44 protein-coding genes (1 of these 44 running past the window's edge) are annotated in these 57,671 nt (G+C 65.6%); 19 read left to right on the top strand and 25 right to left on the bottom strand.

Annotated features, from left to right (window positions below; translation table 11 throughout):
- The 6 genes from FKZ61_RS14360 to metG all read right to left on the bottom strand — a co-directional run.
- Positions 1 to 363: the start of a helicase HerA domain-containing protein gene (locus tag FKZ61_RS14360; protein WP_141610819.1), read on the bottom strand. It extends 1,329 nt beyond the left edge of the window; the window shows 363 of its 1,692 coding nt (coding positions 1-363); it begins with the start codon at positions 361 to 363; its stop codon lies beyond the left edge, outside the window.
- A gap of 133 nt (positions 364 to 496) precedes the next feature.
- Entirely contained in the window at positions 497 to 1,102 is a 606-nt protein-coding gene (locus tag FKZ61_RS14355) for a hypothetical protein (protein ID WP_141610818.1), read from the bottom strand.
- A gap of 200 nt (positions 1,103 to 1,302) precedes the next feature.
- Positions 1,303 to 2,118, bottom strand: a complete 816-nt coding sequence (locus tag FKZ61_RS14350) for a hypothetical protein (RefSeq protein ID WP_141610817.1) — start codon at positions 2,116 to 2,118, stop codon at positions 1,303 to 1,305.
- Positions 2,119 to 2,254: 136 nt separating this feature from the next.
- A complete protein-coding gene (locus FKZ61_RS14345) occupies positions 2,255 to 4,048 on the bottom strand; it encodes a VanW family protein (protein WP_141610816.1) in 1,794 nt (597 codons plus the stop codon).
- Between the two features lie 100 nt (positions 4,049 to 4,148).
- The gene (locus tag FKZ61_RS14340; RefSeq protein ID WP_141610815.1) at positions 4,149 to 5,855 is read right to left on the bottom strand and encodes a glycosyltransferase family 39 protein; all 1,707 of its coding nucleotides are present in this window, start codon (positions 5,853 to 5,855) and stop codon (positions 4,149 to 4,151) included.
- A 103-nt stretch (positions 5,856 to 5,958) separates the two neighbouring features.
- Positions 5,959 to 7,725 carry a methionine--tRNA ligase gene (gene metG / locus FKZ61_RS14335; protein ID WP_141610814.1) on the bottom strand — a complete coding sequence of 589 codons (1,767 nt, stop codon included), beginning with the start codon at positions 7,723 to 7,725 and terminating at the stop codon, positions 5,959 to 5,961.
- 173 nt (positions 7,726 to 7,898) lie between these two features.
- On the opposite strand from metG, the gene FKZ61_RS14330 reads away from it, so the two are divergent.
- The 4 genes from FKZ61_RS14330 to FKZ61_RS14315 all read left to right on the top strand — a co-directional run bounded on the left by FKZ61_RS14330 (position 7,899) and on the right by FKZ61_RS14315 (position 11,346).
- The gene (locus FKZ61_RS14330; protein ID WP_141610813.1) at positions 7,899 to 8,528 is read left to right on the top strand and encodes a hypothetical protein; all 630 of its coding nucleotides are present in this window, start codon (positions 7,899 to 7,901) and stop codon (positions 8,526 to 8,528) included.
- A 71-nt stretch (positions 8,529 to 8,599) separates the two neighbouring features.
- Positions 8,600 to 9,169, top strand: a complete 570-nt coding sequence (locus FKZ61_RS14325; RefSeq protein ID WP_141610812.1) for a DNA-3-methyladenine glycosylase I — start codon at positions 8,600 to 8,602, stop codon at positions 9,167 to 9,169.
- 196 nt (positions 9,170 to 9,365) lie between these two features.
- Positions 9,366 to 10,148, top strand: coding sequence for an SDR family oxidoreductase (locus FKZ61_RS14320; protein WP_141610811.1), 783 nt, complete (start codon positions 9,366 to 9,368; stop codon positions 10,146 to 10,148).
- Positions 10,149 to 10,179: 31 nt separating this feature from the next.
- Positions 10,180 to 11,346 (top strand): mandelate racemase/muconate lactonizing enzyme family protein, encoded by a 1,167-nt coding sequence (locus FKZ61_RS14315; protein ID WP_141610810.1) that lies wholly within the window; start codon positions 10,180 to 10,182, stop codon positions 11,344 to 11,346.
- Between the two features lie 44 nt (positions 11,347 to 11,390).
- Here the strand turns inward: FKZ61_RS14315 and FKZ61_RS14310 are convergent, their stop codons facing one another.
- The 9 genes from FKZ61_RS14310 to FKZ61_RS14270 form a co-directional block, all read right to left on the bottom strand.
- Positions 11,391 to 12,896: a family 43 glycosylhydrolase gene (locus FKZ61_RS14310; RefSeq protein ID WP_170199748.1), complete on the bottom strand. Its 1,506-nt coding sequence runs from the start codon at positions 12,894 to 12,896 to the stop codon at positions 11,391 to 11,393.
- A gap of 124 nt (positions 12,897 to 13,020) precedes the next feature.
- Positions 13,021 to 14,658 (bottom strand): N-acyl-D-amino-acid deacylase family protein, encoded by a 1,638-nt coding sequence (locus FKZ61_RS14305; protein WP_141610808.1) that lies wholly within the window; start codon positions 14,656 to 14,658, stop codon positions 13,021 to 13,023.
- Positions 14,659 to 14,711: 53 nt separating this feature from the next.
- The gene (locus tag FKZ61_RS14300; protein ID WP_141610807.1) at positions 14,712 to 16,157 is read right to left on the bottom strand and encodes a M81 family metallopeptidase; all 1,446 of its coding nucleotides are present in this window, start codon (positions 16,155 to 16,157) and stop codon (positions 14,712 to 14,714) included.
- Positions 16,158 to 16,180: 23 nt separating this feature from the next.
- Positions 16,181 to 17,095 carry a serine hydrolase gene (locus tag FKZ61_RS14295; protein WP_170199746.1) on the bottom strand — a complete coding sequence of 305 codons (915 nt, stop codon included), beginning with the start codon at positions 17,093 to 17,095 and terminating at the stop codon, positions 16,181 to 16,183.
- 40 nt (positions 17,096 to 17,135) lie between these two features.
- Positions 17,136 to 18,032: an ABC transporter permease gene (locus tag FKZ61_RS14290; protein ID WP_211358565.1), complete on the bottom strand. Its 897-nt coding sequence runs from the start codon at positions 18,030 to 18,032 to the stop codon at positions 17,136 to 17,138.
- 19 nt (positions 18,033 to 18,051) lie between these two features.
- Entirely contained in the window at positions 18,052 to 18,984 is a 933-nt protein-coding gene (locus FKZ61_RS14285) for an ABC transporter permease (RefSeq protein WP_141610805.1), read from the bottom strand.
- A 154-nt stretch (positions 18,985 to 19,138) separates the two neighbouring features.
- Positions 19,139 to 20,818, bottom strand: a complete 1,680-nt coding sequence (locus FKZ61_RS14280) for an ABC transporter substrate-binding protein (protein WP_141610865.1) — start codon at positions 20,816 to 20,818, stop codon at positions 19,139 to 19,141.
- Between the two features lie 116 nt (positions 20,819 to 20,934).
- Positions 20,935 to 22,860, bottom strand: a complete 1,926-nt coding sequence (gene typA, locus FKZ61_RS14275; RefSeq protein ID WP_141610864.1) for a translational GTPase TypA — start codon at positions 22,858 to 22,860, stop codon at positions 20,935 to 20,937.
- Between the two features lie 230 nt (positions 22,861 to 23,090).
- Complete coding sequence (locus FKZ61_RS14270; protein WP_170199742.1) at positions 23,091 to 25,664, bottom strand: DNA internalization-related competence protein ComEC/Rec2; 2,574 nt, start codon at positions 25,662 to 25,664, stop codon at positions 23,091 to 23,093.
- Between the two features lie 305 nt (positions 25,665 to 25,969).
- Between FKZ61_RS14270 and FKZ61_RS14265 the strand changes: the two genes are divergently transcribed.
- The 3 genes from FKZ61_RS14265 (at position 25,970) to FKZ61_RS14255 (ending at position 27,781) form a co-directional block, all read left to right on the top strand.
- On the top strand, positions 25,970 to 26,845 hold the full coding sequence (locus FKZ61_RS14265) for an FAD binding domain-containing protein (RefSeq protein ID WP_141610803.1): 876 nt from the start codon (positions 25,970 to 25,972) through the stop codon (positions 26,843 to 26,845).
- Between the two features lie 90 nt (positions 26,846 to 26,935).
- Positions 26,936 to 27,427: a (2Fe-2S)-binding protein gene (locus FKZ61_RS14260; RefSeq protein WP_141610802.1), complete on the top strand. Its 492-nt coding sequence runs from the start codon at positions 26,936 to 26,938 to the stop codon at positions 27,425 to 27,427.
- Between the two features lie 87 nt (positions 27,428 to 27,514).
- Positions 27,515 to 27,781: a MoaD/ThiS family protein gene (locus FKZ61_RS14255; RefSeq protein ID WP_170199740.1), complete on the top strand. Its 267-nt coding sequence runs from the start codon at positions 27,515 to 27,517 to the stop codon at positions 27,779 to 27,781.
- 82 nt (positions 27,782 to 27,863) lie between these two features.
- Here FKZ61_RS14255 and FKZ61_RS14250 read toward each other — a convergent pair whose 3' ends face one another.
- Complete coding sequence (locus FKZ61_RS14250) at positions 27,864 to 28,727, bottom strand: DUF4397 domain-containing protein (RefSeq protein WP_170199738.1); 864 nt, start codon at positions 28,725 to 28,727, stop codon at positions 27,864 to 27,866.
- 269 nt (positions 28,728 to 28,996) lie between these two features.
- Between FKZ61_RS14250 and mutL the strand changes: the two genes are divergently transcribed.
- The 4 genes from mutL (at position 28,997) to clpX (ending at position 35,131) form a co-directional block, all read left to right on the top strand.
- Positions 28,997 to 30,934, top strand: coding sequence for a DNA mismatch repair endonuclease MutL (mutL, locus tag FKZ61_RS14245; protein ID WP_141610799.1), 1,938 nt, complete (start codon positions 28,997 to 28,999; stop codon positions 30,932 to 30,934).
- Positions 30,935 to 31,312: 378 nt separating this feature from the next.
- On the top strand, positions 31,313 to 32,839 hold the full coding sequence (gene tig, locus FKZ61_RS14240) for a trigger factor (RefSeq protein WP_141610798.1): 1,527 nt from the start codon (positions 31,313 to 31,315) through the stop codon (positions 32,837 to 32,839).
- 132 nt (positions 32,840 to 32,971) lie between these two features.
- A complete protein-coding gene (locus FKZ61_RS14235) occupies positions 32,972 to 33,652 on the top strand; it encodes a ClpP family protease (protein WP_141610797.1) in 681 nt (226 codons plus the stop codon).
- 27 nt (positions 33,653 to 33,679) lie between these two features.
- On the top strand, positions 33,680 to 35,131 hold the full coding sequence (gene clpX / locus FKZ61_RS14230; protein ID WP_326838571.1) for an ATP-dependent Clp protease ATP-binding subunit ClpX: 1,452 nt from the start codon (positions 33,680 to 33,682) through the stop codon (positions 35,129 to 35,131).
- Between the two features lie 779 nt (positions 35,132 to 35,910).
- Here clpX and mutY read toward each other — a convergent pair.
- From mutY to FKZ61_RS14210, 4 genes are all read right to left on the bottom strand, one after another.
- The gene (gene mutY / locus FKZ61_RS14225) at positions 35,911 to 37,047 is read right to left on the bottom strand and encodes an A/G-specific adenine glycosylase (RefSeq protein WP_141610795.1); all 1,137 of its coding nucleotides are present in this window, start codon (positions 37,045 to 37,047) and stop codon (positions 35,911 to 35,913) included.
- 557 nt (positions 37,048 to 37,604) lie between these two features.
- Positions 37,605 to 38,516, bottom strand: a complete 912-nt coding sequence (locus FKZ61_RS14220) for a carbohydrate ABC transporter permease (protein WP_141610793.1) — start codon at positions 38,514 to 38,516, stop codon at positions 37,605 to 37,607.
- A gap of 6 nt (positions 38,517 to 38,522) precedes the next feature.
- Complete coding sequence (locus tag FKZ61_RS14215) at positions 38,523 to 39,443, bottom strand: carbohydrate ABC transporter permease (protein WP_141610792.1); 921 nt, start codon at positions 39,441 to 39,443, stop codon at positions 38,523 to 38,525.
- A 303-nt stretch (positions 39,444 to 39,746) separates the two neighbouring features.
- Positions 39,747 to 41,123 carry an ABC transporter substrate-binding protein gene (locus tag FKZ61_RS14210; protein WP_141610791.1) on the bottom strand — a complete coding sequence of 459 codons (1,377 nt, stop codon included), beginning with the start codon at positions 41,121 to 41,123 and terminating at the stop codon, positions 39,747 to 39,749.
- A gap of 621 nt (positions 41,124 to 41,744) precedes the next feature.
- Between FKZ61_RS14210 and FKZ61_RS14205 the strand changes: the two genes are divergently transcribed.
- The 8 genes from FKZ61_RS14205 to FKZ61_RS14170 all read left to right on the top strand — a co-directional run bounded on the left by FKZ61_RS14205 (position 41,745) and on the right by FKZ61_RS14170 (position 48,095).
- Positions 41,745 to 42,359 (top strand): Mov34/MPN/PAD-1 family protein, encoded by a 615-nt coding sequence (locus FKZ61_RS14205; RefSeq protein ID WP_141610790.1) that lies wholly within the window; start codon positions 41,745 to 41,747, stop codon positions 42,357 to 42,359.
- 499 nt (positions 42,360 to 42,858) lie between these two features.
- The gene (locus FKZ61_RS14200) at positions 42,859 to 43,146 is read left to right on the top strand and encodes a MoaD family protein (RefSeq protein ID WP_141610789.1); all 288 of its coding nucleotides are present in this window, start codon (positions 42,859 to 42,861) and stop codon (positions 43,144 to 43,146) included.
- Positions 43,143 to 44,390, top strand: coding sequence for a molybdopterin-synthase adenylyltransferase MoeB (gene moeB, locus FKZ61_RS14195; RefSeq protein ID WP_141610788.1), 1,248 nt, complete (start codon positions 43,143 to 43,145; stop codon positions 44,388 to 44,390). The genes FKZ61_RS14200 and moeB overlap by 4 nt, the downstream gene beginning before the upstream one ends.
- A gap of 126 nt (positions 44,391 to 44,516) precedes the next feature.
- Complete coding sequence (locus tag FKZ61_RS14190) at positions 44,517 to 45,461, top strand: PLP-dependent cysteine synthase family protein (protein ID WP_229964263.1); 945 nt, start codon at positions 44,517 to 44,519, stop codon at positions 45,459 to 45,461.
- A gap of 150 nt (positions 45,462 to 45,611) precedes the next feature.
- Entirely contained in the window at positions 45,612 to 46,058 is a 447-nt protein-coding gene (locus FKZ61_RS14185; RefSeq protein WP_141610786.1) for a DUF4395 domain-containing protein, read from the top strand.
- Positions 46,059 to 46,092: 34 nt separating this feature from the next.
- Complete coding sequence (locus FKZ61_RS14180; protein WP_141610785.1) at positions 46,093 to 46,515, top strand: thioredoxin family protein; 423 nt, start codon at positions 46,093 to 46,095, stop codon at positions 46,513 to 46,515.
- Positions 46,516 to 46,577: 62 nt separating this feature from the next.
- A complete protein-coding gene (locus FKZ61_RS14175) occupies positions 46,578 to 47,138 on the top strand; it encodes a DinB family protein (protein ID WP_141610784.1) in 561 nt (186 codons plus the stop codon).
- Positions 47,139 to 47,144: 6 nt separating this feature from the next.
- Complete coding sequence (locus FKZ61_RS14170; RefSeq protein ID WP_141610783.1) at positions 47,145 to 48,095, top strand: ribonuclease Z; 951 nt, start codon at positions 47,145 to 47,147, stop codon at positions 48,093 to 48,095.
- A 224-nt stretch (positions 48,096 to 48,319) separates the two neighbouring features.
- Here FKZ61_RS14170 and FKZ61_RS14165 read toward each other — a convergent pair whose 3' ends face one another.
- The 5 genes from FKZ61_RS14165 to FKZ61_RS14145 all read right to left on the bottom strand — a co-directional run bounded on the left by FKZ61_RS14165 (position 48,320) and on the right by FKZ61_RS14145 (position 57,480).
- A complete protein-coding gene (locus FKZ61_RS14165) occupies positions 48,320 to 50,230 on the bottom strand; it encodes a CHAT domain-containing protein (protein WP_141610782.1) in 1,911 nt (636 codons plus the stop codon).
- Positions 50,231 to 50,258: 28 nt separating this feature from the next.
- A complete protein-coding gene (pheT, locus tag FKZ61_RS14160) occupies positions 50,259 to 52,841 on the bottom strand; it encodes a phenylalanine--tRNA ligase subunit beta (RefSeq protein ID WP_141610781.1) in 2,583 nt (860 codons plus the stop codon).
- 289 nt (positions 52,842 to 53,130) lie between these two features.
- On the bottom strand, positions 53,131 to 53,841 hold the full coding sequence (locus FKZ61_RS14155) for an NUDIX hydrolase (RefSeq protein ID WP_170199736.1): 711 nt from the start codon (positions 53,839 to 53,841) through the stop codon (positions 53,131 to 53,133).
- Positions 53,838 to 55,922, bottom strand: a complete 2,085-nt coding sequence (locus FKZ61_RS14150; protein ID WP_141610779.1) for a hypothetical protein — start codon at positions 55,920 to 55,922, stop codon at positions 53,838 to 53,840. The genes FKZ61_RS14155 and FKZ61_RS14150 overlap by 4 nt, the downstream gene beginning before the upstream one ends.
- Complete coding sequence (locus FKZ61_RS14145; RefSeq protein WP_141610778.1) at positions 55,909 to 57,480, bottom strand: glycosyltransferase family protein; 1,572 nt, start codon at positions 57,478 to 57,480, stop codon at positions 55,909 to 55,911. Before FKZ61_RS14145 ends, FKZ61_RS14150 begins: the two co-directional genes overlap by 14 nt.
- Between the last annotated feature and the right edge of the window lie 191 nt (positions 57,481 to 57,671).

Below are 57,671 nucleotides of genomic sequence, written 5' to 3'. Positions count from 1 at the left end.
CGGCGGCACCCGAGGGTTGATGAACTCGCCCATCTGGCTGTCGTGGTAGCCCAGCACGGCCACGGTGATCTCGAAGAGCTCGCTGGCGTCGCTGTCGTAGCCCAGGAGGGCTGCGATCTGGGCGGGCGGCACGGACGGGTCGGCCATGAAGCTGTCCGGAAAGAGACGCACCGACTCCCGGCCCGTCACCCGCCCCAGGATGCGCCGTTCCTGGCCGTCCACCTGGGTCAGGTAGTAGACGAATTCGCCGTGCTTCACCCGCCGGTCTGGATCTGGCGCGATGAAGGTGAATTCGTGGGGCGTTTCGCCGGGCCCTTTGACCGTTCCCACGCAGACGGGTTCAATTGCCACTGGTTGATTCATGGCTTGGCAGACCTTCCAGTCGTTGGCTCATCTACCACAAGTGTGTGCTACCCACCCCGGTTTCGCAGGGAACCGAACAAGTTCGCACCCATTTGGGCGATGAGCCCAGTCGTTTTCCTTCCAAAACAGACCGTTATCCTGCAGGCTGGACAATGTTCTTCCAGGCCAGGTTGTTGCGCATGACCGCCAGCCGGCTCCGCTCCTGGGGGAAGAGCCGGGCCAGCCGGTCCACGATCTGGAGGAGGAGCTGGGGCACCAGCGGGCTGTTCTGCCCCAGCAGCATGGGCACATAGCGCAGGTTGAGCCGTCCCTGATCCCCCTGGTGAAAGAGGCAGAGCTCGTCGTCCTCCAGGCGATGGACCGGGGTGTTGACGGTGGCGGCCACCGCGGGCACCCCCTGCCAGGGCCGTCCGCCGCTGTCGATCCAGCCCAGGGCGATGATACCCACCAGGGTGGCCGTCTCGGCCAGGTAGTCGGGCGTGAAGACTTCCAGCTCCTGCCGGGGGCTCAGCCGGGGGCCCAGGTTGCCGAAGTCCGGGTTCATGAGCAGGGTGTTGTAGATCACCCCCACCAGCCGCTCGCCGGGCGCGGCCTGTCCTTCCAGCCGGATGGACACGAAGGTGCCGAAGCTGTAGTCACCGGGCTGGGGCAGCACATCGCTCTCGCCCGGCCCGTAGATCTGGCAGACGTAGTCCACATGGGTGTTGGATTTGACGATCTTGCCGATGGTGATGGTCATGGTGTGCAGGATCCCCGCTTTGGCAGCTGTGCCTCCAGCTCTCTCTTTGAGGAACGGTGTGGTTCCTTAATCAAACCAGAACTTGTGTGCGAATGCAAATCTGAAAAATAGACGAAGCGGGACGGCACGCCGTCCCGCTTCGGATTTCTGGCGCTGTCCAACCTGACGGAGGGTCCGTGTCGGCTGGGCGGCCCATGGGCTCAGTTGGCGATCTCCACCGTCACGGCACAGGGCGGCGGGAAGTTCCCGGAGCGGTCCACCACCACCAGCTGGATGGTGTAGACTCCGTTGTCCAGCTCGGTGGTGTCCACCTCCGCCAGCACGCCGTCGGTGACCTGGGTCTCGGCGCCGGCCAGGTAGGCGAAGCCCTCGGTGGCGCCAGCGCCCGGCGCGTATTCCAGCTTGTAGTACTGGAAGTTCTCGTGGGTAGCCGTGCCCATAATGGTCACCGTCCCCGTCAGCACCTGGCCCACCGTGGGCGAGGTGATCACCGCTCGAGGATCGGGGCAGAGGGGCGGCCCGCTTTCCACCGTGGTGGTGGTCGTCTCACTCTCGGTGACAGGCGCCGGCGTGGGCGTCAAGGCGGCTGCCACCGGTGTGGGCGTGGCCGGGGGCGTGGGCGTCGGCGGCAGCGGGGTAGCCGGGACGGTGGTAGGCGTCAGCAGCGGGGTAGCCGTAGCCGGGACGGTAGTGGGCGTCAGGGTCACCGCGGTCGTCGGCTCTGGCACGGTGAGGCTGGTGGTGGTCACCACGCTGGCGGTCATCTCGCTGGACAGGCCGATGCGGATGTCCAGGTTCAGGAAGACCGGCAAGGTGAGGGTCTGGGTGCCGGTGGGGCCGGGCAGGTAGACGGTCAGGGTCAGGGGCACCGTCTGGGTGACCACGGCCGCGGTGGGCTCAATGCGGGGACCGGCGGGCTGGGCCTGGGGCGTCCCCGCCTGGGCCCACACGCCCCAAATCAAGAGCACTGAGAGCAGCGATGCAATGAGGAAACTGAACAGAACCTTTCGCAGCATAACATCCTCCTACCAAATGGAATAAAGGACTCCACTAGAGTCATGGAGAAAACAGGCCGCGGGATCGCGGCGGGGACGAAAGAAATGTCCCCGCCAGATCAACGCCAGACGCGGGAAATTGGTTCACCATCGCGGGTCATGGCGTGGATGGCGCGGCCGCTTCGGGCGCAGGGGTTGGCGTGGCGGGGATTTCGGTGCCGGGGCCCACCAGGTAGACGGCCCGCCAGGGCTGGTATTTGCTGGTCAAAGTTTCCGTGCGGCTGACACCATTCTCGATGATGGTGCGCTCCACCTTGACGGTCATGCCCTGTTGTTGCCACTCCACCTGCTTCTTCTGGCCGGGTGCCAGGGACTCATCCACCGTGTACACCGGGGGACCCGGGTCAATCACGTCGCTGATCACCGGTTTGCTGACGATGACCTGGCGGTCGGGCCGGGTGCCGTAGAGGTTGAAAGTGATGGTGCCGCCCTGGCTGTCCACCACCGGCTCGATCAGGAGGTAGGCGCCGGTGTCGTTGCGGAAGCGCAGGTCCACGGTGGGCGTGAAGATGGTGGCGTCCAGGCCCGGTTCGCCGTACCAGGAGACCACGTAGCCGTGGTTGTAGCGCTCAACGATGGGGAGCCCCGCGGCGTAGGCCGCCCGGAAGATGGTGGTGCTCACCTGGCAGACGCCGCCGCCCACGCCCACGGCCGTCCGGTCGCCCCAGATGATGAGGGAGTCCTCGAAGCCGTTGGCTGCGCTCACATCTTCCACCAGCTGGTTGAAGCTGAAGATCCCGCCCGGCGGAATGACCACGCCGTCGAACTTGGCGGCCGCCACCTCGATGTTGTGGACCCGGGCTGCGCTGCTGCCGGCGAAGTAGGTGGTGGCGCTGGCCACCAGCTCCCGGATGCCCATTTCGGCGATGCGGTTCATGTCCACCGCCGGGGCCACCGGCTGAACGGCCAGCACCGCCTCGCCCGCGCCGCTGGCCAGCGCCGTCCGGATGGAGGCCAGGGTCGCGTCCACGTCCAGGCGGCGGCCGGGCTGGCTGGGCTGCAGGACCGTCACCGTGCCGGTGGCCCGGTCAAAGCGCAGGCGCGCGTCCCGGGGCGCCAGGTTGATCTGCTGGGCCCAGCCCTCTAGAAGCATCCGCAGTGCGCCCTCGTCCAGCTGGAGCGGATCCCAGGACTGCACCACCGTCTCCAGGGTGACCGCGTCCAGGGCCATGTCGATGCCAAATTGCAGGTTGCGCAGCAGGAGTGGCCCCCGGGTGGGCGTGGCCGGCTCGGAGGGTACGGGGAGGGCGGGTGCCGGCGCCGATGGCGCGACGGCCTGAACCCGAAGGGGGACCTGTACAGGAGCGCCGGTGGCGTTGGTGTGGAGAGCCTGAACCAGGGTCGCCACGGTGGCATCAATGTCCACGGTGATCGCAGCTGCGCCTCCTTCCGCGGCCGACTGGCTGGCCTGTACCGCTGTGGCCACCTGGCCGACCAGATGGCGCAGCCGGTTTTCATCCACCTGTAGCGGAGGCGCCACCTCATGGCCCCACCAGGCCAGGAAGAACTGGTCCGCCAGGCGGTCGGCCAGATTGCCCTGTCGGCCCAGGAGATAGGCCTGGTTGATGGCTGCCAGCAGATCGACCCGGACGCCCACCTGTTCGGCCGTCACCGGCCACTGTCGATTCTGGTAGGCCAGGCTGATGGGCGGCACGGGGTAACGGCTCAGGCTGCGCTGGAGCTGGCCCAGGGCCTCGCTACGGGTGAGCCCGCCCACCGGCACGCCGGCCACGGTGACGCCGGTGAAGATGCGGTTGGTATGCCAGAACTGCCAAAAGAAGGCCAGGCTGCAAAGGGTCAACGCCAGCAGACCCACCAGGATGGCCACAAAGTCCAGGGGAGTCCGTCGCAGACGGGGAGATGAACGAGGCAGACGCAGGGTTGATTGCATGGTGTCGTCCTTCTTTCGTCCAGTCTGGCGTCCATGCCACGGCAGAGATTTGCGGTCCTGCCATCGGTGGAAACCATCGGCGCATTGACGCCTTTCGGGGTCAGCCACTCAACTGCGGGACGATGTACAGGTAAGGCGCCAGGAGATCCAGTGCCCACAGGAAGAGGAACGGCAGGGACCAGGCCAGACAGCGCAGCGCCCCCAGGGCCGTGGCCACGGCCGGCCGGTTCCACCAGGCCTGGATGGACTGGGGCAGCCAGCGGATGACCAACAGGCGATGGGTGCCGGCCAGCAAGAGGGGCTGCAACAACAGCCCCAGGGCGATGAGGCTGATGGAGAGGACGGTCCAGCCGTCTATGTCGCCGTTCAGGTAGCCCATGAGGGCCAACCCCCCGGCCAGCACCGCAGCCAGGAAACCGGTAATCACTCCCTGCAGGGGCTGGAGCACCTCCCGCCACCCCAGGGCCACCACCGTGCTGATGGGCAAAAGGCCCCAGAAGAAGTAGCGTCCCTGATGCTGGACAAATTTCAAGTTGTAGCCCAGGTAGCCCAGCCCCACCGCCAGCAGGAAGAGGCCGAAGAGGATCAGCACGCCCACCTGGAAGCGATCCATATCCGTGTCCGGCCCGCCGGAGATCAGGCGCACCGTGGCCCACAACACCCCCATGAAGATCACGCCCGAAAAGAGCAGCAGGGCGGTATACACCCGGTCGTCCATGAAAACGCCCATCCAGCCGAAGACGCCCCAGAAGCTCTTGAAGGTGAAGCCGAAGGCCCGTTCCCCGTAGGCCACCCAGCCGTGATAGGCGATCCACTCGCCGGTGCGGGCCTGCCCCACCACCACCTGGTCATGCCGCTGGAGGCCCAGCACATCCCAGAAGCCGTAGAGGAGCAGGTTTCGGATCCAGAAGGGGAGGCCTAGCACCACAGCCGGCACGGCGACCTGGGCCAGGGGCTTGAGCAAAGCCCGCCAGGAGGGCTTTGGGCCCACCCGGCGCCAGAGGCGTAGCACCGCGACGATGACCACCAGGGCCATGGGCGTGAACAGGTAGGCGTAAATTTTGGTCAACAGCCCCATCCCCAGGAGGATGCCCAACAACAGCAGCCGGCGCTCCTGTCCCTGCAACGCCGCCGGTTCCCGGGCCTGGTACTCCACCTTCATCCAGGTGAGCAGCACCAGCATGCTGGCCATCAGCAACAGCTCGGCCAGCCCGTCGTTGTTGACCGCGGCGCTCATGGCCACATGCATGGGCAGGAGCGCGGTAAACGCCGTCGCCCCCACGGAGAGGAGGTGTTTGCCCGGGAAAACCAGGGCCAGACAGCGATACACCAGCAGGATGGTTCCCATGCCGATGAAGACGCCGAAGAGGCGCAGGGCAATCAGGTCGCCGCCGGTCAGCCAGAAGATGGGCGTGGCCAGCAGGTAGTAAAGGGGCGGCTGGTAGGACTCGTAGCGCAGCTTCTGGATGGAGAGCTCCGGCGCAAAACGGGAGCGCAGCAGGCGGTCCATGTACGCCTTGTCGAAATCGCCCATCTGGAGCTGGGGCAAGCCATAGCCGGCGGCGATGTGGGCGATGTAGTTGTAGTGGGCCGGCTCGTCGGGTGCCTGCCAGGGGGGCGTCTTGGTCGCGAAGAGACAGGCGGCCACCAGGTAGGCCAGCAGAATCCCTGCCAGCCAGCGCCGGGGGCGACGGATGTACAGGGCGTCGAACACAGCCCCGTCGGCCGCGACGCTGGCCAGGGTAGGATGGGGAGCGGTCTGGGCTTGCCGCCCGGAGGGAGCAGCGTAAAGGGCTTGTCTCTCCATCTTCCTAGTCCAGTCTGGCGTAAATACCACGGCAGAAATTCCGGGTGCCCTCTGGGCGCACTCCCTCTGGTGGAACCTATCGGCGAATTTCTGCCGGGATTTACTAGGCCAGGCGTTCGGCCAGCTCCGCCTCTTCCAGCTTTTCAAAGAGGGGGACCGGTTCGCCCAGGCGTTGGCCCGCGGGCAGGGTGGTGGCCTCCCAGCGCCCGGTGGCCCCGGTGTGATCGTAGCGCAGGACCAGGTGGCTGCCTCGTTCGTCGGACACGGTTTCGGTGTACTGCCGCCCGAAGAGGGGGCGGTCGTACCCCAACATGGTGTGGAGCTGTTCGCTGCTGTGGGGCAGGATGGGGGCCCACAGCAGCTTCAGCCAGTCGATGGCCTGCAGGGCCACGTAGATGCTGGTGGCTGCCGCGGTGGGGTCGGTGCGGATGGCCTGCCAGGGGGCCTTTTCGTTGAGGTACTGGTTGACCCGCTGGCTGAGCCGGCGTACCTCGGTCAGGGCTGCCTTGAGTTTGACCGCGTCGTAGAGCTGGCCCACCGAATCAAAGCCGGCCCGGATCTCGGCCAGGAACGCCTGGTCGACCTCGTCCAGGTCGCCTGGGGCGGGCACCTGGCCCTCAAAGCGGCGGTAGGCAAAGCCCAGCACCCGGTTGACCAGGTTGCCCCAGTTGGCCACCAGCTCGTTGTTGACCCGGTCCAGGAAATCCTGCCAGGTGAACTCCACGTCCGACGTTTCTGGTGCCAGGGCCGTGAGCACATAGCGCCAGGCGTCGGGCTGGAAATTTCGCAGCACGGTGTTGAAGCCGATGACCCGGCCGCGGCTGGTGCTGAACTGCTCACCGCCCAGGGTCAGGTATTCGTTGGCCGGCACGTCGTAGGGCAGGTGGAGGTTGCTGCCGCCGGCGTTGTAGCCGATGAGCATGCCGGGCCAGATGATGGTGTGGAAGGGAATGTTGTCCTTGCCGATGAAGTTGTAGATCCGGGCGGCGGGGTTCACATCCGCGTCCCACCAGCGGCGCCAGGATTCATCATCGCCCATGAGTTTGGCCCATTCGATGGCCGCGCTCAGGTAGCCGATGACCGCGTCGTACCAGACGTAGATGCGCTTGCCCTCATAGCCGGGCAGGGGGATGGTCACCCCCCAGTCGATGTCCCGGGTGATGGGGCGGCCGCGCAGTTCCCGCAGTTCCAGTTGCCCCCGGGTGAAGTTGAGGACGTTGGGCCGCCAGTGCTCCTTGTCCTGGTTGATCCAGGCCAGCAGGGGATCCACCATCTTGGCCATGTCCAGGAAGAAGTGTTCGGTCTCCCGGACTTCCAGCTCGGTATTGCCGGTGATCTTGGAGCGGGCGTTCTTCAGTTCCAGGGCGTCGTAGAGGCGGCCGCAGTTGTCGCACTGGTCCCCCCGGGCGTCGGGGTAGCCGCAGAAGGGGCAGGTGCCCTCCACGTAGCGGTCGGCCAGGAAGCGCCGGGCCTGGGGGTCATACCACTGCTTCTGCACGTCCTTGTAGAGATAGCCCGTCTCCAGATGGCGCAGGAACATCTGGTGGGTGACGTTCCAGTGGTTTTGGGTGTCGGTATGGGTGTAAAGGTCAAAGGTCAGCCCCATTTTCAGGCAGCCATCGATGAAGAGGGCATGGTATTTATCGATGACTGCGGCCGGCGTGGTTCCTTCCTGTTCGGCCTTGAGGGTGACCGGCGTGCCGTGGGTGTCGGAGCCGCTCACCATGAGCACATGATTGCCCACCATGCGCTGATAGCGGGCGAAGATATCCGGCGGCAGATACGCGCCGGCGATCTGGCCGATGTGTTTTTCTCCGTTTGCATAGGGCCAGGCCACGCCAACCAGAATGTGTCGTGCTTCGTTCGCCATGTACGGTGCCCCTCGTTTCTCTCATTCGGGTATGGACCGATGGTGGCATTATAGCGGCTCTGGTAGGCAAAGGCAAAGCCATGGCATCCGCTTCCACAGGGTCTATGGTATACTAAATTTCATTCATCAACCATGCCGCCCACGCGGACAAACGAAGCAGGTGAATTCGATCGATGAAAGCTTTTGTCATCATGGGGCGTACCTTGAAGGCGGTCTACGATGAGCTCTTCCTGTGCGTCTTCCTCAGCGTCATGTGGTGGCTGGGGACCATCCTGATCCTGCCGGCGGCGCCGGCCACCATGGGCCTCCACCACGTGGCCAACCGGGTCGCCAACTACAAGCGGGTGGACAATTCGTTCTTCTGGGAAGCGGCCCGTCAACACATCGGCCGGGGCTGGATCCTCTATCTGCTGAACCTGGTGGTGCCGGCCGCCCTCCTTTTCAACTGCTGGTTCTACCTGAACACCCAGGGCTGGCTGCGCATGTTCGGCATCTTCTGGTTTTGGCTCTTTGTGGTCAGCCTCATGGTGGGCCAATATGTCTTCCCCCTCTTCTGGCAACAGGACGAGCCCAGCATCAAGCTGGCCTGGCGCAACGCAGCCATCCTGGCCCTGCGCCATCCGCTGTACACCTTCTTACTGCTGCTCTTCCAGCTGGTGTTGATCGTGGCCAGCGTGGCGCTGACCCTGCCCCTCTTTCTGCTGCTGCCGGCGCTGATCGCCTTCAGCGCCAACATCGGCCTGGTGGGCTTGCTGCAGGAGATGGGGCTGGCGCCCCAACCGCCCCAGGTTCCCCCCCGCTAAGCCGGGCCTGGCCCTGGCCCACCCGCCCACAGGTACAGCCACGATGGAAGAATTGCAGAGGAGACTCGGCCATGAGCTTGCAGCGCTGTGAATGGGCCGGGGACGACCCCCTGATGCAGGCCTACCACGACCAGGAGTGGGGGGTGCCCCTCCACGATGATCGGCGCCTGTTTGAGATGCTCTGCCTGGAAGGGGCCCAGGCCGGCCTGAGCTGGCGAACGATCCTCCACAAGCGGGAGCACTACCGGGCCGCCTTCGACGGCTTCGACGCTGCCCGCATCGCGTCCTATGACGAAGCCAAGATCGCCCAGCTGCTCCAGAACCCGGGCATCGTGCGCAACCGGTTGAAAATCCGCGCCTTCATTCAGAACGCCCGGGCATTTCTGGACGTCCAGGAGGACTTCGGCAGTTTCGACGCCTACATCTGGCAGTTTGTGGACGGCCAGCCCGTGATCAACCACTGGCGTAGCCTGGACGAATTGCCAGCCGAAACGCCCCAATCCCGGGCCATGAGCCAGGCGCTCAAATCCCGCGGCTTTGCCTTTGTGGGCCCGGTGGTCTGCTATGCCTTCATGCAGGCGTGTGGCCTGGTCAACGATCATGTGGTCAGTTGCTTCCGCTGGGATTCGGTCCACAGATGACCCCACGGCAGAAACCACAGATTTCCCCGATGAACACAGATTCAGTGCTGCGCAGTCGTTGCCCATTTGCGGAGTGAGCATCCTTGGATGCCGACTCCCTGTCGACCCAGCGTCGAAATTCTGCCCTATCTGTGGAATCTGTGGTTTCTGCAGGCGATCCATCAAACAAAATCAAGGGAAATAGAGGAGTCGAACCATGCGATTTGCAGGTCAGGTGGCCCTGGTGACCGGGGCCGGTTCGGGTATCGGGAAGGGGGCGGCCCTGTTGCTGGCCCAGGAGGGGGCCCGGGTGGCTGCCCTGGGGCGCACGTCGTCCCAGTTGCAGGAAGTGGTGGACGAAATCCAGGCCGCCGGCGGTGAAGCCATGGCCGTCCGCGCCGATGTCTCCCAGCCGGATCAGATGGAAGCGGCCGTGCAGCAGGTGGGCGAGCGGTGGGGCCGCATTGACATCGTGGTAGCCAACGCGGGCATCAACGGCGTCTGGGCACCGCTGGAGGAGATCACGCCGGAAGAATGGGATCAGACCCTGGACATCAACCTCAAGGGCACCTTTTTGACGGTGAAGTACGCCCTGCCCTACCTGAAAAAGCAGGGCGGCTCGGTGGTGGTCGTCTCTTCGGTCAACGGCACCCGCATGTTCAGCAACACCGGGGCCACGGCCTACTCCTGTTCCAAGGCCGCGCAGGTGGCCTTCACCAAGATGGTGGCGCTGGAGCTGGCGCCCCACAAGGTGCGGGTCAACTGCATCTGCCCCGGCTGGATCAAGACCGAGATCAGCGACAACACCTACCTGCGCAACGTGGAGAAGATCCGCTATCCGGTAGAATTCCCCCAGGGCAAGATCCCCCTCACCCACGGCGCACCGGGCACGGTGGAGCAGGTGGCCCAGCTCATCGCTTTCCTGGCTTCCGACGCCGCCAGCCACATCACCGGCACCGAGATGTGGATCGACGGCGGCCAGTCCCTGTTGCAGGGCTAAAAGATTCGTTCCCAGAGGAAAGGGAGGCTCCATGAAAATCACCCGTGTCACGCCCATGACCATGGGCACCGACTGGCGCAACATCACCTTTGTCAAAGTGGAGACGGACGAGGGGTTGGTTGGCGTGGCCGACGTGCGCGCGCTGAACCGCACCGAGGCCGTGGTGGGCTACCTCAAGGAAGCGGTGCCCCGCTATGTGCTGGGCAATGATCCCTTCAACATCGAGCAGATCGTCCACCGCATGTACCTGGAGGACTTCGGCCGCGCGGGCGAAGTCGTGATGAGCGGCATCGCCCTGATCGAGATCGCCTGCTGGGACATCGTGGGCCAGGCCCTGGGCCAGCCCGTCTATCGTCTGCTGGGCGGCGCGGTGCGGGACAAGATCAAGGCCTACGCCAACGGCTGGTACACGGTGGAACGGACGCCAGAGGAGTTCCACGCCGCGGCCAAACGCGTGGTGGAGCGAGGCTACCGGGCCCTGAAGTTCGATCCCTTCGGCGCCGGCTTCTACGAGCTGGAAAAGGAGGAGAAGTTCAAGTCCATCGCGCTGGTGGAGGCTGTGCGGGACGCGGTGGGGCCGGACGTGGACATCCTGATCGAGATGCACGGCCGCTTCAACCCGGCCACGGCCATCGACATTGCCCGGGAATTGGAGCGCTTCAAGCCGGGCTGGTACGAGGAGCCCGTGCCGCCGGAAAATCTGGCCGCGCTCAAGAAGGTCTCCGATGCCATCGCCCCCCTGGGGGTTCCCATCGCCACCGGTGAGCGCATCCACACCCCCTTCGAGTATCGGGAGCTCTTCGAGTTGCAGGCGGCCGACATCATCCAGGTGGACATCACCCACTACGGCGGCATCCTCAACACCAAGAAGCTGGCCGCCTGGGCCAACGCCTACTACATGCTCATCGCGCCCCACAACGTGGGCGGCCCGGCCTCCACGGCGGCTGCCCTCCACCTGGCGGCCTGTACCACCAACTTCAAGATCCAGGAGTATTTCAACGACTTTGCCGAGGCCTATGTGAAAGAGGCTGCCACCGGCCTGCCCGAGGTGGTGGACGGCTATTTCGCCCTGCCCAGTGGCCCAGGCCTGGGCCTCACCCTCAACGAAGATGTGATCCGGGCCCACCCCCAGCGGGAGCTCCATTTCAACCTCTTCGCCGAGGATTGGCACAAGCGTCGGGTCGCCGGAGACCGGTAAACTGGCCGGGGCGGCTGGTAAATTCGCCGGGAAGGCCGCCCCGGCTACTGGGATGGGAACAGGTGGCGGGGGGTACAGCGCCGGTGCCAGGTGGGGTCCTCCCCTTCGGCATCCACGTAGCGGTAGGCCCACACATCCTGGAACCGGGCTTGCCCCCGGGCGTGCAGGCCGAAGCAGCCCTCCGGGTAGGTGGCTTCATCCCGGACGATGGTCAGGGCATCATCCACGTAGATCTCGAAGAATTTCCCCTGCACCACCACTTTGAGCCGGTGGAAGGCATCCCCGGAGAGGGTCACAGGCCGCTCCTGGAGGGGCTGGTCCGGCGCCCCGGGAAAGCTTCGGTAAAAGCCCACCACACCCCGCCCGAAGTCCAGGCTGATGCGATAGCCGGCCAGGGCGGACGGGTTGCTGCGCACCAGCAGCGAGGCCACGCCATCTGGCCCAGCCTGCACCTGGGCCTCCAGGGCCAGGTCGGTACCCCACAGGGTGTTCATCAGGTAGCTGTCCTCTCCCGGGGAGGAAGCGGCCATCAGGTTGGCGCGCCACGCCTGCCAGCCCTCCCCATGGCGGACCCAGCCGGTGTAGCCATCCGCCCGGTCTGTGAAGAGGGCTTCTCGGGCCACCCCTTCGGGCACATACTCGTGGATGCGCACGGTGCCGTCCGGCTGCCAGACCATGCGCTTGGGATCGCTCAGGGTGGAGGCACCCCAGATGCCGCCCAGCTCCTCCTGGATGATGTAGAGCATGTAGGTGGTGTCGCCGAAGGTGGGGTGCTCGCTGGCGCAGGTCCAGCCGGTGAGGAGCTCATGGTTGGCCGGCTTCACCCAGCCACCGGTGGGATCGTCGGAAACCAGGTAGACGATGTCGAAATGGGCGAACGCCTGGGGCGGGAAACCCTTGCTTTTGGGGCCGCCCTTGGCGCTGTAGAAGAGGTAATAGCGGCCCCCGTGGGGCACCAGGTAGGCCGACTCCAGGCGGTCGTAGCTGCGATCCTCCTCCACGTAGGTCGGCCCCAGATCCTCCCAGTGAAGCAGGTCCTGGGACTGGGCCAGGGCGATGCAAGCCCGCCCGTCGGCCAGGGTCGCGGTGTAGTACATCAGATAGCGCCCCCGGTCGGTGTCGGCAAAGACCATGGCGTCCCGACCGGCCACATCGTGGCCCACGTGGCGGTCCGACCAGGGGCCGGGCACCACCAACGGGTTGCCGGCGTACTTTTCCCAGGTGAAGAGGTCCGTCGACGTGGCCAGGCCGATGGCCTGGTTGTTGGCCTCATCGGCGCCGGTGTAGAACATGTAGTAGGTTTCGCCCACCTGGATGATGTCCGGCGCCCAGATGCCGGTGGCATCCCACGAGCCGGGCGGACCGGCGGGCAACACCGGCTCCCGGGGGTGCCAGGTCCGCAGATCCTTGGAGACGGCATGGCCCAGGTCCAGCTCTTTGTAGCCCAGGGGCCATGTCCACCGCTCACCGCGGATGTGGAACAGGTGGTACAGCCCCCGGCGCTCCACGATGCAGAAGTCGGTGACATATTCGCCTGGATGGTGATACACAGTTGGGCTCCTTCTTGATGGCTCATCTACCACAAATGCGCGCTACCCACCCCGATTTTACAGGGAACCGAACAGGTCCGTACACACCTGGGTGATGAGCCCTTTTGGATTCCTGTCCCGGTGGCTATGCCCGGCGGCCTGGCCCTTCCACAATGCGGCCGGGGGTGGCGCCGGTGTGGGTGCCATCCCGCAGCACCCGGACGCCGTTGACCCACACGTCCCGCACGCCCACGGAGAGCTGATGGGGCTCCTCGAAGGTGGCCCGGTCGGCCACGGTGGCCGGGTCGAAGATGACCACATCCGCGTAGCACCCCACGTGGAGCCGACCCCGATCCCGCAGGCCCAGGCGGGATGCCACCGCCCAGCTCATCTTGCGCACCGCGTCTTCCAGGCCGATGACCTTCTCTTCCCGCACAAACTTCCCCAGCACCCGGGTGTAGCAGCCGTAGGCCCGGGGGTGATAGGGGCCGATGGGCGCGGCCCAGGCCGGGTCCAGGCCACCGGCATCGGTGCCGATCATGATCCAGGGCTGCCGGAGCTGGAGCCTCAGGTTGTCTTCACTCATCATGAAGTAGATGGTGCTGATGCGCTGTTCCTCGGAGAGCAGCAGGTCCATGACGGCATCCACCCACTCCTGGCCGCGCATGGCCGCGATCTCGGAGAGGCGCTTGCCCACGTACTGACGATTTTCCGGCTTGTGGAAGCCGATGGGCATCACCCCTTCCGGCCCGCAGAGGTCCACCATGGCCTCCCAGCCGCCCGAAGGGTGCAGGGCCTCGGCCCGGATTTTGGCCCGCATTTCCGGGTCCCGCAGGTTGTCGAAGAGCTTGCCGCCAGCGGAAGCCCAGGGCGGCAGGGTGGAGGTGAGGCCCGTGCCCGCCGCGGGGTAGGAGTACATGTCCGCGGTGACGTCCTGGCCTGCGGCCCGGGCCTGTTCGATGCGCTCGATCACCTGGGGCATCTTGGGCCAGTTGCGTCGACCGGCGGCCTTGAGGTGGTAGATCTGGACGGGGAGATCCGCCCGCTGGCCGATTTCCAGGGCCTCTTCCAGGCCCTCCAGCAGGCCGTCCGCTTCGGAGCGGATGTGGGTGATGTAGAGGCCGTTGTACTGGCCCACCACCTTGCACACTTCCACCAGCTCGTCGGTGCCGGCATAGGCGTCGGGTGGGTAGATCAGGGCGTAGGAGACGCCAAAGGCTCCCTCCTCCATAGCCGCGGCCGCGACCCGGCGCATGGTCTCCAACTCCTCGGCCGACGGTTCGCCCATCTCCATCCCCATGGCGTAGCGGCGCAACGTCCCGCCGCCCAGGAAGGAGCCGATGTTGGGGCTGACGCCCGCTTCCACCATGGCCTCCAGCCAGTCCCGGAAGTGGCTCCAGGTGGGGATGCGCTCCACCCACTGGGGCACCTGGAGGGCGAAGGGGTTGTTCTCCAGGGACTTCAGGTCCACCTTGCCGCCATAGGGCGCCGGGGTCCAGGCTTCACCCATGATCTCGGTGGTCACGCCCTGGGTGATCTTGGAAAGGCAACGGCCGTCGATCATGAGGGGGAGGATGGAGTGGCTGAGGATGTCGATGAAGCCGGGGCAGACGACCATGCCCGTGGCGTCCACTACCTCGGCCACGCTATCGGCAGGGATCTGGCCCGGCGGCGTGATGGCGGCGATGCGGTCGTCCTGGAGGGCCACGTCGCCGTAGAACCACGGGTTGCCCGTGCCGTCCACGACCCGGGCGCCGCGAATCAAGACATGAAAGTCTGACATTGTCTCATCTTTTCTTTCTAGCCTGGCGTAACCGCGCCGCAGCGTCTGGCCCGTCAGGCGACCAGGGGCCAGATGTTGCGGCTGGCCTTTTGATAGGGCAGGAGAGTGAAGTCGGGCACCAGCGCGCCGGGCGCGGCCACGTAGTAGACCTGCGCGGCGATGGGCGCGAAGCCGGCGTAGAAGTGCTGCATGGATTTCACCACCAGGATCTTTTTCTGGTGGGGATCGATGCCCACGTTGGTGAAGACCTCCGGGCTGAAGGTCTGGGTCCGCTGGCTGTTGACCACGATGTCCAGCCCGTTGGGGCCGTGGAGGGCCACCGCATCGCCCAGGTTGGAAGTGCCCGCGCCGAAGCGTTGGGTGGCGTTGTGGGCAATGCGCCCTACTCGCACCCGCAGGTCCACGGGATCGCCCGACATGGGGCCCATCTTGCCGCCGATGCGCATGTCCAGGTTGGCCCCTTCGCCGGCTTCCAGGGCCACCTGGACCGCGACGGGGTCCCAGATACAGCCGATGGCCGCGTTGCCCACGCCCCGCTCCAGCATGCGCCGCAGGAGGAAGGTGGAGTCGTTGGGCGCGCCGCCGCCGGCGTTGTCCGCCACGTCGGCCAGGACCACCGGCTGCCCGGCGAAGGCCAGCGCCTGGTCCAGGGCGGCGTCCATGGTGTGGTAGGTGGGCTGCACCTGGTCGCGCATGGCGTAGAACTGCTCGCCCAGGGTTCGGGCCAGGGCCTGGCCCTTTTCCGGCTGGTTGTCCGTCACCACCAGCACCCGGGTACCCAGATCCGGTACATCGCCCCAGGGGAAGCCATGGCCCAGGGAGACGGAGAGGACGCCGTCCTTGCCCTCCAGGGCCTGCATCTGGGCCACGAAACTTTTGACCGGCTCTCGGGTGGTGTGGTAGACGCCGATCATGCGGCAGTCGTAGAGGGCGATGTGGGGCTTGACCTTGCCCTGGGCCGCGTCGGCGACGATGGTGAAGAGCTCTTCGGCCCGTTCGGGCGGATCTACATGGGGGTACTCTTTGAAGGTGATGATCACGTCGGCCTGCTCCACCAGCTGGGCAGTGAGGTGGCAGTGAAGGTCCAGCTCCACGCCGATGGGCACCGTCGGCCCCACCATGGCCCGCACCCGCGCGGTCAGATCGCCTTCGCAGTCGTCGTAGCCCTCGGCCACCATGGCGCCATGCATGTTGAGGAGGACCATGTCCACCGGCATCGCGGCCTGGAGGTCCCGCAAGATCTCATCCCGGAACGATTCGTACACCTCGCGTCGGGTGATGCCTGCCGGCATGGCGAAGGCGGCCAGGCTCTCCACCACAGTCCAGCCCCGGGCCTGGGCCATTTCCCGCCAGCGTATCAGGGGCACGGCGAAGGACCAGGGCCTGTCACCGTGCTCGCCTCCCCGCACCAGATAGGTCTGTTCGAAATTGCGGTAGCCGGTCAAGAAGGGGGAGAAGGTATTGGTTTCGGTGCCCAAAAGGGCGGTGAAGACCTTCATGGTGGGCTCCTGGGGCAAAAGACTCAGCGGGTGGTGTAGTGATCGTACACCAGGCGGCCGATGCGGCCAAAGGCTTCGTCGATGGCGGTGGTCCGCCGCCATTCGGCCACCGGGTCCCCCGCCACTTCGCCCGCATCCCAGCGGGAGAAGACGCTGATGGCCACATGGGAGGTGGGGCTGGCGTAGAGGATGCCGGCGTCGTTGCGGATGCCGGAGAGGGTGCCCGTCTTGTGGGCGAAGGGAACCCCCTCGGGCAGGAAGAGGGGAAGGCGGGTGTTCAGTTGCTGCTGCAGGAGGATGTGCAACATCTGGTCACAGGCTTCCCGGTCTACCACCTCTCCCCGGAAGATCAGGGTCAGCAACCGGGTCATGTCCCGGGGGGTACCCACGTCGTTGTCGGGGCCGGTGCTGAAGGCGCGGCCGTCCCGGCGCACGGGCGGCGGCTCCTGGAAGCGATCCAGGTCGGTGAAGGCGCGGCGGGGATCCGAGGCCTCCCCCAGCATGTCGTCGAAGATCTCCCGGATGGTCAGGGCGATGTGGGTGTCGGCCAGCCCCAGCTCGTGCATGGTCTGGTTGATGCGCGCCACGCCCAGGCGGTGCATGAGCATGTCTGTGGCCGTGTTGTCGCTGATGATGATCATGAGGGTCAGCAGATCCTGCACGGTGGGCTGCAGGCCATCCTGCAGGAAGACCAGCACGCCGCTGGGCAGGTTCTTCTCGGCCAGGGTCAGTTCCCAGCGATCGTCCAGGCGGAAGCGCCCTTCCCGGAGCTGGCGGAAGGCCTCCACCAGCACCGGAATTTTGAGCACACTGCAGAGGGGGAAGGGTTCGTCGGCGTTCAGCTCCAGGGTCTCGCCGCTCTCCAGGTGGTGGATGGCAATACCCATGTGTGCGCCGCTGGCCGCGACGGCGGCCTGGATATTATGGAGCAGGGACATGGCGGGTACTCCAGCATTCGGGTGGGTGCCGGCGTCGGCTTTACGTGCGCTGGCGGGGGTCCAGGGCATCTCGCAGGCCGTCGCCGATGAAGTTGAAAGCCAGCACGGTGATGACAATCATCAGGCCCGGAAAGAGGGAGATGTGGGGATAGCGCAGGATGTACGCCCGGCCGTCGGCCAGGGTGCCGCCCCAGGAGGGTGTCGGCGGGCGCACGCCCAGCCCCAGGAACGAGAGGGCCGCCTCCAGGATGATGATGCTCCCCACCCCCAGGGAAGCCAGGACGATGATGGGGCCCAGCACATTGGGCAGGAGGTGGCGGAAGATGATGCGGCCGTTGCCCACGCCCAGGGCCCGGGCAGCCACGACAAAGTCCTGTTCTCGCAGGCTGAGCACATCGGCCCGCACCACCCGGGCATAGCGGGCCCAGACGGTGGCGCCGATGACGATGATGGTGGTGGGCAGGCTGGGGCCAATCACGGCGGCCAGCACGATGAGCAGGGCGATGATGGGGAAGGCCATCAGGGTGTCGATGAGGCGGGAGAGCACCGTGTCCACCCAGCCGCCGAAAAAGCCAGCCACTGCCCCGATGAGGACACCGATGGTCACCGAGAGCACGGTGGATGCCAGCCCCACCAGCAGCGCCACCCGCGCGCCGTAGATGACCCGACTGAAGAGATCCCGCCCCAGGTGGTCAAAGCCGAAGGGGTGTTCCCAGGATGGGCTCACGCCCCGCATACCCCGCATGCTTTCCAGGGGATCGTACGGGGCCAGCTGGTCGGCGAACAGGGCGATCAGGCAGAGGATGCCCACCAACACCAGGCCCAGGATGGCAATGCGATTGGCGCTAAAACGGCGCCAGGCCTGCAGCCACTCTGAACGGTGTTGGGCGTCCCGCACCATCTGCAGTGACTCGGCTGAGGTCGTCGAAACGGTCATGGCAACGTTCACTACCTTCCTACTCAATGCGGATACGCGGGTCCACCACCGCGTAGACCAGATCGGTCAACAGGTTGGCCACCACCACCAGCACGGCCAGGATAACCACCAGGGACTGGACTACCTGATAGTCCAGCCGCAGCACCGAATCGGTGAAGAGGCGGCCAATCCCGGGCAGGGCGAAGACCGTCTCCACCACGATGGTGCCGCTGAGGAGGAAGGCGATGTTGAAGCCGATCACGGTGACCACCGGCAGGAGGGCGTTACGCACCGCATGGCGCAAGAGGACCACATGCTCCGCCAGCCCCTTGGCCCGGGCCGTGCGCACGTAGTCCTGGTTGAGCACCTCGATGGTGGAGCTGCGCATGACCCGGGTGAAGACGGCCATCTGCTCGGTGGCCAGGACGAGCACCGGCATGATGTAGCCGTGCCAGCTCTTCAGGCCATAGGGCGGCAGCCAGTTGAGCACCACCGAGAAGAGAACGATAAGCATCAGGCCAAACCAGAAATTGGGCATGGCAATCCCCAGGGCGGACCCCGCCGAGGTGGCGTAGTCCAGGAGGGAGTTGCGCCGCACCCCGGCCAGAATGCCCACCGGCAGGGAAACGGTCAGGGCCAGGAGCAGGGCGTAGATGTTGAGCTCCGCGGTCACCGGAATGGCCTCGAAGATCATCTGGCGCACGGGCACGCCGGTGCGGATCAGGGACTCGCCAAAGTCGCCCCGCAGCAGGTTGCCGGCCCAGATCAGGTACTGCTCGTGGTAAGGCCGATCCAGGCCCCAGCGGCTGCGGATGGCCGCCATCTGCTCCTGGGAGATGCGCACCTGTCCCTCGCCCAGGAGCAGATAGACCGGATCGCCCGGCATCAGGCGCATGATGACGAAGGTCAGGATGCTGATGAGAAAGACAACCAGCGCGCCCTGCAACAGGCGCAGGGTGATGTAACGTAGCATGGGTGGCTCGTTGTTTAATGGTGTTATTCAACGGCGGGGTGTGGCATGTTTCGGCCTGGAGCCGCTTCCATGCCACACCCCTGCTGGTACGACGTCTGGCACGCCCATCTCGCCTGGTGGAGAGGGCGCGGCGTTTTCATTTACGAACGGCCCATCAGGCTTCTGACAGGCTCCACTCGTGGGCCCGCAGGTAGTAGACGGTGGAGGCCTTGGGGTTCTCCGGCAGGCCCTGGATGCGCCGGCTGAAGGGGATCAGCCATTCGTCAAACTGGAGGTAGAGGCAGGGCACTTCCTCCACGAAGATCTCCTGGATGCGGTCGTAGTAGACCCGGCGCTCTTCGGGGTCCACCACGTTCAGGCCCGCTTCGATGAGCTGGTCCATCTCCTCATTGCGGAAGTTGTTGAAGTTGTTGCCGCCGGTGGAGTGCAGGGTGGAGAAGGGGTCCGGCTCCACGGCGTTGGTGTTGTAGGTCCAGTTGAAGAGGGACGCGTCCAGGGTGCCGTTGCGCATGCCCTCCAGGATGGAGGCCACCGGCGCCTCGGCCAGCTGCATGTCGATACCCACTTCCTTCAGCATCTGTTGGGCCAGCTCGGCGATGGGCCGACGGGCCGAGTCGCCGGAGATGGTGGTGCAGGTGAAGGAGAGCTTCATGCCGTCCTTTTCCCGGATGCCGTCCGCACCCATGACCCAGCCTGCCTCATCCAGCAGGGCGTTGGCCTTTTCCACGTTGTAGTCGTACTGCTTGAGATCCGGCTTGTGGTAGAAGCTGGAGGGCGGGATGTTGGAGTGGGCCACCTGGGCCGTCCCGGCCCAGAGGTCGTCGATGATGCGCTGGCGATCCAGGGCGTGCATCATGGCCTGGCGGACCCGCTTGTCCGAGAGCTGGGGCAGCTGGTTGTTCAGGGGGAAGTGCTTGATGGAGTTGCCCAGGGTGCGGAAGAGGATGAAGTTGGGATCCTGCTCCAGGGTCAGGCTATCTTCCACCAGCAGAGGCCAGACCGAGGAGTGGGCCTCGCCGGACTGGAGGGCCACCATGCGCACCGACGGCTCCGGCACCACCTCCAGGCGGATGGTGTCGATCTTGGGGCGGCCCCGGAAGTGGTCGTCGAAGGCCTCGATCTCGGTGTATTCCGCCGCCCGCCACTCCTTGAGCTTGTAGGCGCCGGTGCCGATGGGCGCGGTGCGGTAGGTCTCCTCGCCCACTTCCGCGTGGTATTCGGACTGGACGATGCCGAAGCTGGCCCAGGTGGCCAGGGAGGCGGCGTTGACCTGGGCCATCTTGACCACCACCGTGTAGTCGTCCGGCGTCTCGATGGAGTCGATGCCGAAAAAGTCGCCTGCGCTGACGGCGGCGTTGTCGGGGTTGCGGTAGTAGTCGTAGGTATACTTCACGTCGGCGGAGGTGAGCTCCTTGCCGTCGTGGAACTTGACACCTTCCCGCAGTTTAAAGGTGTAGGTGAGGCCATCGTCGGCCACCTCGTAGCTCTCGGCCAACACCAGCTCGACCTCGTTATATTCGTTGTAGTAGAGCAGCGGGTTGTGGATGTTGTAGACGATGACGAAGTGCACGTCGGGGCCGGCATCGTCCGGCGAGAGGCTGGCGATCTCCTGGTGGCCCAGCCAGATCATGGTGCCGCCGTCCTGCCCTTCCGTCGGGGCCGGAGCTGCCCCTTCGGCGGGCGCTGCCGGCGCGCCGGTCTCGGTGCTGGGTTCAGCGGGAACGGCACAGGCCGCCAGGAAAGCCGCCGAACCGCCCAGGGCTGTGTAGCGCAGGAACTGGCGTCGGCTCATGCCGCGGGCTTTGGGGTTGGGTTGTGAGCGCTTGATTCCCATCGGTTCACGGTCCTTTCATGAACGGTAGTGGTTACAACCTGGAGTCGAGGCTGGCGGTCCACCTGGCTACGGAGAACGCTAGACACACGTGGATCCACCGCGAGGTTGGAGAGAGTCTAGCACAGGGAATGGCGCCGTGTCAACGAAGGGAACGGGGTACGGGATTCTACCCCACTACCCCCCTGGCGGGCCCGTTTGGCCGCGCGCTGCCGTACCTCATGGCGCAGCTCTTTTTTGCGGATGCGCAAGGATTGGGGGGTGACCTCCAGCAGCTCATCATCGCCCAGGTACTCGATGGCATCGTCCAGGGAGAGGGTTCGTGTGGCCATCAGCCCCTCGCTGTCCTGCTTCGGCTTCTCCCGGAAGTTGGTCAGGGCCTTGGTCCGACACACGTTGAGGACCAGGTCCTCGTCGCGGATGTGCTGGCCCACCACCTGCCCGGCGTACACCTGGTCGCCCGGCCGTACGAAGAAGGTTCCCCGCTGCTGCAACTGCTCCAGGGCATAGCTGGTGACGGTGCCCGTCTCCAGGGCCACCAGGGAGCCATGTTCCCGGGTTTCGATGTCGCCCATGTAGGGCACATAGCCGTGGAAGAGGGTGTGGAAGATGCCCGTGCCCCGGGTGGCGGTCAAAAACGGCTGCCGGAAACCCAACATCCCCCGAGTGGGCACCAGGTACTCACAGTAGACCGTGCCATCGTCTCCGTAGCGGATATTCTGGAGCTGGCCCCGGCGTCGGCCCAACATCTCGCTCACCGCGCCCAGGTAATCGGCCAACACCTCCACGTAAAGCTCCTCCACCGGCTCCAACAGCCCCCCTTCACCTTCCCGGAAGATGACCTCCGGCCGGCTGACGGCAAATTCGTACCCCTCCCGGCGCATGGTTTCGATGAGCACGGCCAGATGGAGTTCGCCCCGGCCGGCCACCAGGAAGGTGCCTCCCTGGACCTCTGCCCCGTCCACCTCCGTGACCCGCAGGGCCACGTTGCGTTCCATCTCCTGATGCAGCCGGGCCCGCAGATGGCGGCTGGTGAGGTACTGACCCTCCTGGCCGGCAAAGGGGCTGTCGTTGACGCTGAAGGTCATGCGGACGGTGGGCTCTTCCACCGAGATGGGCGGCAGGGGGCGGGGATCCGCCGGGTCGGCCAGGGTGTCGCCGATGCCCACGTCGGGCAGCCCGGCCACGGCCACGATGTTGCCCGCCTCCACTTCCTCCACCTCCAGCCGCTTGAGGTCCCGGAAGATGTAGACCTGGCTGACCCGCCCGGACACCACCTCCCCGTCGGGGGTGATGCGGGCGATGGCCTGGCCGGTGCGCAGGGTGCCGCTGCTCAGCCGGCCCACGGCGATTTTGCCCACGTAGTTGCTGTATTCCAGGGTGGTCACCAGCATCTGGGTCGGGCCGGTCCGGTCCACCCGGGGGGGCGGCAGATGCTGGAGGATGGCGTCGAAGAGCGGGCGCAGATCCTCGGCCAGCTGGTCCGGCGCGTGGCCGGCCCGGCCTTCCAGCGCGCGGGTGTAGATAACCGGGAAGTCGGCCTGTTCTTCTGTGGCGCCCAGGTCGATGAAGAGGTCGAAGGTGGCGTTCACCACCTCGTCCGGCCGGGCAGCCGGCCGGTCCACCTTGTTGACCACCACGATGGCCTTGTGGCCCTTGGCCAGCGCCTGACGCAGGACAAAGCGGGTCTGGGGCATGGGGCCTTCCACCGCATCCACCAGCAGCAGAACGCCGTCCACCATGTTCATCACCCGCTCCACTTCACCGCCGAAGTCGGCATGGCCCGGCGTATCCACGATGTTGATGGTGACGCCGTTGTAGACGATGCCCGTGTTTTTGGCCAGGATGGTGATGCCCCGCTCCCGTTCCAGGTCGTTGGAATCCAACACCCGTTCGGCCACCTGCTGGTTGGCCCGGAACACGTTGGTCTGGCGCAACATGCCGTCCACCAGGGTGGTCTTGCCGTGATCCACGTGGGCGATGATGGCCACGTTGCGAATGTCGTTACGAATATCGGCGCGAATGTCGGTCTGTACGTCCTGCATCTGGGCCGTTGATTCAACTGCGGATGATTTTTGCATGGCTTCCATCAGAAATATAAACACAAAAACGCCCGGTCAGGTTTGGACCGGGCGACCGGGTTCCTGGGCCGGGGCTCCGGACCCCGGCGCAACTGGCGGCATTATAGGCGACTTTGGGCCAGGCCGCAACATTGTGGACCTTCTGAGTATCGTTCAAGATGGCCGGAATCTGCCCAGCTGCGTCTGCCCTGGGCTCATGGTTCCGGGGCATCCGCCGGCATGGGCTCGATCCAGAGGCGCTCTCCATCGGTGGCCAGGTGGATGGTTCCATGCAGGTCGTTGCGCAAGACCAGACGCCCCTGGAGGTGCGCCAGCACGTCGGGGGCGGGGTGGCCGTAGTCGTTGTCCGCGCCCACCTGGATCACGGCCACCGCCGGGTTCACCGCGGCCACGAAATCGGGACCTGTGCTGGACTTGCTGCCGTGGTGGCCCACCTTCAGCACGGTGGCTGCCAGGGGCGCGCCCTGCGCCATGAGCCGCTCCTCGCTGGGCAGACCGGCATCCCCTGTGAGGAGGGCGCTGAAGTTGCCGTATACCAGCTTCAACACCAGCGAACGTTCGTTGTCACTCTCCTCCAGGCCATCCACGCCAGAAGCGGGATCCGGCGGCCACAGGACCCACAGCGCAACCCCATCCCCCAGGTCGAGCCAGGCGCCCGCGTGGACCGTGGTGAGGGTCACGCCCTGGGCGGCCAGGTTGGCCCGCCACAGCGCTGCATCCGGGCTGATCCGGGTGGCTTCAGTGGCCATGGCCTGGCCGACGTGGAAGCGCAGGGGTAGCTCCGCCTGCCCGTCCATGTGGTCGCTGTCCGGGTGGGTAAGCACCACCAGGTCCAGCTCCCGATCCCAGAAGGGCATCACCGCGCCCAGCTGGCTGAAGAGCTGCTGCCCGCTGCTCCCCCCGTCCACCAACACCTGGCGACCTGAAGGCGTCTGGATCAGGATGCCGTCCCCCTGGCCCACGTCCAGGAAGTAGAGGTGGAGGCGGCCGTCCGGCTGGGTGAGGGCTCCCCACCAGGTGAGCACCAGGACCACGGCCAGGGCGCCGGCTGTGGCAGGCTGGGTCAGCCGCCGATGCCCCTGGGCCCGCAGCCAGGCGCCCACCCGTCCGGCCAGGGGACGCCAGCGGCCGCCCCAGCGGACGGCGGCAATGGCGGCGTAGGTGGCCCAGAGGGCCGCGGGGCCGTACTCGGCCACCGAGAGGCTGGCACCGGGCCAGGCCGCCGTCCACCGCACCATGGCCACTGTCCAGGCCAGGCCCAGCCAGGGGATCCAGAGGAGCGCCTGGGCCAGCCAGGCCAGGCCCAGCACGCCCACCAGCAGGGCGGCGCTGCCCCAGAGCATGATCAGGGGCTGGGCCGGCGCGATGAGCAGGTTGGTCACCAGGCTAACCAGGCTCAGGCGGCCAAAGTAGAAGACCACCAGGGGCAGGGTGGTGATGTTGGCGGCCAGGGTCACCAGGAGGCCGTCCTCCACCAACCCCCGCATCAGACTCTTCCCCCGGGCGGCCCAGTCAGGCGGGGCGGTTGCGGCCAGGGGGCCGCCGGCGAAACCCGGCCCGAGGCGGCTGAAGAGGCGGGTGATGCCGGGGGTGAAGAGGATGAGCCCCGCGGTGGCTGCACTGCTCAGCTGGAACCCCACGTCCCACAGGGCCAGGGGATTGGCCAGGGTCATGGCCCAACAGGCCGCAGCCAGGCTGACCAGCGCGGTGCTGCGGCGGCCCAGGGTCACGGCGATGACGTAGAGTCCGCCCATGAGGGCGGCCCGCAGCACCGCGGCATCGCCCCCCACCACCAGGGCAAAGCCAGCAATGCCAGCCAGGGTGGGAACCAGGGCGCCCCGTCGGCCCAGCAGCCGGGTGCCCAGGGCCATGAGAAGGCCGGCCACCAGGGCCACGTTGCTGCCGGAGATGACGATGACGTGGCTGGTGCCGGTCAGGTTGAACTGATCGTACAGCTCGTCCGGGATGCCCGCTTCGATGCCCAGGAGCATGCCGTTGGCCAGGGCGGCGTAGGGCTCTGGCAACAGCCGGTTGATCAGGGCTTCCCCCCGGGCCCGAAAGGCGTAGAGCACCCGCATCCAGGGCTGTCCCTGGCGCGGGCCGGGCAGGGATTGAACCCGGGGGCTGTAGAGCAGGCTGTGGACGCCCTGCCGGGCCAGGTACTCCCGGTAGGAAAAGTCCTCGAAGTCCGGCGGCGTGGCCAGGCGCCCCTGGACCCGCAAGGGCTGGCCATACTGATACCGTGGGTGGGCTGCAGTCACGAAACGGACCCGGCCGGCCACGGAAATTTCCCGGCCCTGCTGGATCAGGGCATGGACGGCCAGGCGGATCTCCTGGCGGCCGTCGGTGACCTGGGGATAGCCGATCACGTGGCCCACCAGGGTGACCGTGGGCGCGCTGCGATCCATGGCCCGGTTCGGCGGCAAGTTGTAGTAGGCCAGATCCTGGGGCGTCCAACAGGGGGTGTAGGGGCGGGAGCCGTAGCGGAGGAGGCCAGCCACCAGGCAGAGGGCCAGGGCGACCCAGAGGGCGACGGCAGGGCCCCGGCGGGGTGGCTCGAAGCCGGCGGACGCCGGCCAGCGTATGGGGCCGGTCGCCGGGGGGCGCAGCCAGGCCAACCGGTTCAACAGGGGCGTCCAGGGCAAGAGCAGGAGGGGCAGGGGCCAGAGGGCCGGCAGCCGGCCACAGCCCGGCCAGCCGAATTCCCAGGCAAGCCGGCCCAGCACGATACCGGCCATGTAGGCCAGGGCCAGGTAGAGCAACGTCATGGAGCGGGGGACCTCCATCCAGCTGCAAGGTTGAAAACGCCGACGGCCATCATCTTACCAATCCTGCACAGTTCGAGCAACTCCTTTGACCATTTCTGATAAGATGCTGTACACTTATGGATGAAAAGGTTCCACAGGCGCTGCCCATCGCGCCCGTTCTGCTCTGTGGCCACGGTGTTGCTGCCGGGGCCAAATGCTCTTGTCCTTCCGAGTCGTTGACGACGGACCTATTTGTCAACCTATTTATATAGGTTCGCCACGACCATTTACTTCCCAACCGATATCCTGATGAAGGAGGTATAACCTTGCAAGCGTTTGACTTTGTGCGCGCAACAAGTGTGGATGAGGTCGTGTCCATCCTGCGCCAGAACGGCAACCAGGCGCGCGTCCTGAGCGGTGGCACTGACCTCCTGGTGGCGCTGCGGGAAGGACGAGCCGAAGCCAGGGTCGTTGTGGATATCAAGGGGCTGCCCGAAACCACCGAGATGAGCTACTCGCCCGAGAGTGGCCTGCGTCTGGGGGCGGCGGTTCCCTGCTACCGTATGTACGAGGACGAAGAGCTGTCCTCTCTCTATCCGGGACTTATGGACTCGGCCCGGCTCATCGGCGGGGTCCAGATCCAGGGGCGCGCCAGCATGGGGGGCAACCTCTGCAACGCCTCGCCGGCGGCGGACTCCATCCCGAACCTGATCGCCCATTCGGCCGTGTGCGTCATCGCGGGGCCCAACGGCCGCCGGGAAGTGCCGGTGGAAGAGTTTTGCGTGGCGCCGGGCCGCACGGTGTTGCAGCCGGGTGAATTCCTGCTCTACCTGCAGATCCCGGCGCCCAGGCCGGGCTTCGGCGCCGCCTACCAGCGCTTCATCCCCCGCAACGAGATGGACATCGCGGTGGTGGGTGTGGGCGCCTCGGTGCAGCTGGACGAGAGCCGCAGCGTGATCCAGTCGGCCCGCATCGCGCTGGGCGCGGTGGCGCCGACCCCCCTCTACGTGCCCGAAGCGGGCGAAGCCCTGGCGGGACAGCGCATCAGCGACGAGGTGATCGAGCGGGCTGCGGAAATTGCCAAAGCCGCGGCGCGACCCATCACCGACATGCGGGGCACCGCCGAATATCGCAAGCACCTGTCCGGCGTCCTCACCCGGCGGGTGTTGAAGAAGGCCATCGAGCGAGCTCAGGCCAGCTGACCTGCCCTGTTCCCTGGGAAATGAACCCGGGCGGCCGGAAAAGAAGCGACGAGTCCCATAGCCCAGATAGAATCGGGAGAGCGAAAAAGCATGTCCAAGAAAGTGCAAGTCCAGACGACCATCAACGGGGAAGAGGTGGAATTCCTGTGCGAGCCGCGCCAGAGTCTGCTGGAGGTGCTGCGGGAGACCCTGCTGCTGACCGGCGCCAAGGAAGGCTGCAACAACGGTAACTGTGGCGCCTGCAACGTGATCATGAACGGCCGGCTGGTGAATTCCTGTCTGGTGTTGGCGGTGGAGGCCGAGGGCGCCGAGATCACCACCATCGAAGGGATCGCCCTGGGCGACCGGCTCCATCCCCTGCAGCAGAAATTCCTGGAGCATGCTGCCCTCCAGTGTGGCATCTGCACGCCGGGCTTCATCGTCTCCGCCAAGGCGCTGCTGGACAAAAACCCCGACCCCACCGAGCACGACGTCCGCATGTGGCTGGCGGGCAACCTCTGCCGCTGCACCGGCTACGACAAGATCGTCCGGGCCGTGCTGGACGCGGCCGACAGCCCCGAGATGGAGATGATCCGCAGCTAAGGGCTGCCCTGTCCCTTTCAGACTGGGACAGGTTGCAGGCCCATCGGCGGACTGGTTCGGTCGATGGGCGGAGGTTTGAACGACTCCATGGAGCATGAAGTCTGGATCCCTTCCCTCCACCGGGATCTCACCGGTGGCGTGGAGCAGGTGACGGTGTCAGGGGAAACCGTGGGCGAGGTCATCGACGCCCTGGAGGCCCGGTTTCCGGGCATACGGGAGCGTCTGTGCGATGGCGACCGGATTCACCCCTACATCGCCGTGGTCATTAACGGGGAGATGAGCCGGCGGGGGCTGCGCCATCGGCTGAAGGAGCCCAGCGAAATTCACTTTGTGCCGGCCATTGGCGGCGGCTGATGGTACGGTGGCTGTAGAAATTCAGAGGCCCACACCGGACGGTGTGGGCCTCTGCCATTGGCGAGCCGGTCAAGCGAGCCGGTCAAGAAGAGTTGCCGAAAATGATGGGGAAGTAGAGCAGGGTTCCCCCACCGCCCTGGGAGACCAGGAGCCGGCTGACGGGCGGCTGGTTGATGCCATCGCCCATCAGCCAGAGGGTCAGCACGGCGCCGGGCAACAGGTTGAAAGGCGGCAGATCCAGCCACGTGCTGTTGTCCCCTGCCTGTAGAACGCGCCAGTCGTAACTGCCCACCGGCAGGGTCAGGAAGCCACTTTCATCCCGGTACTCCAGGTTCTCCAGGCTGGGGTCGATCACCTGGCCGCCCTGGGTGCGGACGTGAAGACGGGTGCCGGCCGAGGTGTTGGCAAAGGGCGCCACATGGACCACCCGGATCTTGCCCAGGCCCGCCGGCGGGGTTCCGGTCTCATCCACCAGCCAGAGCATCTCCAGGGGCCAGCCGTTGCTGCCACCCACGATGGCCCCCGTGTAGCTGGTGGGCAGGGCGAGGGTCTCGGTGACGGTAAAACTGGGGACGACCTGGGGGATCACCTGGACCGTCACCGTGCCCGGCGACAGGCCCACGTATCCGCTGGTGAAGTCGCCCAGCTCCAGGTTCAAGAACTGATAGATACTGTTGCTTCCACTGAGGGTGACGTTCAGCAGGGTGTTGCTGGCGAAGGGGGCCATGTGGGCCAGACGGACCTGGGCCGAAACCGGCACGATGGTGTCCCCTGGCGGCGGCAGGGTCCCGTCGGTGGAGCTGCTCCCCGTCTGGGCCCAGGCCTGCCCGGTCAGCCAGGCGTGGCCGGCCAGGAGCAAGAGCAGTACAAAAACCAGGGCATACCCGGGGCGAGGCCGGCGGCGAGGTTGTTGTCGGTGGTCCTGATCTCCTTCGATGGCTTGCATGTTGAGTCCTCCTTTTGTACCTGCCCGCATCCAGGCCGACCAAACCCCTGACGTATCGGGGCGACTTCGCCAGATCGAAGCCGGATGCCGGCACCTCCACGGTTGCGGAAACGGAACGTCCCCAATTATAGCGGAAAAATCGGGCGGGATCTACCAGGTTTACGAATACGAAAACTGTTCGCCTCCCCTTCCCTGCGGGGCAAAGGGGCCCGTAAGCGGACCCGGAGAATTCCTTGGCCCTGCCTGGTGTGGATGCTATAATCAGAGCCATGCCCATCCAGATTTTGCAGCCAGAGGTGGCCGCCAAGATCGCTGCCGGTGAGGTGGTGGAGCGGCCCGCCAATGCCGCCAAGGAATTGATCGAAAACAGCCTGGATGCCGGCGCCACCGAGATCCGCGTCGAGATCCGGGAGGGTGGCCGGCGGCTGCTGCGCGTCACGGACAACGGCCATGGCATCCCCGCCGACGAAGCGGAGCTGGCCTTCCAACGCCACGCCACCAGCAAACTCCATACGGCCGAGGATCTCAGCCACATCGCCACCTTCGGCTTTCGGGGCGAAGCCCTGTACAGCATCGCCGCCGTCAGCCATGTCACCCTGACCACCCGGCATCGGGATGAGCCCTTCGGCGTGCAGGTGCGGGTAGAGGGCGGCCAAATCGTGGGCCGGGGACGGGCCGGCTCACCGGTGGGCACGGTGGTGAGCGTGGAGCATCTCTTCTACAACGTGCCGGCTCGCCAGAAATTTTTGCGCAAGGCCGCCACCGAAGCTGGCCACATTGCCAACCTGGTGCAGCGGTATGCCTTGGCCCACCCGGACCGCCGCTTCAGCCTGGTCAACGACGGCCGGCTGGTCTTCCAATCCAACGGCAACGGCGACCCTTTCGACGTCCTGGCCAAGGTGTACGGCCTGGAAAACGCCCGGCAGATGGTCTCCCTGCTGCCGGGGGACGGGACCTCTCCGCCCGGGCTGGATGTGGCCCAGGATGTCTCCTTCATGGCGGAGGAGCTGCCCGGGGCCGAAGCGGCCGGGGCGAACCCCGAAGAGAGCCCGGTCCGGGTGACCGGCTACACCAGCCTGCCCAGCCTCACCCGGGCCAACCGCAGCCACATCGACATCTTTGTCAACCGCCGCTATGTGGAGGATCGTAGCCTGGTCCATGCGGTGGTGCAGGCCTACCACACCCTGCTGCCCGTGGGGCGTTACCCCCTGGCCGTCATCTTTGTGGAGGTGGCCCCGGAACTGGTGGATGTGAACGTCCACCCCCAGAAGACCCAGGTGCGCTTCGTGGAGGAGCGCCGGATCTTCAGCGCGGTGCAGAAGGCCACCCGCCAGGCGATCTTACGCCACGCCGCGCCGCCGGATCTGGCCCTGCCCTCCCCCCAGCCCCCTGCCGAGGATGTGGGGACAAGGGGGCCAGACAGTGGATGGGCGACCCGGCGGGAGGCTCTGCTTGGCGCCGGCCGGCAATCTCACCTGGATCTGTTCGTGCCGCCCGGCCAGCCTGCCCGCCAGTCGTCACCCCTCCCGGTAGGTGACCAGACGGAGGCGCGCCAGGAGAACTGGCACCAGCCCGCGACAGGCGGCTCCTCTCGCCCTGTCCCGTCCCAGCAGCCGGCCCGTCTGCCCCCCCTGCGGGTGGTGGGCCAGGTAGGCGCCATGTACATCATCGCCGAAGGGCCGGAAGGGCTCTACCTCATCGACCAGCACGCGGCCCACGAGCGCATCCTCTACGAAAAGTTCATGGCCCAGCGATATGGCCAGGGCGATGGGGGTGTTCCTCGCCAGCAGCTGTTGCAACCCCTTCCCCTCCACGTGGGCAGCGAGCTGGCCGGGCTGGTGGCCCGCCATCTGGATGAGCTCCTGCACCTGGGCTTCGAGATTGAACCCTTTGGCGGCGACACCTTTCTGGTGCGGGCCGTGCCCAGCGTCCTGTCCGGCCAGGATCCCCAGCGCAGCCTGGATGAGATCGTGTCTGCCCTGGGCGAAAATCGTAACCTGGTGGGCGAAGAGCTGGAGAACCGGCTGGTCAAGATGATCTGCAAGCGGGCTGCCATCAAGGGGGGGCAGCTCCTCAGCACCCTGGAGATGCAGGAGCTGGTGCGCCAGCTGGAAGCTTGCCAGTCCCCCCGGACTTGTCCCCACGGCCGTCCCACCCTGATTCAACTCTCGGCTGGCGAGCTGGAGCGGGCCTTTGGCCGGGCCTGAAGTTGCGGCGCACTGGCGGTCCGCTCTGGAAAGATGGGTGAAGCTGCCTAATGCTTCCCTGGGCTCTGGCGCCGTGATGCCTCGTGATGTCGGGGAGCGCCCCGGCAAGGAAATGGATTCATCCTGGCGGCAACTTTGGTAGGCACCCCCGGCTATGTTATACTCATGGAATTGTGAATTTTACTGCGCCACGGATCAGCGCGCCATCTCAGTGACCCTGCCATCGCCACGGCCAGCCTGGAACCATAGAGCCGACCGTCCCCTGGCCTGATTTTTTGCAAAATCGGCCAGGATTTCGTGCCAGGCCGGCAACCCGGCCGCAGGGAATGAGGCAGCCGGAAAAGAATCGCCAGAAAAGAGAAGGAATTCGAGGAAAAAATGCCACTGAAAGTCTCCACCGAACCGAAGGAAAACCGCCAGCTGGAGATGACCATCGAGGTCGAGCAGGAGCGGGTCGACCAGGAGTTGCGCAAGGCGGCCCGCAAGCTGGCCGGGCAGTACCGCATTCCAGGCTTCCGCAAAGGCAAAGCGCCCTATCACATCGTCGCCCAATATGTGGGCCTGCCTGCCCTCTTCAATGAGTTCATCGAAAAGCTGGGCGAAGAAGTCTACAGACAGGCGCTGGAGCAGGAGCAGATTGAGCCCTACGCCCCTGCTTCCCTGGACATCGCCAGCCTGGAGCCCCTGACCTATCGGCTCACCATTCCCCTGGAACCCAAGGTGGACCTGGGCGACTACCGCAGCCTCCGCCTGGAAGAGGAAGAGCCGGTGGTGGAAGAGGCCGAGATCGAGGAACAACTCAAGCAGTACCTGGAGCAATACGCCGGCTGGCAGGAGGTCGACCGGCCCAGCCAGTACGGAGATATGTTGACCATCGACGTCAAGAGCGTGCTGGTCCAGGAGGATGCCGCCGAGGGTGAAGAGACGGTGGTGTTGGACGAGACCGACTGGGACGTCACCCTGGATCAGGAAAACCCCATGGAGCCGCCGGGCTTCGATGAGGCGCTGCTGGGCATGCGGCCGGGCGAGGAGAAGGAGTTCGTCCTGAGCTGGCCCGAGGACAGCCAGAGCATCTACGCCGGCAAGCAGGCCCGCTTCCATGTCAAACTCCACAAGATCCAGGCCTATGAGCAGCCCGAGCTGAACGACGACTTTGCCAAACTGGTCGGGCCGGACTTTGAGACCCTGGACGACCTCAAGGAAAGCATCCGCCAGAGCCTCTTGGAAGAAAAGAAGCGGGAAGCCGAGCAGGAATATCTGGAGAAAGCCCTGGATCTGTTGGTGGAGCAGAGCCAGATGGAGTACCCGCCGGTGGTGGTGGAGGACCAACTGGATGCCATGGTCCAGGAATTTGAGCGGCAGTTGCGCCAGTTCGGCATCGAGAGCCTGGAAAGCTACCTGCAGCAGACCGGCCAGAGCCTGGAGGAATACCGGGAGAGCCTGCGGGAGGCTGCCGAACGGGTCGCCCGGCGCAATCTGGTCATCTCCGAGTTGTATCAGGCCGAAGGGCTGGAGGTCACCGACGAGGATATCGAGGAGCGCATCAAGGAAATGTTCGGCGAAGAGGCCGATTCCCAGGACCCCTCCACCCAGGGGCTCATCCAGATAATGCGCCAGGGGGCGGGCCGTTCCATCCTGGAAAGCCAGATCCTGCAAGAAAAGGCCCTCCAGCGGCTGTTGGCCATTGTGCGCGGGGAAGAGCTGCCCCCGCCTGGCCAGAAGGAGGACGGCCAGGAATCGACAGAAGAAGGCGAGCCGGCAGAGCAGGCTTCGGCCGAGGCTACGCCAGAGGCCAGTGCCGGAGGCTCCGACGAGGAGAACGCTTCCGAGGCGTCGGAACATGCGCCCGTGGCTTCGAACGAGACTCCGGACGAGACATCGGAGGAAGCGCCGGAACAACAGTAGGCAGGGCACAACGCTAACAGAACGCAAACAGACAAAAGAAGCCTGCTTACGGTCTGGCGGTCCCAGAGCCGTTATGGTGTCATCGCCTGGCAGAAATCTTGGTTTTCGACCAGATAGAACGGAGTAAGATATATGATTCACCCAACCAATGTCATTCCGATGGTGATCGACAACAGCGGCCGGGGCGAGCGTGCCTATGACATCTACAGCCTGCTGTTGAAGGAACGGATCGTCTTCCTGGGGATGCCGATTACCGACCAGGTGGCCAACCTGATCGTGGCCCAGTTGCTCTACCTGAACGGCGACGACCCCAACCAGCCCATCAACCTGTACATCAACAGTCCGGGTGGCAGCATCTACGCGGGCCTGGCCATCTACGACACCATGCAGATGATCCAGGCGCCCGTCAGCACCTATGCCGTGGGCGTCACGGCCAGCATGGGCACAGTGCTTCTGGCTGCCGGGGCCAAGGGCCGGCGCTATGCCCTGCCCCACGCCACCATCCACCTGCACCCGGCCAGCAGCGGCGCCCAGGGCTACACCGAGGATGTGCGCATCGCCTTCCGGGAGCAGGAACGGGTGCAAACCCAGCTCTTCCACCTGGTGGGGAAGCACACCGGCCATAGCTGGAAGCAGATCGAGAAGGACTTCGAGCGCGACCGCTACATGAACGCCCTGGACGCCAAGGAGTACGGCCTGGTGGACGAAATCCTGGGCGACACCAGCGACGTGGTCATCGTGCGGGATGGCCAGATCATCGTTCCCGAGCCGGAAGAGGCCGCCCAGAGCAAGAACGGTGCCGGCGCCTCCTGAGGCCCATACCCATCTATGCAAATGCCCATGGAAGCTCGCTGTTCGTTCTGCGGCAAAGAAAAATCCGAAGTTCAACGGCTCATCGAAGGCCCGGACAATGTATTCATCTGCGATGAGTGCATTCTCCTGGGCGCGGAGATCCTGGCCGAAGAAGGCCTGACCGACGCCGCACCCGGTCACAAGCCCCGGTCGGCGCCCCGCACCGTCCCCAGCCCCCGGGAGATCGTCGCGCACCTGGACCAGTACGTCATCGGGCAGGACCGGGCCAAAAAGGTCCTTTCGGTGGCCGTCTACAACCACTACAAACGGGTCTTTGGCGTCAGCGCGGGCGCCGGCGAGACCCAGGCCGATGTCGAAAAGCCCGAACCGGAAACGGGCGCGGCCATGGACGATGTGGAGCTGACCAAGAGCAACGTACTCCTCATCGGCCCGACGGGCAGCGGTAAGACCCTGTTGGCCCAGACCCTGGCCAGGCTGCTGGATGTGCCCTTCACCATCGCCGACGCCACTTCCCTCACCGAGGCGGGATATGTGGGCGAAGATGTGGAGAGCATCCTGGTGGGCCTGCTGCAGAACGCCGACTGGGACACGGAGCGGGCCGCCTACGGCATCGTCTACATCGACGAGATCGACAAGATCGCGCGCAAGGCGGGCGATAACCCCAGCATCACCCGGGATGTGAGTGGGGAAGGGGTACAACAGGCCCTGCTCAAGATCATCGAGGGGACCGTGGCCAATGTGCCCCCCAACACGGGGCGCAAACACCCCCAGCAGGAGTTCATCCAGCTGGATACCCGCAACATCCTCTTCATCTGCGGCGGGGCCTTCGCCAATCTGGCCGACATCGTTCGCCGCCGGCTGCAACGCCGGGGCAGCCTGGGCTTTGTCCCCAGCGATGAGGAGCTACTGCTCCGGGGGAGCCAGGGCGCACCGGATCGTGCTGCGGGCGAAGATGAGCAGCGTCCCCTGCCCGAGGATTTGACCGAGCGGCAGCGGGAGTTGCGCATCCGGCGCATGGAAAAGGAAAGCCGAGACGAGAGCTGGTATCTGCGTCAGGTGATGCCCGATGACCTGCTGGCCTATGGCCTGATCCCGGAGTTCATCGGCCGGCTGCCCATGATCGTCAGCCTGGAAGCGTTGGATCGCCAGACCCTGGTACGCATCCTCACCGAGCCCAAGAACAGCGTGGTCCGCCAGTTCCAGCGTCTCTTCGCCATGGATCAGGTCACCCTGGAGTTCCAGCCGGAGGCCCTGGAGGCGATTGCCACGGAGGCCTTCCTGCGCAAGACCGGCGCGCGGGGCCTGCGCAGCATTGTGGAGGAAGCCCTGCTGGACGTGATGTTCGAGATCCCGGGCCGCAGCGATATCGCCCGCTGCGTGGTCACCCGAGAGGTCTTCACCCAGGGGCAGCCCCCCTTGCTCTACAACGAGCAAGGACAGCTGGTTCCCCTCCACCGGGAGTATCGCACCGCCGCGTAGTAGGTGGTGGGACCAACTCCATTCCAGGCCAAAGCAGAAGGCCCCGGATTTCCGGGGCCTTCTGCGATCTCATGATCTAAACGCTGGTGGCGGTTCATGTCCCGTAGGTCCGGTCTCTGGCCGGACAAGCGCCGATGGCGGTATGTGCACCCCTGTCACGCAAGGATGCGTGACCTACGAGTCGTGGGTCCAATCTCTGCCGGACAAACGCTGGTGGCGGTTCATGTCCCGTAGGTCCGGTCTCTGGCCGGACAAGCGCCGATGGCGGTATGGGCACCCCTGTCACGCAAGGATGCGTGACCTACGGCCAGACGATGACGCCGATTCATGTCCCGTAGATCCGGTCTCCTGGCCGGACATCCGCACCCAACGGGACGGGAGCCCATGTCACGCAAGGATGCGTGACCTACGAGTCGTGGGTCCAATCTCTGCCGGACAAACGCTGGTGGCGGTTCATGTCCCGTAGGTCCGGTCTCTGGCCGGACAAGCGTCGATGGCGGTATGTGCACCCCTGTCACGCAGGGATGCGTGACCTACGGCCAGACGATGACGCCGATTCATGTCCCGTAGGTCCGGTCTCTGGCCGGACAAGCGCCGATGGCGGTATGTGCACCCCTGTCACGCAGGGATGCGTGACCTACGGATCATGCGGATTTTTCATTCCCCGCAACGCAATGAAGGTGCATGGAGCACTCAGATGCGGTGTAATCCGTGGCTGTAAATAAAATACAAGGGTGGTGTCTGGGTTAATCTGTGAATCGCTGGTTGCCGCAGTGAACTCATATCTGGCCGGGTGGAGCATCTTGCTCGGCCAGCAGCCGACGGGCGATCTTCTGGTCGGTGACCGGCAAGGGCAGCCGCGTCAGCTCCGCCGGCGCGATCCAGCGCCAGTCGTCACAGCCCAGGGCCTGGGGCACGCCCTGGACGTGGCGGGCATGGAAGGCGTGCAGGGTGATGCGGAAGTGGGTGTAAGCGTGGCGAACCTGCATCAGCGGCGACAACACCTGGATCTCGATGCCCAGCTCTTCCCGGATCTCCCGCTGCAGGCAACTGGCCAGATCCGGGTCGCCGGCCTCCAGCTTGCCACCGGGAAACTCCCACAGCCCCCCCAGCATGCCCTCCTGGGGACGCTGGGCGACCAGAAGGTCCGACCGGTAGGGGGCGCCACGCCAGATGATGCCCGCGGCCACGTCGTAGTGGGGAGTCGGGCGCCGGGGTGAGGTAACCGGGCGCTCGGCCTGGGTACCCCGGGCCGCGGCCTGGCACAGGTCGGCCAGGGGGCAGAGCAGGCAGCGGGGCGAAGTGGGCGTACAGACCGTGGCGCCCAACTCCATCAACGCTTCGTTGACCGTGCCGGCTTCGCCCTCGGGTGCCGCCTCTACCACTGCCTGGGCCAGCTGCCACAGCCGCCGGAGGGTCTCCTGCTGTTCAATGGGCGTGTCCACATCGGCCAGGCGGCTCAACACCCGCTTGACGTTCCCATCCAGGATCGGCTCCCGCTGTCCATAGGCCAGGCTCAGGATGGCGCCCGCGGTGTACGGGCCGATACCGGGCAACTGTAGCAGCGCCGTCCGCCGGTCTGGAACCCGCCCCCCATGCTCCTGGAGCACCTGCCGGGCTGCCCGATGGAGGTTGCGGGCCCGGGCGTAGTATCCCAGCCCCTCCCAGAGCTTCAGCACCTCCTGCTGGTCGGCCGCGGCCAGGGCCTCCAGGGTGGGAAAGCGGTCCATCCAGCGCCGGTAGTAGTCCACCACCGTGTCCAGGCGGGTCTGCTGGGCCATGATCTCGCTCACCCAGACGGCGTAGGCGTCCCGGCGGCCGGCCGGCTCCTGCCGCCAGGGGAGGGCGCGCTGATGCTCCTGGTGCCAGCGGACCAGTCGTTGCCCGATTTCGGAGACGTTCAGGGAGGCGTTCATGAAAACCTGGGAAGCGGCCGGGCCTTTCTGTCGAACCTCTCGCCTACAGGGGGGTGTCCCATGTTGGAGGCTGTGTAGCTCTCTGCCGTCTGAGAGGCCCCCAATATGTGGATCGGCGTGGGCTAACTGCCCGGGACCCCCACAAACATGCACTGGCCAAAGGAGGTCGCGGCAAAGAGCAGGATGAGCACGATCCACATCCAGATGGGAAAACCGGCGAAGGTACGCGGCCGTTTTTTCTTCTGGTCGGTGACTTTGGGCAGCGGCGTCTGGCAACGCCAGCAGACATCTTTATCGTCAGGATTCCAGGTATTGCAATTTGGGCAATCCATCGCTCCTACGTTCCTTTAATGCCTCTGTCACGCATCTGTGCGCGACTTATCATCTGTGCGTGACTTATGAAGAATTCCTGGTCTGGTAATGGGTATCCTACCGCCAATCAGGCTGCCGTGCAAATGGGTTAGCCGGTGGGGAGGCAGCCGGTTTGGGATGGATTCCCACGGCCATCCGAGACAGTCAGGGGGGGACGCCTGGGTGGGGGGAAAGCCTGGGGCGGCTCAGCGGCCGGCCAGGCCGGACATCTGAATGCCGCCCACGAAATAGCGCTGGGCGAAGAAGAAGAGCACCAGCAGGGGCAGGATCATGGCCGTGGACGCGGCCATCATCAGGTTCCAGGCCGTGGAGTAAAGGTCCTTGAAACCCAGGAGCCCGATGGCCATGGTCCATTTCTCCGGGTTTTGCAGGTAGATGAGGGGCTGGAAGAAGTCGTTCCAGTGATGGATGAAGGAAAAGACGGCGATGGTGGCGATGACCGGCTTGGAGAGGGGCATGACGATGTTCCAGTAGATGCGATAGTTGCTGGCCCCATCGATGCGGGCGGCCTCATCCAGGTCGTAGGGAATGGTCATGAAGAACTGGCGGAACAGGAAGATGTTGAAGGCGCCGCCCCCCAGCCAGAAGGGCACCACCAGGGGCAGGATGGTGTTGATCCACTTCAGGGTCCGAAACACGATGAAGGTCGGGATCAGGGTCACAATGGCGGGCAGCATGATGGTGGAAAGCACCAGCATGAAGAGCGGCTCCCGGAAGGGGAAACGCAGCCGGGCAAAGGCGAACGCTGCCATGGAGGCCGTCAACAGGGTGCCCACCGTCGCCAGCACCACAATTTGCGCCGTGTTCCAAAAATATTTGGCGAAGGGGACGGCCTGGAAGGCCTGGGGGTAGTTCTCCCAGACGATGGGATCGGGAATCCACTTGGGCGGCATCAGGAAGGTCTGAGCGCCCGTCTTCAGCGAGGTGGAGACCAGCCAGGCCAGCGGCAACGCCAGGACCACGCCAAAAAAGCTCAAAACCAGGTACCAGAAACCGGCCCAAAGCAGGCGGGACAGCCGCCGACGGCTCCACCGGCTCGCAGTTGGCCGGGCTGCCAGGGCCGGGACCGGCCCCTTGCGCTCAGAGATGGTGGACATTGGCCTTTACTTCCTCAATTCCCCTTCATAAAACACCCAGCGATCCGACAGGCGGAACTGGATGATGGTGAAGATCAAGACGATGATGAACAGCACCCACGCCATGGCCGACGCATACCCCATGCGGAAGTTCTCAAAGGCGTTGCGGTAGAGGTAGAGCAGGTAGAAGAGGGTGGCGTAGTTGGGGCCGCCGTCGGTCATGATGAAGGCCTGGGTGAAGACCTGGAAGGCGCCGATGATGGCGATGATCAGGTTGAAGAAGAGGGCCGGCGTCAGCAACGGCAGCGTGACCCGCCAGAAGCGGTGCCACCAGTTGGCGCCGTCGATGTCGGCCGCTTCGTACAGCTCCTGGGGGATGCCCTTCAGCCCGGCCAGGAGGATCACCATCTGGCCGCCAATGGACCAGAAGCTCATGATGATGAGGGCCGGCTTGGCCAGCTTCGGATCTTGTAGCCAGTAGAGCCCCTCCAGCCCCAGCCAGTTGAGGAACGCGTTGGCCAGCCCCCATTCCGGGTGGAAGATCCAGACCCAGAGGATGGAGTTGGCCACCACCGGCGTCAACGAAGGGACGTAGTAGGCGGTGCGGAAAATGTGGATGCCCCGCAAGTTCAGGTTCATGGCCAGCGCCGCCAGCAGGGCCAGGAAGAGGTGGAGCGGGACGCCCACGAAGACGTAGTAGCTGGTGTTGTACAGAGACAGCCAGAAGCGGTCGTCGGCCATCAGCTTGCTGTACTGGGCCAGCCCCACCCACTGGGATGGGGTGACGATCTCCCAGCGGGTGAAAGAAATGTAGAGGGAAGCCAGCATGGGGCCGGCCGTGAAAGCCAGGAAGCCCAATGCCCAGGGCAAAATGAAAATGTAGGCGTCCCGGGCCTCGGTCCAGAGCAACCCCCGGGGCGAAGAACGCCAAAGTCGAAACCGTTTCATAGCCTCTCATCCGCTCGTTGGCGGCCTGCACGGGAGCCACCGATGATCCAGGTGGCCACCGCGCATCTTGGCCATTGGATTGGATCCCCAGATTGTACAGATGACACAGATTTTCCAGACCCTATCTGTGGCTCGGCTGCAAAAAGGTCAAATGAGAACGCTGACCCACGCAGATGAACGCTGATTCGGGAGATTCTCTCCTGCGTCTCTTTGTGCCTTTGCGTTCAAAAATGCCCTTTTGCAGGTCTATCTGTGAAATCTGTACAATCTGTGGATCACCCATCCAGCGAATTCCAGGGTTCGTCAGACGCCCGGGACGTAGACGGCCAGCTCCTCCACCCGGGCGGCGATGGCATCCAGCGCCTGCTGGGGATCGGCCTTCTCCACACCGTAGATGGAATTCAGCGCGGGCTGCACTTCCCGGTGGATGCCGATCCAGTCGCCGGCCACCGGCTCAGGCCGCCCATACTCGAAGGCGTCCAGCATGATCTGGGCGTGCTCGGGCAGCACATCGGCGCTGGTCTCCAGCAGGCTCTCGGCCACCACCTTCAGGGAGGGCACGTTCAGGCCGGTGGCCTCCACCCAATGGCGGAAGGCTTCCTCGCTGCCCAGATACTTGATCCACTGCCAGGCCGCGTCGGGATGTTCGGTGCCGCTGTAGACGCTGTGCCCGGCCGAAGCGACCCGGGTGGTGCGGATGTCGTCCGGGTCGGTGGGCAGGTGGGCAATGTCCCACGGGAATTCAGACGCCATCACGTTGGAGAAGACCGAGAATTGGGGGAACATGCCGATTTTACCGGTGGTGAAGAGGTCACCGGTGGTGAAGCCGCCGGCCTCGGCCACCGTGGCCGGCAGGTGGATGCCCAGCTCATGGTGCCAGCGCTGGATCTCCCGCACCTGGGAGATGCTGGGCTCCTGGTTCATGGTGAACTTGGTGCGGTCTTCGCTGAGGACATCGCCCCCCTTCTGCCACATCTTGATCCAGGTGTTGCGGTTCAGGTGCCAGTCCGCGGTGCCGTAGATCTTGTCGGGGCCGTCGCCTTCGGTGATGGCCGTGGCGGCCTCCAGAAAGTCGGCCCAGGTCCAGTTGTCCGTGGGCAGGGGCAGGCCATGCCGCTCGAAGAGCTCCACGTTGTAGATCATGACCGTGCTGGTGGTCTCCCGGGGGAAGCCGATCTGCCGGTCCTCGTACTGGAAGTCCTTCCAGGCCGCCAACAGGAAATCATCGCCGCTGATGTCGGGGTCGGCCTCCAGGAAGGGGTTCAGGTCCAACTGAATGTTGCGCACCGCCTGGCCAGAGTTGGTGTAGCTATGGGCCCAGTAGACGTCGGGTGCATCGCCGGCCGCGATGAGGGTCAACAGTTTGGTCTGGATCTCGATGGCCCCGCCGGGTTCCCAGATGGGTTCAATGGTGATGGCGCTGTTGGCCTTCTGGAAGTTGTCGATGAGGGGCTCGTAGCGCAGGAAGGCGGTGTCGTTGCCCCCCTGGGTCAGGAAGCTCAGGGTGACCGCCTCCTGAGCTGCCGGCGCGGCCCCACTTCCCCCGGCTTCGGTCTGGGCGGCCTGGGGTGCCTGAGGCGCCACACAGGCAGCCAGGGCAACGCCGCTTGCCCCGAAGAACACGCCGCGCAAAAAGTTGCGTCGGCTCAAAGTTCGCTTGGACGGGTGAGATTCGACCATGGTATTTCCTCCTTGTGGTGGGCGGATAGATCGATCACTTGCCAGATCAGGTCACTCGATCGTGCAGAGCTGTTGTAAGGGATAGATAATGTTGACGGACCCGTGACGGTGGAGGAGGATGATCCCGCGGTCCGTCAAGGCATGGAAGACATCCTGAAACCGGGTTGTCTAGACGTAGCCCGGCCAGCAGGATGGCTGCCAGGGCAAAGCGGTATAAAGATGTCTGCGGATTTCATGGTGCGTGGTCCGTGAACTGGCGCACGGATCACGCCGCAGGTCCGGTCTCCTGGTCGGACTGGAGTCCCTGCGCCGCGGTCACGCAAGGATGCCTGACCTGCGCACCACGTCCTGCCTGGCATCCATGGCGCTATTTCCGCCAGGGTTGTGCTAGACTGGCGCCCATTGTATAAGAGCCCATTGGCCCTGTCAAACAGGCCCGGGGTGCAGGTGCAGAGAGGCGCATGGCAGATTTGACAGGCAGGGGGAATTGGGGCCGTTGGGGAGCCTTGTGATGACACCTGGGGTGCATCCAAAAGCAGGCTCAACTTTTCGCCGCGTGGTAACCCTGCTAGAATGGTGTGCAGCCTGTATCACCTTCGGTTGCATAGATAGGAATAGACCATGAAGCCACGAGCCATCCCGCCGGTCATCGTGCCGGCGGACGTCTACGACGCCATCATCGATCATGCCCGGGAGGGCAAGCCCGAGGAAATTTGCGGCGTGGTGCGGGGGCGCGGCCTGGAAGCCTACGAGGCCGTGCGCGGCCGCAACGTGGCCCCGGAACGGATCGAAAATTACGAGGTGGACCCCCAGACGCTGCTGCTCCAGTTCAAGTTTGAAGAGGCCGGGGACGAGATGATGGGCGTCTACCACTCCCACCCGGTCTCGGTGGCCTATCCCTCCGCCACCGACGCCTGGAACGCCCACTATCCCGAGTGCATCTATTTCATCTGCTCCCTGGAATATGACGACCGGCCGGCGTTGCGGGCCTTCATGATGACGCCGGCCCCCCTGCCCGTCCCGGTGGAAACCCTGGCCCAGGAGCTGGCGTTCTATGAAACCCGGCCTAACCTCTTCGCCTACTACCAGCCCGCCCATCGGTCTGTCCCGCCCGCGCTCCTGGACGTGGTGGCCCAGGTCCCGTTGCCTTTCTACGTGGTCTTCTACCGCCACGAGGATGGCACCACAGAGGGGCGGGTGGTTTCAGTAGCGGAATTCCCCATCCAGCGGGTGTGATATCTTTTCGATCCTTTTGAATCTTTGACAAGGTATGGAGGCCCACAGTATACTTGGGGCAGGTGCGCTATAAACAAGATAGTGCCATCAATTAGATAGCATCAATCAGATAGAAGGTCTGAAGAGAGAAGGTTTGGCAACAGCCTGATCTATGAACCATTCTGAATTTTGCACCTACGCAGTTACATCCTGTTGCTCGTGTCTCTAGCGGGTGCCGCCAGCACGGCGCTGGCTGCCCCGCGTGTATGTCCGAGTAAGCGATGAACTGTGTGGCAAGATTCGGAATGGTGCTTTTCCAGGCACAGCCGAACCAATTGAAATCAACCTGAAAGTGCCTGTTTCTATTTGAGGCACGGGTTGTGATCGACTTCTGCCGGGTTCATCGCTTCGATGAACCCGGTTTTTCTTTGGCCGGGGGCCAGCCCCGACGACCCGGTATCCGCGATTCGAAAATCGCACAGAACACAAACACAGACAAAATCCTGAAGGAGATGTACCCATGGCAACCGTCTATGTACCAACACCCTTACGCCGCCTCACCGGCGGACAATCCAAAATTGAAGTGGAAGGAGAAACCATTGCTTCGCTCCTCCAGGCCGCGGATCAACAATATCCGGGCATTGCCGAGCGCGTGCTGGATGAGGCGGGCAATGTGAAGCGCTTCGTCAACATCTTCGTGAACGACGACGAAATCCGCACGTTGCAGGGCCTGGAGACGCCGGTCAAGGCGGGTGACCGGGTCTCCATCGTACCGGCCATGGCCGGAGGACAAGGAGAGCTGGCATGAGTCGTTTGAACCGGGATCAACTGCTCCAGAAAGCCAAAAGCGAAGTGCAGGAGATCTCCGCCCAGGAGCTGAAACGGCGCCTGGATGCGGGCGAGGATCTCACCATCATCGATGTACGGGAACGGGACGAATTCGTCCAGGGGCACCTGCCCGGCGCCACCTTCATCCCCCGGGGCTTCCTGGAGCTCCAGATCGAACAGCATCAGCCAGACCGGGACAAGCCCATCGTCGTCTACTGCGCCGGCGGTGTGCGCTCCCTGCTGGCAGCCCGCAACCTGAAGGAAATGGGCTACACCAACACCATCTCCCTGGTGGGGGGCTTCAACGGCTGGAAGAACGCCGGTCTCCCCTTCAAGGTCCCCCGGGTCCTGACCGAGGAGCAGCGCATCCGCTACAGCCGCCACACCATCCTCAACGAGGTGGGCGAAGAGGGCCAGATCAAGCTCCTGGAGAGCAAGGTCCTGCTCATCGGGGCCGGCGGCCTGGGCAGCCCGGCTGCCCTCTACCTGGCGGCCGCCGGGGTGGGCACCATCGGCATCGTGGACTTCGACGTGGTGGATGTCTCCAACCTCCAGCGCCAGGTGCTCCACGGCAACAGCGACGTGGGGCGGCCCAAGGTGGAGTCCGCTGCCGACCGCCTGCGGGACATCAACCCGGACGTGAAGGTGGTGGGCTACAAGGAACCCATCACCAGCCACAACGCCCTGGACATCATCCGGGAATACGACGTGGTCATCAACGGTTCGGACAACTTCCCCACTCGCTACCTGGTCAACGACGCCTGCCAGTTCCTGGGCAAGCCCCTGGTGGACGGCAGCATCTTCATGTTCGAGGGGCAGGTGACGGTCTACCAGCCGGCCCGGCCGGAACAGGGGATCGAGGGCGGCCCGTGCTACCGCTGCCTCTACCCCGATCCGCCCCCGCCCGGCGAGGTGCCCAGCTGTGCAGAAGCCGGCGTGCTGGGCGTCCTCCCCGGCATCGTGGGCTCCATCCAGGCCATCGAGGCCATCAAGCTGATCCTGGGCATCGGCGAGCCGCTGGTCGGCCGTCTGCTCATGATCGACACCCTGGACATGAGCTTCCGGGTGCTCAAGGTGCACAAGGATCCCAACTGCCCTGTCTGCGGTGAGCATCCCACAGTGACCGAGCTCATCGACTACGAGCAGTTCTGTGGCCTGCCGTCCCGGAACGGCGCGCAGGAAAATCTGGCCCAGGCACCCGGCCGCGAGCTCATCGTCGCCTGAGGAGCTGCCAGGAATCAGACGTCCCCGCGGTGGGCCGGGATGCAAGCCCGGTCCACCGCCAGCGAAAATTAGGGGGTGACTATGCCAGTGGCTGTTGCGATCACACCAGAGAAGGAAACCACCGGATTGGCCAGGGCCAATGGCCATGTGGCCCCGGCCAGGGTGCAGGCCAGCAACATTCTCCAACAGATCGGCAATACGCCCCTGTTGGACCTGAGCGACTTTGCCCATCGCCTGGGCGTGGCGCCGTCCACCCACTTCTACGCCAAGGCCGAGTGGTTCAATCCGGGGGGCTCGGTCAAGGCCCGGGCTGCCCTGTACATCGTGGAAGCCGCCGAGCGCAGCGGCCAGTTGACCCGGAACAAGATCCTGATCGACAGCAGCTCGGGCAACACGGGCATCGCCTTCGCGCTCATCGGTGCGGTGAAGGGCTACCAGGTCCACCTGGTCATGCCGGCCAACGTCAGCCAGGAGCGCAAGGCCCTGGTCCGTGCCTACGGTGCCACCCTGATCGAATCCGATCCCCTGGAGGGCTCCGACGGCGCGATCGTGAAGGTGCGGGAGCTGGTGGCCGCAGAGCCGGAACGCTATTTCTACGCCAACCAGTACAACAATCCGGCCAACATCCAGGCCCACTACGAGACCACCGGCCCGGAGATCTGGCAGCAGACAGGCGGCACCATCACCCACTTTGTGGCCGGCCTGGGCACCACGGGCACCTTCGTGGGCACGGGGCGCTACCTGAAAGAGCGCAACGCCGCGGTGCAACTGGTGGCCGTGCAGCCGGAGGACGAACTGGCCGTCATCGAGGGGCTGAAACATCTGGAGACGGCTATTGTGCCCGGCATCTACGACCCCGGCCTGGCGGATCGCCATGTGGGCGTGAGCGCCGAGGCCACCTGGGAAATGACCCGCCGCCTGGCCCGGGAGGCAGGCCTCTTCGTGGGGTTGAGCGCCGGCGCCGCCGTGTGGGCAGCCCTGCAGGTGGCCCGGGAGCTGGATGGGGGCACCGTGGTTACCCTGTTGCCGGATGATGGCAGCAAGTATGTGAGCCTGGGCATTTTCGACTGAGTAATGGGTTGAGTGCGTTTCAACGCACTTGGGGCTTGCCAGCCGATGATTTTTATCATCGGCCCAAGGCTGGCCATGGTCTCATGCTGTACGGTCTCATGCTGTACCGTCTCATGCTGTACCGTCTCATGCTGTACCGGGGGAAGCTCTATGGCAAGAAAAGTCGACCACACCGCGCTGCGTTTTAACCAGGCCTGCATCATCACCCTGCTGGTGCTGGCCTTCCTCCTGGATCAGGTCTGGCTGGTGGCCCTGGTCGGGGCGATCATGCTGGTGGGGACCCTCTGGCCCCGGGCCGGGCTCTTCAAGCTGATCTATAGCCGCCTCTTGAAACCGGCGGGTCTGCTGAAGCCCCACCTGGTGGAGGATGAGCCCCAGCCCCATCTCTTTGCCCAGGGGGTGGGGGCCCTGTTCCTGCTGGCCAGTACCCTGGCCCTGGTGAGCCAGGCTGCCGTGCTGGGCTGGCTGCTGGCCGGCATCGTCGTGGTCCTGGCCGCAGTGAACCTCTTCCTTCACTTCTGCCTGGGCTGTTTCATCTACTACCAGCTGGCGCGCCGGGGCATTCACATCGAGCTGGCCGCGTGGCGCGCTGGGTGATGGACCACACCATCGACCGGGCGAGAGACTGACCATGTTGACTGAACGACTGCTCATCCTGCTGTTTGCTGCTCTGCTTCTCTTGGGTCTTTGGGCCCTCTGGCGGCTGGCCCTGGCCGTACGCATGCGCCGCCTGGCGGCCCAGCCCGTGCCGCCGGCGCTGTCGCGCCTGGTGGTGCCCGGCCGACCCCAGATCCTCTACTTTACCACCGAAACCTGTGCCCAGTGCCGTTTCCAGCAGTCCCCCATCCTCATCCAACTGGCCGCCATGACCGCCATACCGGTCCACGCCATCGATGCCGTGGCCCAACCGGAACTGGCCGACTACTACGGCATCCTGACGGTGCCCACCACCGTCTTCCTGGATGCCCGGCTACGCCCGGTGGCCATCAACCATGGGCTCACCTCCCTGCAACAGCTCCAGGAGCAGGCCACCCACGCCCTCAGCGCCGCCTGAGCACCGGGTCAGCCCCGCGGCGATCTTTGTCTCATCCCGGCTTGCGGCGTATAATCAACGCCATGACGGCACGAACCAAAGAGCAACTGCTGCAGGAACTCCAGCGCTCCCAGCAAAATGTGGTAGCGCTGTTGGAATCCATGGCCCCGGTTCAGGATTGGCAGCCTGAGTCGGTGGAATGGTCGTTCCGCTACATTGCCGCCCATCTGGCCACGGTGGAGCAGAAGTGTTACCTGCAGCGGGTCATGCGCATTGCCTCGGGCGAACGCCCCTACTTTTCCCACTTCACCAACAGCGGCGTCAACTACAGCCGCTGTGACCTGCGCGACTCGCTGCGACGCTGGATCGCGCTCCGGCAGAAGCTCATCGCGTTCGTGCGGCAGCTCTCGGAGCGCCAGCTTCGCCTGACCGGGGTCCACGAGGCCATCGGCCCCCTGACGGTGCTCGACCTGTTGCAGGAAATCCTGGAGCAGGACCAGGGCCACTTTCGCCACCTCCTGCAGTTGATCGACGACTACTACGAAGAACAATACGGCAGCCGGCCCGGCGGCCCGCAAGGGGGCCGACGCGGCAGCCAGAACGGCACCAGCCACCACGGGCCGGCACATCAAAGGGCACGGTAGAATACCTTGTTTGAACTGGTCTTTCTCGGCACCTCTGCATCCGCGCCTTCCATCCAGCGCGGCCTCTCGTCGGCCATCGTCATGGCCAACGAACACCGTTTCATGATCGACTGCGGGGAAGGGACCCAGCGCCAGATCCTGCGCAGCGGCCTGGGCTTTCGGCGCCTGGATCGCATCTTGTTGACCCACGGCCACCTGGATCACATCCTCGGGCTGGGCGGCCTGGCCAGTACCCTGGGCCGCTGGGAGGCGTTGGAGGAGCTCAACATCTACGGCGGAGCCAGCACTCTGCAGCGGGTCCATGCCCTGATGGAGGTGGTCTTTGGTGCCGGCCAGATGCCCCGGGTGGGCATCAGCCTCAACCTGCTGGAGCCCGGTCTGCTCTTCGAGGGCAAACAGTTCACCCTCACCGCCTTCCCCGTGAAACATCGGGGAGAGGGCTGCTTTGGCTTCGTCTTTGAAGAGAAGACCCGGCGCCCCTTCCTGGCCGACCGTGCCGAAGCCCTGGGCATCCCCCACGGGCCCGTCCGCCGGGAGCTGGCCCAGGGGCATGCTGTGACCCTGCCCGATGGACGCCAGATCCACCCGGATCAGGTGTTGGGCGAGCCCCAGCGGGGGGCCAAGCTCTGTTTTGTGGGGGATGTGAGCCACACGGGGCCTCTGCACAAAGTGGCCGAGGGTGCAGATCTGCTGGCTGTGGAGGCCACCTACCTGGAGGCCGACAAGGCCCTGGCCCGGCAGCACGGCCACATCACCGCGGCCGCGGCGGCCCGCCTGGCCCGCAATGCCGGGGTGAAACACCTGGTCCTGCATCACGTCAGCCGGCGCTACACGGTGCAGGAGATCCTGGCCGAGGCCCAGGCCATTTTTCCGGACACCTCCGTGGCCAATGATTTCGACCTGTTCCGGGTGACCAAGCACAAAGGGGTGTCCTGGACCAACCTGCGGCGTTGTTAAAAGCAACCGGAGCCCCGTTGTAGGCGCAGCTCGTAGCTGCGCATCCGTTGTTCTCCTTTCACCTGCCTGGGGGGTGGTACCATAGGGCGGCTGGAAGTCGCCCCGACGGCAAGGGGCGCCATTCGCGCGGATTGGGGGCCATGGGAGCGTAGGGCGGGTCTCTGGCCCGCCGGAGGTGACCGGATCGACGGCGTACCGGCGTCCGTGCGGGTTCGCCCCTACCGTCAGAAGACATCCTCCTCCAGCAGCCGGTTCCATGGCGAGCCATAGAGCACGTAGCTGGCCCAGCTCAAATGGGCGAACCCCAGGGCCTCGATGGTCCGGAGGCGGGCCCGGCGCAGGGCCTCGCCCACGCTTTCCCCCCGGGCCAGCTCCGCATAGCAGGCGATGGCCACTTCCGCCGCGGCCACATCCTCCACCGGCCACTGGGTCCCCACAAAATTACGGGTTCCGGCCCGCAGCAGGGCACTGATGGAGCCCAGGGGCAGCTCGCTGCTCAGGCGTCCGCCACCGGCTACCCGGTCGGCCGGCGTGGCCGCGGTCTCGCACCCGTTGAAAAAGACCAGCGCAGGCGGCTCGGCTAGGCTCCACATCATGTCCGCGGTCAGGACGTCGCCGCCGGCCAGCACCAGGCCGCTCTCCGCGGGCATTTGGGGATGGTAGTAGGCGTGGCCGGCAAAGTGGAAGACGTCGTAGCGTTCGTTGAGGGCAGCCATCACGTAGCGGCGGCGCACCTCTGCGCCGAAGAAGGCCTTGACCTGGATCTCCACCCCGGGCAGGGCATAGAGGGCGCTCAGAATGCGCCGGCTCTCCTCCTCGATGGCGGGCAGGTCGCCTGTCGGGTTGGCCACCAGCAGCACCCGGAGCCGGCCCCGGCTGTCGACCGGCCGGCTGGGCGGCTGGCGCACCTGCCCCACCAGCTCCAGTTGTCGGCCCATGCGCCGGGTGAGGGCGAAGAGCCCCGACCCGTCGTCCAGGAGCTCCCAGGGAATCCCCGCGGTATTTTCATCCAGGCGCAGCAGCAGGATCTGGGCATCCTTGGTGGCCAGCCGCTGTCGAATGCCCGCAGCCACATCCGGGTTGAAGAGCTGGTTGTAGAGGGTGCGACCCAGCGCGGTGACCCGCTCCCGCACATCCGCGTCCACCTTGGCCCGTTTGCCCGCCAGGAGGGCAGCCCGTTCCCCGTCGCCGCCCGCGCTTTCGGCCTGGGCAATCTGCTGCAGGGCCGCGCCTGCCTGTTGCCGGGTCTCGGCCAGGAGCTGGCGGGCGTCGTCGATGGCGGGGCGCGGGTAGCGGTCGAAGACCACCTGGTCCGCCGATCCGGTCCCGATGATGCTGAGCTTGAACTGGCCGCTCCCTTCCAGCAGCGCACCCAGCCGCAGGTGCCGGGGCAGGAAGCGGCGCCGGGGCTCCTGGATGGTGTCCAGGTTGCCCATCCACGCCCACGGGATGAGGCCGTCCCCGGCCTGGGGGCCCGCCATCTCGCCCACCGGCTGCAGGTCGCCACACTGGCCGGCCTCGATGGCCGCGGCAATGCCGGCCCGTACCCCCTCCAACTTGCTCCCATCGATCTCCACCAGGGTGAGCCAGTAGGTCTGTCCCGGCTCGCCGCTCTCTTTGAGGCCCTGCCAGTAGCCGGCCAGGAAATACTGCATGGCCAGGGCCGGGTCGATCTGGGCGCTTTCGCCGGTGCCGTGGAGGGTAGAGGCCACATCCCGCAGCTTGACTTCGGCGCAGGCCACGGCCAGGCTGTGGCCGATCTGGCGCAGCCGCTCCTGGATGAACTGGACTGCGCCGGGCACGCCCACATCCGGCCGCAGGAAGCGTTCGTATTCCCCCAGGGAGAGGACGGCGATGATGTTGGTGGCCAGGGGGGTCAGGATGGCCGGGACAAAATAGACCGCGCCCGGCGGTCCGTTGAAGACCCCGCGCGCGGCCATGGCACTGAGCATGCCGCCCGTATACTGATCCACCGCCCGGGCCGCGCCCGAAACCCGCAGGCCCGGGTAGTGGTTCACCACAAAACATTCGGCCCGCCGTTTGACCAGGTCCCCGTGGACCAGGCGCAGGACAAAACGTCGGGGCACACCCCGCAGGCCGGTGGAACGCAGGAGAAGCTCCTCACGGCCGTTCATGGTGCTGCCCCGTTTCCCAAGCGCCCGTTTAACGTCGCAGGCGGGCACCCACCGCCTGTTCCACGCCCCGGATGATGCGCTGGCGGAGCTGGGCCACCTCCTTCTCCCCCAGGGTGCGGGCGGGGTGCTGGTAGGTCAGGCGGAAGGCCAGGGACTTGTGCCCCGGCGGCAGGGGGGCGCCCCGGTAGATGTCGAAGAGCTCCACCGCCACCAGCCGCTCATCCCCGGCCGCCCAGATGGCGTCCTCCACCTGGCGCACGGTCACCGCCTCCGGCACCTCGAAGGCCAGATCCTCCACCACCGGCGGGTAGTTGCTGATGGGCGCCATGGGCTCCAGGCTCCAGTGGGGCTTGACCAGGGGCGCCAGACGCAGCTCGGCCGCGCAGACCCGGATGGGCGGCAGGCCGAAGTCGCTGCGCACCCGGGGGTGGAGCTCGCCCATCAGGCCCAGGGATTCCCCGTCCACGAACACCTCGGCACAGCGGGGGCCAAAGGTGCCGGTGTCCGGCCTGGCGGTGAAGGTGACCTGGGCCCGCTGGAAGCCCAGCCGCTCCAGGAGCACTTCCACTACCCCCTTCAGGTCGAAGAAGTCCAGGGGCTCCCGCTCCTCGACCCCATGGTGGAAGCTGCGGGGCTTGCGGGGGCCGGCCAGCAGGATGCTCACCCGCCGATCCTCCAGGGGCAGGATGCCGTCGCCCGCCTCGGGCAGGTAGACCCGGCCGATCTCGAAGGTGGTCAGGCGGTCGGTGTAGCGCAAGTTGCGGGCCAGGTTCTCCAGGGCGCTGACCAGCATGGAGCGGCGCATGGCGCGGCGCTCGGCGGCGATGGGGTTGGCCAGGGTCACGTAGGCCGGCTGCTGGCCGTTGCCGGCGGGGGCCAGGCGCAGCTTCTCGTGGTTCTCCGGTGTGGTCAGGGGGTGGTTGATGATCTCCTGCAGGCCACACTGGACCAGCAGATCCCGTACCTTCTCCTCGGTCTCCAGCACCGGGTTGCGCCGCTGCACGGGCAGGGCCTCGTCCATGAGGGTGGCGCCCACCTGTTCGTAGCCGATGATCCGGGCCACCTCCTCAGTCAGGTCGGCGGGGATGCGGATGTCCAGCCGGTACCAGGGGGGGCGGCAGGCCAGCATGGGCTCGCCGTCCTCCCGGTGCAGGGCGAAGGTGGCGTCTTCCGGCGCCTGGGGATCGGGCCCGGCCACGGACTCCACCTGGAAGTCCAGCCGACGCAGGGCCGCGGCCACTTCCTCCAGGGTGACCTCCATGCCCAGGAGGCGGCGCATGTCGCTCTGGGTGGTGTAGACCACGGGATGCTCCTGGGGCACCGGGTAGGCATCCACCATGCCGGGCACCACCCGGCCGCCGGCGTAGCGCCGCATGAGTTCGGCGGCCCGCCGTGCGGCGATGGCGTTGAGGGTGGCGGGCACACCCCGGGCGAAGCGATAGCTGGCCTCGCTGGGAAGGCGCAACTGCTGGGCGGTGCGCCGGTTGTTGATGCCTTCGAAGGTGGCGGCCTCCAGGAGGACGTTGCGGGTCTGGTCGCTGACTTCGCTCTCCAGGCCGCCCATCACGCCGGCGATGGCGATGGAGCCGGCCGTGTCTGCGATCATCAGCATGGAGTCGTCCAGCTCCCGCTCCACGCCGTCCAGGGTGGTGAATTTCTCCCCGGGCGCGGCCCGGCGCACGATGATGGTGGGTCGGGAATCGCCCACCCGGGCGGCCCGGGCCTTGAGCACGTCGTAGTCGAAGGCGTGGAGGGGCTGGCCCCACTCCAGCATCACGTAGTTGGTGATGTCCACCACGTTGTTGATGGGCCGCATGCCCGCCTTGATGAGCCGCTCCTGCATCCAGCGGGGGGATTCGCCCACCTGCACGTCCACGATCATGGTGCCGATGTAGCGGTTGCAGAGGGCCGGCTCGTCGATGCGCACGTCCACGTAATCCTGGGCCTGGTCGGAGCCGGTGGCGGCCAGCTCGTCGGGGGGGAGGCGCAGCTCGCCGCCGGTGAGCGCGGCCACTTCCCGGGCCACGCCGACGATGCTGAGACAGCGGGCCATGTCGGGCGTCAACTCCAGCTCCAGCACCTCGTCGCCCAGGTAGTCCCGCAGGGGCTGGCCCACGGGGGCATCCGGCGGCAGGATGAGGATCCCCTCGTGTTCTTCGCTGAGGCCCAGCTCCCGCTCAGAGCAGACCATGCCCGCGGAAGGGATGCCCCGGATCTTGGTGGGCTTGAGTTTTTTACGGGGGCGGGGCCGTTCCTCGCTGTAGGCATCCACCAGCACGGCGCCGGCCCGGGCGAAGGCCACCTTGAGCACAGGGAGGGTGCCGTCGGCCTTGCTGGCGCCCCGGTAGGCGAAGAGGTTGGGCGCGCCGGTGACCACCCGCTCCGGCTCCTGGCCGCCGTAGTCCACATCCACCAGGACCAGCCGGTCGGCGTTGGGGTGGGGCAGGACGGCCAGCACCTCGCCCACGACGATGGTCTCCGGATCCCACCAGTCGCCGATCTGCTCCACCGACGCCACCTCCAGGCCGGCCAGGGTCAGCCGTTCCGCCAGGGCCGGCGTGGGCAGCCTGATCTCCACATATTCCCGTAACCACGACAATGGCACGCGCATGAAACCACACTCCTCGACGGATTTTCGTTGGTCAGATTCAGTACTTCACGATTGTTGCCCATCTGCGGAGCTGTCCCGCTGGCCCGGCATCGGCGGATGCCGACTCTGCGTTGACTTGGCGTTGCAATCGTGACTCCCCTGCAAAAAGGGCATTTTTGAACGCAAAGGCGCAAAGGCACAAAGGCGCAAAGAAACACTGGAGGGAGTCACCCGAATCCGCGTTCATCTGCGTGGGGCAGCGTCCTCATTTGACCTTTGTGCAGTAGAGCCAATCGTGAACGACTGAGACTCAATTCACCAGATAACGATACACCAGATCGTGGGCCAGCGCCCGCCATTGCCCCCAGCCGCGGCGGTCGCCCATCAGGTTGCGCAGGCTGGCGATGATCAACGAAAGCTGGGCGGGCAGGATGGGCCGAAACTCGGAAATCTTCTCGCTGGCATGACAGACCGGCACGCCTTCCTCACAACGCAGGTGAAAGATGTAGCTGGCGAACTGGACGGTGGAGGTGCCCCGGTGGAAGCGATACTCGATGAGCCCCAGGAAGCGCTCCAGGTAGACCGACAGCCCGGTCTCCTCCTCGATCTCCCGGAAGAGGGCGTCCTCCACCCGCTCGTGCCAGTGGATCCCTCCAGAAGGCAGCCGGTAGAGGCGGGCCGGATAGTGGGGCTTGGCGTGCACCCAGATGCGGCCTGCCGGCTCCTGGAGCACAAAGACCACTTCGGCCCGGCGATCCAGGTCCTTGCGCCAGCGATAGGTGTAGATGTAATCATCGGCCACCACATGATAGGTCCGGCGGATGGGCGTGCCGTAGCGCATGGAGAGCTCGCAGACTTCATCTTCCACGATCATGGGCAGCCGAAGCATGACTTCCGGCGCCTCTGGCGCCACCGCCGTCCCTTCGGACAACGGCTCCGACTGGGGGAGCGCGGCGGGAAGCCGTGTCCTGTCCGGGCCCATCTGGCCGGGTTCGTGCTGCACGTGGGTTGTCTCTGTCATCGTCGATGGATCCATTGCCGCCCCAAGGGGCGTCCGCTGTCTGACAACACGCCTGACAATACACCTGTCAACACACCTGTCAACAACAGTATAACGAAAGTTGCCAGAGAGATAAATTTACCGATGGTCCGCGGCGGCGTATCTTCATATCGCAGCAGCACGTAGCCCTCCCCCGGGGGCACCGGCACGGTCATCCGACCCAGGGTGCTGTCGGTTCGGGTGGGCTCCTCGGCCAGGTTCACCAGATCGTCCGTGCCGGGGGGCAGGGGCGGGCAGGGCATCGCGTATTCACCCTTCGGCGGCGACATCCCCGGGGGCAGGCACCCCTCCGGCACGATGGGCAGCTCCCGCACCGGCTTGCCGTGTTTGCCGTCCAGCAGATAGGCCCGCCAGCCGGGATAGTAGAACTGGTTGAAGACGATGCGTCGGCCCGGCAGGGGCGACCAATACCAGACCTCCTCGTGGATGCTGCTGCGGGATTCGGAATTCACCACGAAGCCCGTCTCCCGGTTGTAGTTGAGGGTGGTATAGTCCACCATGGAGGCCACCGGCGTCACCGCTTCGCCCGCCTTCTCCCGGCTGATGTACTCGTCTGCCATGGGGCTCCAGGTGGGGATCTCCTTCACCCAGGCGGTGCTGCCGGTCATCTCGTCGGACGATTGCTGGAAGCGCATCAGCGCGGGCAGCCCCACCGGCCCTTCGGCCGGCGGCACGATCTCCACCCGCAGCAGGGGATAGCTGCCCAGCAGCACCAGGAGGATGACCGCCAGCAGGGGCAGATTCAGCCGCAGGGACGTCCCCCCGCCGCCCAGAGCCGGATGCAACGGCAGGGCGGCCAGCAGGCTCAGGCAGACCAGGGTCACGCTGAACCAGCGCCAGGGGAACTGGGCAAAGCCCAGGAAGGTCCCCAGCAGGGGCAGGTCCCAGAGGGGCGCGGCCCAGCGCAGGGTCAACAGGGTGGTGACCAGGCCGACGCCGGCCCAAAAGGCGATCTCGCCGCGCAGGGAAGGGACCTGGCGCCACACCAGGATCACCCCCACCACGGCCAGGATGAGGGGGACCGGGCCCAGCTGGAAGCCCATGAGGTCGTCGGGACCGGGGATGCTGGCCTTGAAGCCCCAGCGGGGGCTGAAGAGCTGGAAAAAGTAGAGAAAATGGCCTCGAAAATCGTAGCGGCCATCAAACCACTGGTCCACCCGCACGTACTGGCGTTCCAGGGCCATGGGCAGCCAGAAGACGGCGCTGCAGCCCAGGCCGGCGGCCAGGCCCAGGCCCGGCACCCACACCTGCCGGATCCAGCGGCCCAGCCACGCCCCGACGGCACGCACCCGGGGAGCGCCTCCCACCCCACTGGCCTGGCGTGCGCCCAGCAGCGCCAGGTAGAGCCCCAGGAAGGGGCTGAAGAGCACAAAGACCAGGTTGCTGGTGAGCATCAGCCCGGCGAAGCTGAGGGCCACCCCCAGGAACCAGCCGTAGGAGGGCCGTAGCGTGGCCTGACGGACGGTCCACAGGCAGAGGGGCAGCCAGACCAGGGCCATGCTTTCGGTCAGGTTGGCCCGCACGTAGAGGTTGAGCAGATGGTAGGGCGCGTAGACATAGACCAGGGCCGCCACCACGGCCATGTGGCGGCTCCCCCAGTCCCGGACGAAGGCATACATGGCCGCCGCGCTGGCAACCACGCTCAATCCGAAGACGGATTCGATGGCGGCGGTGTAGCTGAGGCCGCCGAAGTGCAGCAAGAGCTCGGCCAGGAAGTGGCTCAGGGGCGCGTAGATGTTGAAAAAGGGGTAGCCGTAGCCAAAGGCGAAGTCTGGGCTCCAGCGGGGCCACCAGATGCCATCCTGGACCAGGCGGTCGAACTCGAAGAGGAAGTAGACGTGGTGGCGCGCGTCGTTGGCGCCCCAGAAGTAGCCGGGCAACATGAAGGGCGCCACGGCAAAGAGGCTCAAGGCCAGGGTCAACCAGAAGAGGCTGTCCCGCCAGAGGGGCAGGACCGTGCTCTCCCCCAGGCGGGCGGATGATGATGGCTGGGGCTGGACAGGCCTGGCCGCAGCCGAGTCTCGCGGGTTATCGTTCGCCATGGAATACCAGTTTATCATCGATGCCCCCGTCCACCGGCAGGCGGCTGCCGTCCCGCCAGTCGTAGTAGCCGAAGTAGAACTGGAGGCGGCCGGGATCTTCCTGCAACAGATCGGCCACCTGGCTCAAGTCCAGGCGGTAGTGATCCTCCAGAATTTCCCCCACCTGCCAGGTGGTGGCGGGCCGCTTGCCCTGGAGGGGCTGGGTGTCCAGCTGGGCCACCACGTGCAGGCCGTTTTCTCCCGGCGCCAGGGCCTGGAAGAAGACGTTGTAGTCGAAGGCGAGGGGATGCAGCACCTGCCAGGTCACCGACAGCTCGGCCACGGCGTGTCGGGGATCCTGGGTCAGGTGGGCCTCCAGGAGCACCAGCTCCTGGCGCTCGCCCACGATGGCCACCGGCCGCTCTGGCGGCTGATAGCGGGTGTAGTCCGCGGTCAGGTAGGGGTAGCTGCTGAGCACCACCAGTGCGACCAGGGCCGTCCACAGGAGAGGGCGCTGGAAGACCGGGCTGAGGGCCACGGCGCTGGCGGTGACCACCGCCAGGAGCGGGGCCGCCACAATGAGTAGCTGCCAGGGGTAGCTCAGGAGGCGGCTGGCCCGGGTCCACTCCCAGAGGGGCTGGCTGATGCCCAGGGTCAGGCCCAGCAGAATGGCCGCACCGCCGAAGCTGAAGAGGAGCAGGCGGCGCCACTGGGCCAGGGGCAGGCGTACCCGGTCCACCCGCCAGAGCCAGAAGCCCACCGAGGCCAGTCCCCAGACCGCGAAGCCCAGTTGGAAGGGGTAGCGATCCTGCCACCCCGCCACGCTGGGGGCCACCGTCCACTGGCCCACCAGAAGCTGGTGGAGGTAGAGGAAGTGTTGACCAAAGGGTTCCACCGGGGGCGCCTGAACGGCCCAGAGGGGCACCAGGCTGACCAGCCCGGCTGCGCCGCTGACGGCCACCACCAGCCCGGCCAGGGGATGGCGTTCCACCAGGAGGGCGTAGAGCAGGAGGAGGAGGGTGGCGAAGACAGCCAGGCCGGCCTGGATCCGCCACATCCAGAGGATGCTGAGCACGCCGATGGCTGCGGCGCTGGGGGCCCGGCTCTCGGCGTAGATGGCGGTACCGGCCAGGGCCAGGGGCAGGAGGCCGGCGATCAGGGCGTCGCCCAGGCTGCCCCGCACGTAGACCGTGGCCAGCAGGGGCGGCAGGAGCATGTAGGCCAGGCCCGCCAGCCCGGCCGCCCGGTCCCCCAGCCGGGGTTCCAGCCAGATATAGACGCCCAGCCCCCCCAGCAGGAAGGCGAGGATGAAGAGGGCCCGGACCGCAGCCACCGGGCTCACCCCCATCAGCAGGAGGGGTTGGGCCAGGAGGAAGGCGGCCCGGCCGGTCCCCCGCCAGAGGTCCGGCACGGTGGCCACGCTGGCGATGGCGCTGGACGCCTCCACGTTGAAGACAGGCACGAAGCCTTCCAGGCTTTTCCAGTAGCCGGGGTAGGTGGCCGGCGCCCAGGCGAAGACGCCCAGCAGGAGGACGGCCCAGAAGCCCAGGCGCACGGCGGAGCGGTTGACTGAATTCATGGGCAAAGGGCAGGGCTGGCGTTCGTAAATCCCGGCAGAAATTCGCCGATGGTTTCCACCAGAGGAGGGAGCGCGCCCAAAGGGCACCCGGAATTTCTGCCGTGGTATTGACGCCAGACTGTACTAGTGGTTGGGTGTGGGCAGGCCATCACGTCTCCAGCAGCACGCCGTCCACCGGGTCCCGGTTGATG

The sequence above is a fragment of the Litorilinea aerophila genome, assembly GCF_006569185.2.
Classification (GTDB): Bacteria; Chloroflexota; Anaerolineae; order Caldilineales; family Caldilineaceae; genus Litorilinea; species Litorilinea aerophila.
Note: the sequence above shows the minus strand (reverse complement) of the source record. Positions and strands in the feature narration are given on the sequence as shown.

Coding starts and splice junctions, on each gene's coding strand:
- FKZ61_RS14150 (WP_141610779.1), bottom strand. CDS start 55,922: ATGGCGAACGATAACCCGCGAGACTCGGCTGCGGCCAGGCCTGTCCAG.
- FKZ61_RS14205 (WP_141610790.1), top strand. CDS start 41,745: ATGAAGCCACGAGCCATCCCGCCGGTCATCGTGCCGGCGGACGTCTAC.
- FKZ61_RS14255 (WP_170199740.1), top strand. CDS start 27,515: ATGGAGCATGAAGTCTGGATCCCTTCCCTCCACCGGGATCTCACCGGT.
- FKZ61_RS14215 (WP_141610792.1), bottom strand. CDS start 39,443: ATGAAACGGTTTCGACTTTGGCGTTCTTCGCCCCGGGGGTTGCTCTGG.
- FKZ61_RS14325 (WP_141610812.1), top strand. CDS start 8,600: ATGAGCTTGCAGCGCTGTGAATGGGCCGGGGACGACCCCCTGATGCAG.
- FKZ61_RS14250 (WP_170199738.1), bottom strand. CDS start 28,727: ATGCAAGCCATCGAAGGAGATCAGGACCACCGACAACAACCTCGCCGC.
- FKZ61_RS14300 (WP_141610807.1), bottom strand. CDS start 16,157: ATGAAGGTCTTCACCGCCCTTTTGGGCACCGAAACCAATACCTTCTCC.
- mutY (WP_141610795.1), bottom strand. CDS start 37,047: ATGAACGCCTCCCTGAACGTCTCCGAAATCGGGCAACGACTGGTCCGC.
- FKZ61_RS14280 (WP_141610865.1), bottom strand. CDS start 20,818: ATGGGAATCAAGCGCTCACAACCCAACCCCAAAGCCCGCGGCATGAGC.
- FKZ61_RS14185 (WP_141610786.1), top strand. CDS start 45,612: ATGGCAAGAAAAGTCGACCACACCGCGCTGCGTTTTAACCAGGCCTGC.
- FKZ61_RS14340 (WP_141610815.1), bottom strand. CDS start 5,855: ATGGAGAGACAAGCCCTTTACGCTGCTCCCTCCGGGCGGCAAGCCCAG.
- FKZ61_RS14305 (WP_141610808.1), bottom strand. CDS start 14,658: ATGTCAGACTTTCATGTCTTGATTCGCGGCGCCCGGGTCGTGGACGGC.
- FKZ61_RS14320 (WP_141610811.1), top strand. CDS start 9,366: ATGCGATTTGCAGGTCAGGTGGCCCTGGTGACCGGGGCCGGTTCGGGT.
- FKZ61_RS14355 (WP_141610818.1), bottom strand. CDS start 1,102: ATGACCATCACCATCGGCAAGATCGTCAAATCCAACACCCATGTGGAC.
- FKZ61_RS14175 (WP_141610784.1), top strand. CDS start 46,578: ATGACGGCACGAACCAAAGAGCAACTGCTGCAGGAACTCCAGCGCTCC.
- metG (WP_141610814.1), bottom strand. CDS start 7,725: ATGGCGAACGAAGCACGACACATTCTGGTTGGCGTGGCCTGGCCCTAT.
- FKZ61_RS14200 (WP_141610789.1), top strand. CDS start 42,859: ATGGCAACCGTCTATGTACCAACACCCTTACGCCGCCTCACCGGCGGA.
- FKZ61_RS14145 (WP_141610778.1), bottom strand. CDS start 57,480: ATGAATTCAGTCAACCGCTCCGCCGTGCGCCTGGGCTTCTGGGCCGTC.
- FKZ61_RS14330 (WP_141610813.1), top strand. CDS start 7,899: ATGAAAGCTTTTGTCATCATGGGGCGTACCTTGAAGGCGGTCTACGAT.
- pheT (WP_141610781.1), bottom strand. CDS start 52,841: ATGCGCGTGCCATTGTCGTGGTTACGGGAATATGTGGAGATCAGGCTG.
- clpX (WP_326838571.1), top strand. CDS start 33,680: ATGGAAGCTCGCTGTTCGTTCTGCGGCAAAGAAAAATCCGAAGTTCAA.
- FKZ61_RS14165 (WP_141610782.1), bottom strand. CDS start 50,230: ATGAACGGCCGTGAGGAGCTTCTCCTGCGTTCCACCGGCCTGCGGGGT.
- FKZ61_RS14295 (WP_170199746.1), bottom strand. CDS start 17,095: ATGTCCCTGCTCCATAATATCCAGGCCGCCGTCGCGGCCAGCGGCGCA.
- typA (WP_141610864.1), bottom strand. CDS start 22,860: ATGCAGGACGTACAGACCGACATTCGCGCCGATATTCGTAACGACATT.
- FKZ61_RS14155 (WP_170199736.1), bottom strand. CDS start 53,841: ATGACAGAGACAACCCACGTGCAGCACGAACCCGGCCAGATGGGCCCG.
- moeB (WP_141610788.1), top strand. CDS start 43,143: ATGAGTCGTTTGAACCGGGATCAACTGCTCCAGAAAGCCAAAAGCGAA.
- mutL (WP_141610799.1), top strand. CDS start 28,997: ATGCCCATCCAGATTTTGCAGCCAGAGGTGGCCGCCAAGATCGCTGCC.
- tig (WP_141610798.1), top strand. CDS start 31,313: ATGCCACTGAAAGTCTCCACCGAACCGAAGGAAAACCGCCAGCTGGAG.
- FKZ61_RS14180 (WP_141610785.1), top strand. CDS start 46,093: ATGTTGACTGAACGACTGCTCATCCTGCTGTTTGCTGCTCTGCTTCTC.
- FKZ61_RS14285 (WP_141610805.1), bottom strand. CDS start 18,984: ATGCTACGTTACATCACCCTGCGCCTGTTGCAGGGCGCGCTGGTTGTC.
- FKZ61_RS14270 (WP_170199742.1), bottom strand. CDS start 25,664: ATGACGTTGCTCTACCTGGCCCTGGCCTACATGGCCGGTATCGTGCTG.
- FKZ61_RS14235 (WP_141610797.1), top strand. CDS start 32,972: ATGATTCACCCAACCAATGTCATTCCGATGGTGATCGACAACAGCGGC.
- FKZ61_RS14290 (WP_211358565.1), bottom strand. CDS start 18,032: ATGACCGTTTCGACGACCTCAGCCGAGTCACTGCAGATGGTGCGGGAC.
- FKZ61_RS14260 (WP_141610802.1), top strand. CDS start 26,936: ATGTCCAAGAAAGTGCAAGTCCAGACGACCATCAACGGGGAAGAGGTG.
- FKZ61_RS14345 (WP_141610816.1), bottom strand. CDS start 4,048: ATGCAATCAACCCTGCGTCTGCCTCGTTCATCTCCCCGTCTGCGACGG.
- FKZ61_RS14315 (WP_141610810.1), top strand. CDS start 10,180: ATGAAAATCACCCGTGTCACGCCCATGACCATGGGCACCGACTGGCGC.
- FKZ61_RS14210 (WP_141610791.1), bottom strand. CDS start 41,123: ATGGTCGAATCTCACCCGTCCAAGCGAACTTTGAGCCGACGCAACTTT.
- FKZ61_RS14350 (WP_141610817.1), bottom strand. CDS start 2,118: ATGCTGCGAAAGGTTCTGTTCAGTTTCCTCATTGCATCGCTGCTCTCA.
- FKZ61_RS14220 (WP_141610793.1), bottom strand. CDS start 38,516: ATGTCCACCATCTCTGAGCGCAAGGGGCCGGTCCCGGCCCTGGCAGCC.